Source organism: Pseudomonas farsensis, assembly GCF_014268805.2.
Taxonomy (GTDB): Bacteria; Pseudomonadota; Gammaproteobacteria; order Pseudomonadales; family Pseudomonadaceae; genus Aquipseudomonas; species Aquipseudomonas farsensis.
The window spans coordinates 511998-568711 of the sequence record NZ_JABWRF020000002.1 but is presented as its reverse complement, the minus strand read 5'-3'; the positions used below and the strand labels follow the sequence as shown (position 1 = coordinate 568711).

Here is a 56714-nt window from a genome sequence, read left to right as displayed (position 1 = left end):
ATCCGGCTGCACGCAGAAAATCACCGAGCGCAACGGCAATGTCTGGAAGTTCGAGTTCAGCTGCCCTAAAGCTCAAGGCCAAGGCCAGGCAACCTTCCTCAGCGACCGCGAGTTCCTGACCAAGGTGAACGGCACCTTCAATGCTTCTGGGGTGCAACAGCAAGGCAGCATGGATACCCGCGCTGTTTGGCTGGGCAACGACTGCGGTACGGTAAAACCCCGCAGCTGATCACCACCGCCAGTGGCTGGCGGCTACCGCGTCGTGGGCATGCAGGCTTTCTGCATGTTCCACGCGCAATTTGAACGCCGCGATGCCCGGCATCTGGCGCAGCGCCCGGTGCAAGCGCCGCGCCGCATCCTCACAGAACATCAGGTTTTGCCCGTTGGCCAAGGCGAAGGCCTGTTCGTCTGCGCGCTTCACAGCGGTTTGCACCGCAGTGCCCAACGCCGTTTCAGCGCGCTCGATAAAGGCTTTGATGTCCAGCTCACCTTCGCCCAACCGCACATGCAAACGGGCAAGGCTACGCTGGCTATGCGGGGTGGCGACCACGCCGTTGCTGCTGCCGAGCCAGTCGCGCACGCTTTGCCGGCCCAGCTGCTGCGCCGGGAAGTCGCTGTCGAACTGCGCCTGAATCAGCTGGCGCGCCAGTGCAGCCGAGCACGGGCAGGTGGATGAATAGGCGATATCCACTGAGTGTTCCACGTGGAACATGCCGTTTTCCAAGCTCGCATTAACCGTGATTGGGTAGTGCTTCCAGCCTGCCAGCGGGCTGACCAGCGCTGGGCGCTTGAGTAGATGGTCGAACCGCAATTGCAGGTAGGCGCGGTTGGACAGGCCTTGGTGGCTGCCCAGAAATTGCTCCAGCACCCCTCGCAGCACTGGGCGGCTCAACGGCTGTTGCTCCAACGCTTCCAACGCGAGGTAAAGCCGCGACATGTGAATGCCGCGAGCCGTGCCGTCGTCCAGGCTTACCCCAGCATCGGCCCGTGCACTCAAGCAACCGCCCTCCACCACGATTGGCAGTGCAATGCCGCACATGCCGACCCAATCCAGTGGCTGAGATTGATCGCTGCTCTGCGCGGCGACATCGGGAAGGGCCAGGCTAGTCATGGTTTGTTTCCTTGGAGGCGACCGTTGGTGAAGCTGGGTTGGCGAAAGTGTATTGTTATACTATAACATTGTGCAAACGCATCGCTTCGAATGCGCCTGCCCGATGAGGTTCGTCAATGCCCAACCGTCTTCCTGTCACCGTGCTGTCCGGTTTTCTCGGCGCCGGCAAAAGCACCTTGCTCAACCATGTGCTGCGCAACCGCGAAGATCTGCGGGTTGCGGTGATCGTCAACGACATGAGTGAAATCAACATCGATGCCAGCGAGGTGCAGCGCAACGTCAGCCTGAACCGCGCCGAGGAAAAACTGGTAGAGATGAGCAATGGCTGCATTTGCTGCACCCTGCGCGAGGACCTGCTCGAAGAGGTGGCGCGGCTGGCCGCAGAAGGCCGCTTCGACTACCTGCTGATCGAGTCCACCGGCATCGCCGAGCCGCTGCCGGTGGCCGAAACCTTTACCTTTCGCGATGAACAAGGCCGCAGCCTTTCCGATATGGCGCGGCTCGACACCATGGTCACGGTGGTCGACGGGCTGAACTTCATGCGCGATTACCAGGCCGCCGACAGCCTGGCCAGCCGTGGCGAGAGCCTGGGTGAGGATGACGAGCGTTCGATCAGCGACCTGCTGATCGAACAGGTCGAGTTCGCCGACGTGCTGCTGCTGAGCAAGATCGACATGATCAGCCAGCACGAGCGCGAGGAACTGACGGCTATCCTGCGCAGCCTCAACGCCCGTGCGCAAATCGTGCCGATGGTAATGGGCGAAGTAGCGCTGTCGCGCATCCTCGATACCGGGCTGTTCGACTTTGACCAGGCGTCGCAAGCGCCGGGCTGGCTGCAGGAGCTGCGCGGCGAACACGTGCCCGAGACCGAAGAGTACGGCATCGCCGCCAGCACCTGGCAGGCGCGCCGGCCCCTGCACCCGCAGCGCTTCTACGACTTTATCAACAGGCCGTGGAGCAACGGCCGGTTGCTGCGTTCCAAAGGGTTCTTCTGGCTGGCCAGCAAGTACGAGGAGGCGGGCAGTTGGTCCCAGGCTGGCGGCATGATGCGCCATGGCATGGCCGGGCGCTGGTGGCGGTTCGTTCCCCGCGAGCACTGGCCACAGGACGAAGAAAGCACCGCTGCCATCCTCAAGCAGTGGGCGGTCGAGACCGGCGATTGCCGCCAGGAGCTGGTATTCATCGGGCAGAACATCGACTTTGCCAAGTTATCCACAGAGCTGGACGCGTGCCTGTTGACCGAAGCAGAAATGGTGCTGGGCCCGCAGGCCTGGCGCGAACTGCCTGACCCGTTCGGCCCGTGGTTCGAAGAGGTGGCTGCATGACGGCTGTGGATATCTCGCACATCTTCGGCCCCTCGCCTCAGGTAATGACCGACATCCTGCGTGACGGCGTCAACCTGGCGGTGTGGCAGCGGCAGTTGCCCGTTCAGGTGCAGGACTTTTCCGCGTTGGTGCTCAGCCTGGGCCACACCTTTGCCGACGAACGGGTTATCGAGGTAGACGAGCAGCAGCCACCGCAACTGCCCGGCCTGCTGCGCGAGGCGGCGGAACTGTATGGCTATGAGAGCTTCGTCGCCGATGTGGCTTGGCTGATATCCGCCTACACCTGCCTCGTCGGGGCGCGCCGGGTGGGGCTGCGGCTGCGCGTGCTCGATGGCGCGATGTGCCCGCGTTTTCACGTCGACCATGTACCGCTGCGGTTGCTCAGCACCTACAGCGGGGCAGGCAGTGAATGGCTGGAAGAGGGTGCGATTGATCGCCAGCACTTGGCCAGCCAACTGCCGCCTGTGGATAACATAAGGCAGCTGGTGCCGGGTGATGTGGCGCTGCTCAAAGGCGAGAAATGGCAGGGCAACGAAGGTGCAGGCGTTGTCCACAGGTCGCCGCAAACCCCAGCCGGCGAGCGGCGCTTGCTGCTGAGCCTGGACTGGCTGGCATGAAGCGCGGTCACCCATAGGCATTGGCGCGGGGTAGACTGGCGCCAAACCTGAGGCGAAACCAAGGCCATGCTGCAGAACATCCCCACCCATGTCATCGCCGGCCCGTTGGGCGCTGGCAAGACCAGCCTGATCCGCCAGTTGTTCGCACAACGGCCAGCGGGTGAGCGTTGGGCTGTGCTGGTGAATGAGTTCGGGCAGATCGGCCTGGACGCAGCACTCATGGCGCAGGGCGATGACGGCATCGCCATTGGCGAAGTGGCGGGTGGCTGCCTGTGCTGCGTCAACGGCATGCCATTCCAGGTGGGCCTGGGCCGACTGCTGCGCAAGGCACGCCCTGACCGCGTGTTCATCGAGCCATCCGGGCTCGGCCATCCGCACCAGCTGTTGATGCAACTGGCGCAGGCCCCTTGGGCCGGTGTGCTGGCTGTGCAGCCGCTGCTGATGGTGCTCGATGCCCAGGCTCTGGCCAGGGGTGAGCCGCTGCCCGATGCGCAGCAGGCTGCATTGCCCGCCTGTGCGTTGCTGGTGTTCAACAAGTCGCGTGCCGTGAATGAGCACAGCCGCCTGTTGATAACCCACAGGTTCGCCGACGTTGCGGCCTACTGGACCGAAAATGGTGAGCTGCCGCTGAATCTTGTGCCGGGCTTTTCCACAGGTGCAACTCGCTCGCCAGGTGTGGAAAATCTGCCTGTGGACAACCTGCAAGGCAGTATGCCGGCCCTGTGGACAGATGTTGACCAGCCGATCTGCCAGGCACAGCTAGGTGAAGGCGGTTGGAGCGTGGGTTGGCGCTGGCACCCCAGTCAGCGCTTCGATGCACAGTTGCTGCGTGATGCCTTGAATAAGTGGCCGTGGCAGCGGGCCAAAGGGGTTATCCACAGCGGTGACGGTTGGCAGTCGTTCAATGCCGTGCCCGGCAGCGACGCCCTTTGGCAACCCAGCGAATGGCGGCAGGACTCCCGGCTTGAGCTTATCTTCGCCGAGCAGCAGCCATTGCCGGTTTTACAGGCGGCATTGGCTGCCTGCCGTTTGGGCTGACGTTCAATTGCCCCAGCGGTTGTGCTCCTGACGCCACTGCTGCATCTCGATAACATTGCCGGTGCGCGGCGGGGTCTTGATCTCGAACGGGTAGGGCGCCAGTTCGATCTGCATGGTGTGGGCGCCGAACTGGGTCACGGTACCTGGGTGGCGCTGCTCACCGGTCACGGTGAACTCGAAGTTGTAGATGCGCGCCAGGCGCTTGCGGCCATTGGCATCGCGCACAAAGCCGATGCGCTTGAGCGCCACGGCATCGTCGAGCAGTTCGAGGTCGAGCTTGGCGCAATGCTGCTTGACCCGCGCCAGGGCCTTTTCACGCAGCCCATGGTTGTGCCACAGCCAGGCGCCTGCGGCCGCCACCAGCATCAGGACGAAAAGGTTTTCCAGGGTCAGCATTTGCGTTAGCTCCAGACAGGTCGATCCAGCTTAACTGCGTCTCTGGCCTGTCGTACAGGTGGCATTCGGGTTCATACTGCGGCCCGCCTATTTGTTCACAGTTTCGGAATTATCTGCATGAAACGTACACCGCACCTGCTCGCCATCCAGTCCCACGTCGTCTTCGGGCACGCCGGCAACAGCGCCGCGGTGTTTCCCATGCAGCGGGTCGGGGTCAATGTCTGGCCGCTCAACACCGTGCAATTCTCCAACCACACACAGTATGGACAGTGGGCGGGCGAAGTGCTTGCTCCGGCGCAAATTCCTGCGTTGGTGGAAGGCATTTGCAACATCGGCGAATTGGGCAACTGTGATGCGGTGCTGTCGGGCTACCTGGGCAGCGCCGAACAGGGCCGGGCGATTCTTGCCGGGGTGGCGCGCATCAAGGCGGCCAACCCCAAGGCGCTGTACTTGTGTGACCCGGTGATGGGCCACGCCGAGAAGGGCTGCATCGTGCCGGCTGAAGTAGGCACGTTCCTGCTCGATGAAGCGGCAGCGCAGGCCGACATTCTGTGCCCCAACCAGCTTGAGCTGGACAGCTTCTGCGGGCGCCGTGCGCAGTCGCTGCAAGACTGCGTGGCCATGGCCCGCAGCCTGCTGGCCCGCGGTCCGCAGGTGGTGCTGGTGAAACACCTGAACTACCCCGGCCGCGCCGACGACAGTTTTGAAATGCTGCTGGTGACGGGCGAAGGCAGCTGGCACCTGCGCCGCCCATTGTTGGCCTTCCCGCGCCAGCCGGTGGGCGTTGGCGACCTGACTTCAGGCCTGTTCCTGGCGCGCGTGCTGCTGGGCGACGACTGGCTGCAAGCGTTCGAGTTCACCGCCGCGGCTGTGCACGAGGTACTGCTGGAAACCCAGGCCTGCACCAGCTACGAGCTACAACTGGTGCGGGCCCAGGACCGCATCGCCCACCCGCGCGTGCGCTTCGAGGCGCAGCGCCTGGCGATCTGAAAAACCTCACAATCGACGCGGTCTCTTGTAGGAGCGGCCTTGTGCCGCGAAAGGGGCGCGTAGCGGCCCCAGCGATTCTGCATGATGCGCAGCTACTGGGGCTGCTGCGCAGCCCTTTCGCGACACAAGGCCGCTCCTACAGTGGGTAGTCCGCTCAGATCGAGTCGGTCTTCAGGTTCTGGTAGCGCTGCTCCAGTTCCTGGCGGATCTGGCGGCGCTGCTGGCCCTGCAAGAAGCGCCGTTTCTCTTCACTGTTGAGCGGCTGGCGCGGTGGCACCGGGACCGGGCGGCGGTTGTCGTCCACCGCAACCATGGTGAAGAAGCAGCTGTTGGAATGGCGCACCGAGCGCTCGCGGATGTTCTCGGTCACCACCTTGATACCCACCTCCATCGAGGTGTTGCCGGTGTAGTTGACCGAGGCCAGGAAGGTCACCAACTCACCCACATGCACAGGCTCGCGGAAAATGACCTGGTCCACGGACAACGTCACGACATAGCTGCCGGCATAACGGCTGGCGCACGCATAGGCCACTTCGTCCAGGTACTTGAGCAGGGTGCCGCCGTGTACGTTGCCAGAGAAGTTGGCCATGTCCGGGGTCATCAGGACGGTCATCGACAACTGGGCGTTTCCAGGTTCCATAGAGAGCTCACGGTGAAATTGCGCTGAAACGGGGCTGGTATCTGCTGACACTTCTGGTTCCCCTCTTTGAGGTTGCCCATCCTGGTACGGGACGTCGGCTGACGCTCCATCGTCACGCTGACCCTGCCGTCTACGCTGTACAGACGGCGGATCTGTTTCCGCATATTGCACAGGCAATGTGCGGTCAGGCGCGATGTTAACCTGACAAAGCCCACGCAACGTGGGCTTTTCCACTTATCACTACAGTATGTGTCTGCTTCATGCGCCAGCGTTTCTGGCCGAGGAGTGGTCGGTCCGTGCATCGAGACAAGGAGTATTCACGCCATGCATGCCATAAGTTTCATCCAGGATCTGGCCGTGATAATGCTGGTCGCCGGCGTGGTGACCATCCTTTTTCATCGTCTCAAGCAGCCCGTGGTACTGGGCTACATCGTTGCCGGGTTCATTATCGGCCCGCACACGCCGCCGTTCGGCCTGATCCACGATGAAGACACTATCAAGACCCTCGCCGAGCTGGGGGTGATCTTCCTGATGTTCTGCCTGGGCCTGGAATTCAGCCTGCGCAAGCTGTTCAAGGTGGGTGCCACGGCCTTCATCGCCGCCTTCCTCGAAATCGTGCTGATGATCTGGATCGGCTTCGAGATCGGCCGCTGGTTCGGCTGGAATACCATGGACTCGCTGTTCCTCGGCGCTATCCTGGCGATTTCCTCGACCACCATCATCGTCAAGGCGCTCAACGACTTGAAGATGAAAAACGAGCGCTTCGCGCAGTTGATTTTCGGCGTGCTGATCGTCGAGGACATCCTCGGCATCGGCATCATCGCGCTGCTATCGGGCATCGCGGTCAGTGGCACGGTCAGCTCGGGCGAAGTGTTCTCCACCGTCGGCAAGCTGTCGCTGTTCATGATCGTCGCGTTGGTCATCGGCATCCTGCTGGTGCCGCGCCTGTTGGCCTACGTGGCCAAGTTTGAAAGTAACGAGATGCTGCTGATCACTGTGCTGGGGCTATGCTTCGGCTTCTGCCTGCTGGTGGTCAAGCTGGAATACAGCATGGTGCTGGGGGCCTTCCTGATTGGCGCAATCATGGCCGAATCGCGCCAGTTGCTGAAAATCGAGCGCCTGATCGAACCCGTTCGCGACCTGTTCAGCGCAATTTTCTTCGTCGCCATCGGCCTGATGCTCGACCCGAGCATTCTGGTCGAATATGCCTGGCCGATCGTGGTCATCACCTTTGCGGTGGTGCTGGGCAAAATGCTTTCGTGCGGCATGGGCGCGTTCATTGCCGGTAATGACGGGCGCACTTCGCTGCGGGTGGGCATGGGCCTTTCACAGATTGGCGAATTTTCCTTCATCATCGCCGCGTTGGGCATGACCCTGCAGGTCACCAGCGACTTCCTGTACCCGGTGGCGGTGGCCGTGTCGGTCATCACCACGCTGCTCACACCCTATTTGATCCGCGCCGCCGACCCGCTGTCGATCAGCCTGGGCAAGGTGGTGCCAAGCCGCCTGTCGCGGGTCTTGTCGCTTTACGGCGAATGGCTGCGCAGTATTCAGCCCCAAGGTGAGGGCGCCATGCTGGCGGCGATGATCAGGCGCATTTTGTTGCAGGTGGGCGTCAACCTGGCGCTGGTGATCGCGATCTTCTTCAGCGGCGGTTATTTTGCCGAGCGTATCGGCTTGCAACTGAGCGAGTGGTTGGGTGATGTCGGCCAGCAGAAGGCAATGATCTGGGGCGCGGCCTTGCTGCTGTCGCTGCCGTTCCTGATTGCGGCGTATCGCAAGCTCAAGGCGCTGTCGATGCTGTTGGCAGAGATGGGCGTCAAGCCGGAAATGGCGGGGCGGCATACGCAGCGGGTTCGGCGTGTAGTGGCCGAAGTGATCCCGTTGATCTCGCTGCTGGTGATCTTCCTGCTGCTGTCGGCGCTTTCGGCCAGCATTCTGCCAACCAGCGAACTGCTGCTGGTGATCGTGGTGGTAGCGGCGGGGGTGGTGGCGGTGCTGTGGCGCTGGTTCATCCGCGTTCATACGCGCATGCAGATTGCCCTGCTGGAAACACTGGAGAACAGCCGCGACCATACGCACTGAGCAAACGCGTCGCCAGGCCGTTGAAGCCTGGCGACGGCATTGTGCGGACGGCCTTGGGGGTGTTCAGCTTTCCAGCCAGACATCCCGCGCCCAGTGCCACACCGATTCCCAAGTCTCTTCGGTGACGATTTCTTCCTCGCCCGACCACAGCACCACGGTGCCGTCTTCTTCGACGCAGTAGTAGTCCTCGCCGTCCTGGCAGATCGGGATCAGCTCGCGCGGTACACCGCTGTCCCAGGCGTTGGACGCCACATCCGGCAGGTAGGTGTGCGACTGCGGGTCGGTCACGGTCACCGGTTCCAGGCTGCCATAGACCACATCGCTGACGGTGAGCAGGTATTCCTTGAACACGAAGGGGATGTTGATGAACAGCTGTTCTTCGATCTCGACCAGTTGGTCCTCGTCGGGAAGCTCCAGCGGTACAGGCACCGGTTCGTTCGCTTCACGGAGTTGTTCAATCACTTCTTCCACGGTTCACATCCTCTAGCCTTGATGACAACGCTGCGCGTTATACCCTAGTAGCCGACTCTGGCAAAAGCAAAAACCCCGGGACAGGCCCGGGGTTCTATGGACAACGTGCTGCAATCAAGCGTTCTGGCGGATACCGGCCAGCAGCCAAGGCTGGTTTTCGCCCTGTGCGCGTTCCATGTGCCAGCTTTCGCTGAACACTTCGCCTTGGTCAAAGCGCGAGGTTTTCGACACGCCACGGAAGGTAAGGGTTGCGATGGTCTTGTCGGCGCGGTCCTCGACACCGTCGAGCTGCACATCGAGGTCATCGATGTAGGTGGACTGGAAGCCATCACCCTGGTCAGCGCGCTCGCGTTTCAGGAAGTCGAGCATCTGCGGGGTGACGAACTCGGCAATCTTGTCCATTTCGTTGGCATCCCAGTGCTGCTGCAGCGACTGGAAGTGCGAACGGGCAGCGGCCAGGAAGCTGGCTTCGTTGAACCAGGCCGGGGCGTTGATAGCCGGCGCCGCGGCTTGCGAAGAGGAGCCGCCGAAGATCGACTGCGGTGCTGCTTGCGGCTGCACTTCACGCTGGTACGGGGCGTGGCCGGCGGCGGCGTGTTGCGGCTGCTGCTGGCGACGGCGCGCGGCGATGAAGCGGAACACCAGGAAGGCGATCAGGCCGATGATCAGGAAGTCGAAGATCTGCATGCCCTGGAAGCCGTCGCCCATGAACATGGAGGCCAGCAGGCCACCGGCGGCGATGCCGGCCAGCGGGCCGAGCCAGCGCGAGGCACCACTGGCAGCGGCCGGAGCGCGGCCAGGCGCGGTTGGCGCGGCGGCAGGCGTGGACGGAGCGGCCTGGCGGGTCTGGTGCATTGGCGCTGCGCCCGAGCTCTTGCCACCGCCGAAGCGCTTGGCGTTGGCGTCGAGGCTCAGCGTCAGGCCGACGCAGAGCGCCAAGGCGATGCTAAGAAAACGTTGCATAGTTGGGGTTTCCCATTTTGTGAATTGCACGCGCGTCATGGTGCACATGAAGGTGCAGACAAGGCCAGCAACAACATGTTTCGGATTTTTGCCTAAACGGCGTAGGAAATTTCTGCATCACAAGCGCCTCGGCCGGCGTAGGAGCGGCCTTGGGTCGCGAAGGGCTGCGTAGCGGCCCCAGGATCTCGGCCTCATGCAAAATCGCCGGGGCTGCAGAGCAGCCCATTCGCGGCACAAGGCCGCTCCTACCCTGGGCGGAGCAAAACCCTGTTGCGCTCAAAGCGCTTCGAGCTTGGCGTACCCCATCATCAGCCACTTGCTGCCTTCGGCGAAGTTCACCTGCACCCGGGCCTGGGCGCCAGAGCCTTCGAAGTTGAGGATAACGCCCTCACCGAACACCGCATGCTGCACCCGCTGGCCGAGGTTGAAGGCCGTCTGCGGGATGTTGGCATTGGCGAAAATGCTGCTTGGCGCAGCCTTTGCGCCGCCAAACGGACGGCTGACGCTATTGGAAAGCCGCACTTCCTGCACCAGCCCTGGCGGAATCTCCCGTACGAAGCGCGACACCTTGTTGTAGGTCTCACTGCCATACAGGCGCCGAGTTTCGGCGTAGGTCATCACCAGTTGGCGCATTGCCCGGGTGATCCCCACGTAGGCCAGGCGGCGCTCTTCTTCAAGGCGACCGGGCTCTTCGAGGCTCATCTTGTGCGGGAACAGGCCCTCTTCCATGCCCACCAGGAACACATAGGGGAATTCCAGGCCCTTGGCACTGTGCAGGGTCATCAGCTGCACGCTGTCTTCGTGCTCGTCGGCCTGGCTGTCGCCAGCTTCCAGCGAGGCGTGGCCAAGGAAGGCCGACAGCGGCGACAGGTCGGCGTCTTCTTCGGCGCTTTCGAAGTTGCGCGCAGCGCTGACCAGTTCCTCAAGGTTTTCTACCCGTGCCTGGCCCTTTTCACCCTTTTCTTCCTGGTGGTAGATGATCAAGCCGGACTGCTCGATGACGGTCTGGGTCATCAGGTGCAGCGGGCTGTCCACCAGTTTGGCGGCAAGGTTTTCGATCAGTTCGATGAACGCACCCAGCGCACTGGCGGCGCGGCCCTTGAGGCCCTTGGCGGCGATGAGTTGGCACATGGCCTCCCACATCGACAGCTGGCTGTGGCGGGCGTGGTCGCGGATGGCTTCGACGGTTTTTTCGCCAATGCCACGCGGCGGCACGTTGATCACCCGCTCCAGCGCCGCATCGTTGCCGCGGCCTTCGAGCAGGCGCAGGTAGGCCATGGCGTTCTTGATTTCGGCACGTTCGAAGAAGCGCTGGCCGCCATAGATGCGGTACGGCACGCGCTCGCGCAGCAGCGCCTCTTCGAGGACCCGCGACTGGGCGTTGGAGCGGTACAGGATGGCAATCTCGTTGCGCGCATTGCCCTGCTTGATCAGGCTCTCGATGGTCTCGACCACGTAGCGCGCTTCATCGTGCTCGTTATACGCGGCGTACAGCGTGATGGGCTCGCCTTCGCCCATGTCGGTCCACAGCTCTTTGCCCAGGCGCCCGCTGTTGTTGGCGATCAAGGCGTTGGCGGCCTTGAGGATGCCGCCGGTGGAGCGGTAGTTCTGCTCCAGGCGGATCATTTCGGCGTCAGGGAAATCCGCAGTGTACTGGTGAATGTTCTCGATTTTTGCGCCGCGCCAGCCATAGATCGACTGGTCGTCATCGCCGACCGCCATCAGGCTGTGGCCCCCGGCGCCGAGCAGGCGCAGCCAGGCGTACTGCACGGCGTTGGTGTCCTGGAACTCGTCCACCAGAATGTGCCGGAAGCGGCGCTGGTAGTGTTCCAGCAGGCCCGGCTGGTCACGCCACAGGTCGAGGGCGCGCAGCAGCAGCTCGGAGAAGTCGATGACGCCGGCGCGCTCGCACGCCTGTTCGTAGGCGGCATAGACATCGCGCATGGTGCTCAGGTACAGGTCGCCGCCTGGCTGGATGTGGCGCGGGCGCAGGCCCTCGTCCTTTTGCCCATTGATGAACCACTGCGCCTGACGCGCCGGCCATTTCTGCTCGTCCAGGCCCAGCTCGCGCATGACCCGCTTGACCAGGCGCTGCTGGTCGTCGCTGTCGAGAATCTGGAAGTTCTGCACCAGCCCCGCCTCCTGCCAGTGCGCGCGCAGCAGGCGATGGGCCAGGCCGTGGAAGGTGCCCACCCACATGCCGGCCGGGTTGATGCCCAGCAGTTGTTCGATACGCTGGCGCATTTCTGCCGCGGCCTTGTTGGTGAAGGTCACCGACAGGATCGAATGCGGCGAGGCCTGTTCGACCTGGATCAGCCAGGCGATACGGTGCACCAGCACGCGGGTCTTGCCCGAGCCGGCACCGGCCAGTACCAGTTGCCGCCCAAGCGGGGCCGCTACGGCCTGGCGTTGAGCGTCGTTGAGGGAGTTCAGCAGGAGGGAGAGGTCGTCAGTAGGCATCCGGCCATTCTAGGGCCGCACAGGGGGCAGGGCAAACGCGGCCTGCGCAAATCGCCCGGGTGGCGTTTTACCGTTCATCGCCAAGGGCTGGGCTGCGGCGCCGTTGAGCGGTTGGTCGGGGCGGCCGATACATTTTCGAAATCGTGACGCAGAGCAGTTTGGTCTGGCGTGACGCTTGTGTATTCTCCGTGCTCGTGCGGCCAGCCATAACAAGAACACCACCAGAAATGAGCCCTATGACCCAGGATTGCATGGCGATCGGAACATCGCCGCCGATGTCACCGAACGTTCGCAGGCAATACGCCACCGAGCTTTCGATCGAGCGCACCCGTCTGCTCTATCAAGGCTCGCTGTTGCCCACTTTGCTGATGCTGCTTACCGGCCTGCTTTGCGCCTGGCTGTTGTGGGCGCCTGCGCGTTATGTGCAGGTTTCCGTGTGGCTGGTCTGGCTGGTGGCGCTGGTGGTGCTGCGGGTGGTTCAGGTGGCGGCCTTCGAGGCAGCGCCTGCGGCGCGCCAGGCCAGCCCCAGTTGGAGGCGCATGTTTCTTGGCGGCTCGGCGTTCAGCGGGCTGACGCTGGCCAGCGCGGCGATTGCCCTGGCACCTGTGGATAACTTCGTGCAGCAGGCTTGGGTGTTCGGCTTGCTTGGCGCGGCGGCGCTTTCGGCCAGTGTTGCCTACGCGGTGAGCCTGCCGGCGTTTCTGAGCTTCGCCTTGCCCTGCCTGGTGCCGCCGATCGTCTTTCTGTTCGTTTACGACGCCGGCCAGCAGAGCGGCTGGGGCTGGCTCGGGCTGATTCTGCTGGGCGCGCTGATGGTAGTGGCCTGGCAGGTCAATCGGCTGATCGAGCATGGCCTGCTGCGGCGCTTCCAGAACCAGTCGCTGATCGAGCATCTGCAAAGCGCCCAGCGCCAGGGCGAACACCTCAATCACCAGCTCACCGCCCAGGTGCGCCAGCGCCGCCAGGCCGAGGACGAACTGCGCCAGGCGCACGCGGGCCTGGAACAGCGGGTGGCGCAGCGCAGCCACGAACTGGACCTCGCCAACCAGGCCCTGAGCAAGAGCGAGCAGCGCCTGGCCCAGGCGCTGGAGGCCAGCGAACTGGGCTTGTGGGACTGGAACCTGGAAACCGACGAGGTGCATCACACGCAACTGCATGCCCTGTTCGGCCTGGATGCCGAGCAGGTGCGCTCGGTGCGCGCCGACCTCAAGCCGCGCTTGCACCCCGATGACCTGCCCATGCTGCGGCGCACGGTGGTCGAACACCTCAAGGGCCGTACCGAGGACTACCAGGTTGAATACCGCGTGCGGCATGTGCAGGGCCACTGGTGCTGGATCGAGGACCGGGGGCGAGCGGTCGAGCGCGATGCCAACGGCAGGGTGCTGCGCATGCTCGGCACCCGGCGGGATGTGTCGGCGCGCAAGCAGCAGGAAGAGCAGCAGCGCCTGGCTGCGACGGTATTCGAGGCGGCCAGCGAAGGCATTGCCATTCTGGATGCCGACTTCCAGTTGCTGGCAGTCAACCAGACGTTCTGCGACGTCACCGGCTACGGGCGCGCCGAGCTGATTGGCCGCAACGCCTTGGAGCTTTCGTGCAGCCGCGATGCGCGGCGCCACAGCCAGGCCATCGACCAGGCACTGGAGCAGCAAGGGCGCTGGCAGGGCGAGCTGGTCGAGGCGCGCAAGAACGGCGAGCTCTACCCGCAGTGGCTGCAGCTCAACAGCGTGCGCGATGCGCGCGGCGGCGTCGCCAGCATCGTCGGCTTCTACACCGACCTGTCGGCGCGCCGTGAGTCCGAAGAGCGCCTGCGCTACCTGGCCCACTATGACGACCTCACGGGCCTGGCCAACCGTGCGCTGTTCCGCCTGCGCCTGCACGAAGGCGCGCAGCGTATGCGTTTCAATGGCCGCAGCCTGGCCTTGCTGCATGTCGACCTGGACCGCTTCAAGTTGCTCAACGAGAGCCTTGGCCATGAAGTGGCCGACCAACTGCTGAAGAAGATGGCCCAGCGCATCGCCAACGCGGTGCCCGAGGCCGATACGGTGGCGCGCCTGTCGGGCGATGAGTTCGCCATTCTGTTCGATGGCTATACCAACCTGTCCAGCTTGGTGCGCGTCACCACGCGCCTGCTCGACAAGCTGCGCGTGCCGCAGCGGCTGGGCGGGCACGAGGTGGTTATCAGTTCCTCGGTGGGCATCAGCCTGCTCGCTGATGGCAATTTCGACCTCAACGCGCTGGTCAGCCAGGCTGATATGGCCAAGCAACATGCCAAGCACCTGGGTGGCGACAACTTCCAGTTCTACACCGAAAGCCTGCGCGCCAGCACCCTTGAGCGCTTGCAACTGGAAACCCAGTTGCGCAAGGCCATCGACGAGCGCCAGTTGCTGGTGTATTACCAGCCCAAGTTGTGCCTGCGCAGCGGCCGCCTGCATGCCGCAGAAGCCTTGGTGCGCTGGCAGCACCCGCAATTGGGCATGGTGCCGCCGAGCGAATTCATCGGGCTTGCAGAAGAAACCGGGCTGATCGCGCCGATGGGCGAACTGGTGCTGCGCCAGGCCTGCTGGCAGGCCTGTGAGTGGCGCCGTGAAGGGCTCGAAATCCGCGTTTCGGTCAACTTGTCGGTGTATCAGTTACGTCAGGGCAAGCTGGTCAGCCTGGTGCGCCAGGTGCTTGAGGAATCAGGCTTGGCACCGCATCTGCTGGAGCTTGAACTCACCGAAAGCCAACTGCTGGACAGCGTCGACCACATCATCGCCACCTTCGAGCAACTTCACCAGTTGGGGGTGAAACTGGCGATTGATGACTTCGGCACGGGCTATTCGTCGCTGAGTTACCTCAAGCGCTTCCCGGTGGACTACGTGAAGATCGACCAGGCGTTCATTCGCGGCTTGCTCGAAGGCAGCCAGGATGCAGCCATTACCCGGGCGATCATCGCCATGGCCAAGAGCCTGCAACTGCAAGTGGTGGCAGAAGGCGTCGAAACCGCTGAGCAGTTGCAGTTCCTGCGCGAGCACGGCTGTGACGAGGTGCAGGGCTACTTGATCAGCCGGCCCGTCGACCCGGCAACCTTCAGGGCATTGCTGGAGCGGCCGGCCGAGTATTGGCTGAACTAACTGTGCCAGGCGTGGCCGTTGCGCGCCAACAGGCTGTTGGCTTGCTCCGGGCCGTTGCTGCCGGCGCTGTAGGGGCGAGGTGCCTGAAAATGCTCCTCCCAGCCTTGCAGGATAGGGTCGATCCAGGCCCACGCCGCCTCCACTTCATCGCGGCGCATGAACAGCGTCGAATCGCCTTCAAGCACATCCAGCAGCAAGCGCTCGTAGGCCTCCCAGCGGCGGGTCTGGGCAAACGCCTGGGCAAGGTTCAGGTCTAGCTCGACCGGCGCCAGGCGCATGCCTTTACCGGGGCTCTTGGTCATCATGCGCAGGCTGATGTGTTCGTCCGGCTGCAACTGGATGAGCAACTGGTTGACCTGCCCGCCACTGAACAGCTCGTGGGGCACCGGCTTGAACTGGATGACGATTTGCGACGAGCGCCGCGCCATGCGCTTGCCAGTACGCAGGTAAAACGGCACGCCGGCCCAGCGCCAGTTGTCGATGTGCGCTTGTACGGCGACGAAGGTCTCTGTATCGCTGTCGTTGTCGACGTCTTTCTCGAAATAGTAGGCGGGCACTTCCTGGCCGCCGATCTTGCCGGCGTGGTACTGGCCGCGCACGGTGGTGTCCTGCACGTTCTGGCCGGTGATGGGCTTGAGCGCGCGCAGAATCTTCACTTTTTCATCGCGCACCGCCTCGGCTTCGAACTCCGCCGGCGGCTCCATGGCCACCAGGCACAGCAGCTGCAACAGATGGTTTTGCAGCATGTCGCGGGTGGCGCCGGCGCGGTCGTAGTAGGCGCCTCGGTTCTCGACGCCGAGGGTTTCGCACACGCTGATCTGCACATGGTCGACCTGGCTATTGCGCCACACCGGCTCTAGCAGGGCGTTGGCAAAGCGCAGGGCCATGAGGTTCTGCACGGTTTCCTTGCCCAGGTAGTGGTCGATGCGAAACACCTGGCGCTCGGCGAACACCTCGCCAATCGCCTCGTTGATGGCGGTGGCCGACTCCAGCGAGTGGCCGATGGGCTTTTCCAGCACGATGCGTGCTTCGCTGTCGGCCAGCCCGGCAATGCGCAGGTGGTTGGCAATCGGCACGAATAGCTTGGGCGCGGTAGCCAGGTAGTAGATACGCGTCAGCCCGAAAGGCTCGCCCAGGTAGCGTGCCAGGCGGCCGAAGTCGGCGCTTTGCCCGGCGTCCATGGGGAAGTAGTCCAGGCGCGCGCTGAAGCGCTGCCAGACGTCTTCGTCGAAGTCCTGGCGGGCGATCTGGGCGCGGCAGTGGCGCTCGGCAAGCTTGATGTAGTCGTTACGCGGCAATGGCCGCCGGGCCAGGGCGATGATGCGCACGGCCTTGTGCAGGCGGGCCTCGCGGTACAGGTGGTAGAGCGCTGGCAGCAGCTTGTGCAGGGCCAGGTCGCCGGTGCCGCCGAATACCAGAATGTCGCAAGGAATAGTCAAACCGCCACTCTCCACGTTCGTTTAACTGGGCGGGTTGGCAAGCATGTAGTATAACTACAAGAAAGCTACATCCCGGCCAGTCGATCATAACCGAGTCCCGCCCGTGAATCTGTTGCAACATATCGCCCAATCGCGCCACCTGCTGCGCAAATCGGAACTCAAAGTGGCCGACCATGTGCTGCTGGACCCGGCTGCGGTCATGCACAGTTCGATGGCGGACCTTGCGCATAACGTGGGCATCAGTGAACCGACCATCGTGCGTTTCTGCCGGGCGATCGGGTGTTCGGGCTTCCAGGACCTGAAGTTGAAGCTGGCGCAAAGCCTGGCCGCCGGTGCCAGTTTTGGCCAGTTTGCCATCCATGAGGATGACTCGGTTGCCGACTACAGCCTGAAGATTTTCGACACCACGCTGCATACCCTGATGGAGGTGCGCGAGCACCTCGACCCGCAGGCCCTGCAAGCGGCGGTGACGGCCATGTCCCAGGCGCAGCGCGTGGAGTTCTACGGCTTTGGTGCATCCGGTGCGGTGGCGGCCGATGCCCAGCACAAGTTCTTCCGTCTGCTGCTCAGCGCGGCGGCGTATTCCGACCCGCACATGCAGGCGATGTCGGCAGTCACCTTGAAAACCGGTGATGTGGCGGTGTGCATTTCGCAGTCGGGGCGGTCCAAGGACCTGCTGATCACGGCCAACCTGGTGCGTGAGAGCGGCGCCACGCTGATTACCTTGTGCCCCAGCCAGACACCGCTGGCTGAACTGTCGACGGTCAACCTGGCCATCGACGTGCATGAAGACACCGAAATCTACACCCCGCTGACCTCGCGCATTGCGCACCTGGTGGTCATCGACGTGCTGGCCATGGGCGTCGCCATGGCGCGCGGGCCGAGCCTGGTCAACCACCTCAAGAGCGTCAAGCGCAGCTTGCGCAGCCTGCGCCTGTCGCCCAAGTCGATCAAGGCGACGGACGACTGATTTGGGAGGTCCTCAGGTTGCCCTGGTCTACCAGCAGCGCGGCCTTGTGTAGGAGCGGCCTTGTGTCGCGAAAGGGTCGCAAAGCGGCCCCGGCTATTTCAGCTTGAAGCACAAATCCTGGGGGCGCGTCGCACCCCTTTCGCGACACAAGGCCGCTCCTACGTTGACCGCGCAACGGCGTCGATACAGCGCAAGCCCACAGTCCGCTGCAAACTTCACGGTTCTGTCATCCTTTGAACACCAAACGGTAAACCCCTGACGCCAGTCTGGAGCTCCCCACATCCTTTCTGGGAGACAGGCCATGGCACGTGATATCGACGGTTCGTATCAACCCACCGCCAAAAGTCGCAAGCAGCAGGAAAAGGACCATCGCCGCATGGAATTCCGCCGCGCCATCGAGACCTACAGCGACCAACGCCAATTGCTGCGCGAGATCGCCGACTACCCCGACCTGCAAGCGCTCAACGTGTGGCAGGCGTCAGCGGCAATTTCCCCGAGAAACGCTCAACAAGCCCACTGATCTGCGCCCGTTCGCTGCGGATGAACGCCTGAAACGCCAGCGCCACCGGTGACTGGCGTTTGCTTTTCGACTGCACCAGGCACCAGCTGCGGTACAGCGGCAGCTCCTCCACCGGCAGCTCCTTGAGCACGCCTGTGGTCAGCTCCATGTTGACGGCATGGCGGGTCAGCAAGGCGATGCCCAGGCCGGCTACCACGCACTCGCGCTGGGCTTCATTGGACGACACTTCCAAGGTCTGGGTGAAGTGCACGCGCTTGTCCTTGAAGAACTCTTCGCACGCCTTACGCGTGCCCGAACCCTGCTCGCGCACCAGCAGCGTATGCGGCTCAAGGTCTTGCAGGCGCAGGCGTTCCAACTGGCACAGCGGGTGATCCGGCGGCGCCACGGCAATGATCGGGTTGTTCAGAAAGGGCAGAAACTCAAGGCCCATGTCCTGCGGCACCATCGACATTACCGTCAGGTCGTCGCGGTTGTCGGACAGCCGGCGTATCGCCTGGGCGCGGTTGACCACGGTCAGGGTCAGGTTGACCTCGGGATGGCGCTGCTTGAAGGCGGCAAACAGGTGCGGCACGAAGTACTTGGCACTGGACTCGATGGCCAGTTTCAACTGCCCCTGCAACGAGCCCTGCATGTCCGAGAGTTGCATGTCGAGGTTCTCCAGGCGCCCGAAAATGTCACGGCTGGCGCGCTGCAAGGCCTCGGCGGCTTCGGTGAGGTACAGCTTCTTGCCGACGTAGTCGAACAGCGGCTGGCCAACCAGCTCTTCGAGCTGCCTGATCTGTAGACTTACGGCGGGTTGCGTCAGCGACATTTCTTCGGCTGCCCGGCTGTAGGAGCGCAAGTCACACACTTCGTTGAACACTTGCAGCTGACGTAAAGTCATTCGCATCAAGGACTTACGCATAATTTCCCCGGCATTGGCAAAACCTTGTTACCGAACTATAAGCTTTTGCTAATACTGCCCCCAACAAATATTGATTTTTGTTTATCAACCCACAGCGCTAGGGTGAATGTGCGACTGGCCAGCAACGTCTGGTCACGCGCCGACCGGTAAAACCGGGTCGTCTGTTCCTACGGGCTTTGGGAAGAATCCAAGTGATAAAAAAAATCCTGATCGCCAACCGGGGTGAAATTGCCGTCCGCATCGTGCGGGCTTGCGCCGAGATGGGCATTCGCTCTGTGGCGATCTATTCCGACGCCGACCGTCATGCCTTGCACGTCAAGCGCGCCGACGAGGCCTATAGCATTGGCGCCGAGCCGCTGGCCGGCTACCTGAATCCGCGCAAGCTGGTCAACCTTGCTGTCGAAACCGGCTGTGATGCCCTGCATCCGGGCTATGGTTTCCTGTCGGAAAACGCCGAGCTTGCGGACATCTGCGCCGAACGCGGGATCAAGTTCATCGGCCCGGCCGCCGACGTCATTCGCCGCATGGGCGACAAGACCGAAGCGCGCCGCACCATGATTGCCGCCGGTGTGCCGGTTACGCCAGGCACCGAAGGCAACGTGGCCGACATCCATGAAGCGTTGCAGGAAGGCGAGCGCATCGGCTACCCGGTCATGCTCAAGGCCACCTCCGGTGGCGGCGGGCGCGGTATCCGCCGCTGCAACAGCCGTGAAGAACTGGAACAGAACTTCCCTCGAGTGATTTCCGAGGCCACCAAGGCCTTTGGCTCCGCCGAAGTGTTCCTGGAAAAGTGCATCGTCAACCCCAAGCACATCGAGGCGCAGATCCTCGGTGACAGCTTCGGCAACGTGGTGCACCTGTTCGAGCGTGACTGCTCGATCCAGCGCCGCAACCAGAAGCTCATCGAAATTGCCCCAAGCCCGCAGCTCACCCCGGAGCAGCGCGCCTACATCGGCGACCTGGCCGTGCGCGCCGCCAAGGCGGTGGACTACGAGAACGCCGGCACCGTGGAGTTTCTGCTCGCCGATGGCGAGGTGTACTTCATGGAGATGAACACCCGGGTGCAGGTGGAGCACACCATCACCGAGGAAATCACCGGCATCGATATCGTCCGCGAGCAGATCCGGATTGCCTCGGGCCTGCCGCTGTCGATCAAGCAGGAAGACATCCAGCACCGCGGCTTCGCCTTGCAGTTCCGCATCAACGCCGAAGACCCGAAGAACAACTTCCTGCCAAGTTTCGGCAAGATCACCCGCTACTACGCCCCTGGCGGCCCGGGCGTGCGCACCGACACGGCGATCTATACCGGCTACACCATCCCGCCGTTCTACGACTCGATGTGCCTGAAGCTGGTGGTCTGGGCATTGACCTGGGAAGAAGCCATGGACCGAGGCCTGCGGGCCCTGGACGACATGCGCGTGCAGGGGGTCAAGACCACCGCCGCGTATTACCAGGAAATCCTGCGTAACCCGGAGTTCCGTAGTGGCCAGTTCAATACCAGCTTTGTCGAAAGCCACCCAGAACTGACCAACTACTCGATCAAGCGCAAACCCGAAGAGCTGGCCCTGGCCATCGCCGCCGCCATCGCCGCCCACGCAGGCCTTTGAATGCAGCTGCAAGCTGCGAGCGGCAAGCTGCGAGTAGAAGCAGACCGGCTTTTACGTGTGGCTTGTAGCTAGAAGCTTGCCGCTACAAGGAGAAAACAATGTCCAAGAAAATCTTTGTTACCGACACAATCCTGCGCGACGCCCACCAGTCTCTGCTGGCCACCCGCATGCGCACCGAAGACATGCTGCCGATCTGCGACAAGCTCGACAAGGTCGGCTACTGGTCGCTGGAAGTCTGGGGTGGCGCCACCTTCGACGCCTGTGTGCGTTTCCTCAAGGAAGACCCTTGGGAGCGCCTGCGCAAGCTGCGTGCCGCGCTGCCCAACACCCGCCTGCAAATGCTCCTGCGCGGGCAGAACCTGCTGGGCTACCGCCACTACAGCGACGATGTGGTCAAAGCCTTCGTCGCCAAGGCCGCGGTCAACGGCATCGATGTGTTCCGCATCTTCGACGCCATGAACGATGTGCGTAACCTGCGCGTGGCCATCGAGGCGGTCAAGGCGGCTGGCAAGCACGCCCAGGGCACCATCGCCTACACCACCAGCCCCGTGCACACCATCGACGCCTTCGTGAAGCAGGCCAAGCAGATGGAAGCCATGGGTTGCGACTCGGTGGCGATCAAAGACATGGCCGGCCTGCTGACCCCGTTCGCCACCGGCGAGCTGGTCAAGGCGCTGAAGGCCGAGCAGTCGCTGCCGGTGTTCATCCATTCCCACGACACCGCAGGCCTGGCTGCCATGTGCCAGCTCAAGGCGGTCGAGAATGGCGCCGATCATATCGACACCGCCATCTCCAGCTTCGCCTGGGGCACCAGCCACCCCGGCACCGAGTCGATGGTCGCAGCGCTCAAGGGCAGCGAGTTCGACACCGGCCTGGACCTGGAACTGCTGCAGGAAATCGGCCTGTACTTCTATGCCGTGCGCAAGAAGTACCACCAGTTCGAAAGCGAGTTCACCGCCGTGGATACCCGCGTGCAGGTCAACCAGGTGCCAGGCGGGATGATTTCCAACCTGGCCAACCAGCTCAAGGAGCAGGGCGCCCTCAACCGCATGGGCGAAGTGCTGGCCGAGATCCCACGGGTGCGTGAAGACCTGGGTTTCCCGCCGCTGGTGACCCCAACCTCGCAGATCGTGGGCACCCAGGCATTCTTCAACGTGCTGGCCGGCGAGCGCTACAAGACCATCACCAACGAGGTGAAGCTGTACCTGCAAGGTGGCTACGGCAAGGCGCCGGGGGTGGTCAACGAACAGCTGCGGCGCCAGGCCATCGGCAGCGAAGAGGTGATCGACGTACGCCCGGCTGACCTGCTGAAACCTGAGATGAGCAAGCTGCGCAGCGAAATCGGTGCGTTGGCCCACAGTGAAGAGGACGTGCTGACCTATGCCATGTTCCCGGACATCGGGCGCAAGTTCCTCGAAGAGCGCGAGGCCGGCAGCCTGACGCCTGAAGCCTTGCTGCCGATCCCGGAAGCCGGCGCGGTGGCCTCGGTGGGCGGTGAGGGCGTGCCGACCGAGTTCGTCATCGACGTGCACGGCGAGACTTACCGCGTGGACATTACCGGTGTCGGGGTCAAGGCGGAGGGCAAGCGCCACTTCTACCTGTCCATCGACGGCATGCCGGAAGAAGTGGTGTTCGAGCCGCTCAACGACTTCGTCGGCGGCGGCAGCAGCAAGCGCAAGCAGGCCAGCGAGCCGGGCCACGTCAGCACCACCATGCCGGGCAATATCGTCGATGTGCTGGTCAAGGAAGGTGATGTGGTCAAGGCCGGGCAAGCGGTGCTGATCACCGAGGCGATGAAGATGGAAACCGAAGTCCAGGCGGCCATCGCCGGCAAAGTGGTTGCCATCCACGTCGCCAAAGGCGACCGCGTGACACCGGGCGAGATCTTGATCGAGATCGAGGGCTGATTCCAAAGCCCTTGGCTGAAAACGGTTTACCTCAGGGGGGCGCATGCTCCCCTTTTTTTCGTGTCCATATCTGCACTATGTTGCAGATAACTCTTCGTCAGGATCTGAAAAGTGCATTTTAATGCAGAATAAACAGAAATATCATCTTATAATCTGCACTATAATGCAGTACGGTCGACTATTCTGTTTCCGTAACTGCAGCAAAATGCAGGTGGCGCATGTACAAATTAACCCTTCAGCTCCACGACGCCGGCAAATGGCATGACGCTATGGTCCTAGCCTTCAGCGAGCCTGGGCAAAGCCTAGCTAGCCCTTGTGACTTCGGTTACATCGCTGAATACGTCAAAGCCAACCCGCATGCCTATGACAGTCTGTTCTCGGCGGCCGTGAGTGCCACGCTGCCGGTGGATTTTGGTTCGCATCGCTTGCCGCATGCTCCCGCCTTTATTTACGACATCGCCCCGGCTGGGGCTGCAAAACGGTTTCTGCTTCGCCATATCGGCCGCGAGAAACCTGCGGGTATGGGTGACGATCTGTATCTTCTGGGGCGCTCCACGCCTGCCCCGATTGGCAACCTGCGCGTCAAGGAGTCTTACGAACAGCTTGATCTCACCGACCCAATTGGTTTCAGCCGCGAGGATGTGGTTGCCCGTGATCAGCGTTTTCTCGAGTACGCCTATGAACAGGGTGCAGCGATCGGCGGGGCCACCGGTGCGGGTGGAGAGGCACCCAAGCTGCTGATGACTGAAGACGGAAGCGGGCAGCTGTATCCCGATGCGGTGCTTGCCGACGAACGCGCTCGCCGCCATTGGTTCATCAAGTTTGCGAGAAATCAGGCGCTAGCTGATGACCAGGACATCCTGCGTGCCGAGCATCTGTACTACAAGGCGCTGCAGCAGATAGGCATCGACACAGTGGCTAGCGCCCATATGGCGTTGGAAGAGGGCAGCAAACCCAGCTTGTGGATGGAACGCTTTGATCGCCAGTCATGCGCCGACGGTGTGAAGCGCCTTGCTGTGGAGTCGGTTTACGCACTGTGTGGTGTCACTGAGCCTGGCAGTCGCATGGGGCACGTGGCGGTGCTCGAAAAGCTGGTCAACGTGTGGCGCGAAGCTGGGCAGGCGGATCAGGTGCCCGAGTTGATCGCTGACTATTTGCGTCGAGACCTTATCAACAAGATCCTCGGCAACGCGGATAACCATGGGCGCAATACCGCCATTATTCGGACTCGTGATGCGGTTCGGCTAGCACCGATCTATGACCTCGCGCCAATGGTAATGGACCAGGAAGGGATTACCCGCACGACAAAATGGCCCGCGCCGATTGAGCGGGCGGGCGAGATCAATTGGCCAGGCGCATGCGCCGCGCTTGCGCCACTCATCGACCCGGAGCAAGCCTTCCAGCGGCTGCGCGAAGATGCCCGGCAGCTTTTGGCATTGCCCGATGTACTTGCCGGCTTGGGGCTCTCAGATGCGGTGATGGACCACCCGGCCATTGCGTTGAGGCGGCTTGACCGCTGTATGGCTCAGTGGGGGTTGCTATGACGATGTCCATTCAAGCCCGTGGGCTGCTTATCGATAGTGTCCGTGAAGGCATTGCGGACGGCAGCCTTGAACTAGGCGCTGCGGTCCGGCGTTTGCGCACCGAGGTGGCGCAGATGCAGCAGACCCAGTTCGCGCAGATGTGCAAAGTGTCGGTGCGCACGCTGATCCAGATCGAGCAGGGCGAAGGCAATCCGACGCTCAAGTCGTTGAACGCCGTGTTCAAGCCGTTTGGGCTGCAAATGGGGGTGGTGCGGCGTAATCGGCAGGTCAGATAGATGTGTGGTTGGTAACCGCGACATTGCTGGCTGGACCCAATCCTGTGGGAAATGATGGAGAGTTGTGGCGAGCGGGCTTGTCCCGCGTTGGGCTGCGCAGCGGCCCCTTGAGTTTTCAGGGCTGCTGCGCAGCCCAACGCGGGGCAAGCCCGCTCGCCACATGAAGGTATGCCTGGCGAGAACAGGCTTGCATAAAACAGTAGAATCGCCCGCGAGCTGTCAAGCCTGGCGGCAGGCTTCGAGTGTCTGCAACTGGCCCTCTGGCGGCTGGTTTTGATCGCTCAACCAGCGCTCGAACCCGCGCGCCAGCGCCGGCCATTGTTCATCGGTAATCGAGTACCACGCGGTGTCGCGGTTGCGGCCCTTGACCACCATGTGGTTGCGAAACACCCCTTCGAAGACAAACCCGAAGCGCTCAGCTGCACGCTTCGAGCGCGCATTGGCGTTGTTGCACTTCCACTCCAGCCGGCGGTTGCCCAGCTCGAAACCCAGCTTGCTCAGCAAGTACACCGCCTCTGTGCCCTTGGGTGTGCGCTGCATGGCGGCGCCGAAGGCGATGTGGCCGAGTTCGAAGCGGCCGTGGTCAGGCACGATCGACATGTAGCCGAGCAGGCCTTGGGCCTGGCCGCTGGCGCGGTCGATGACGCTGTAGAACAGCGGGTCGCGGCCAGCGGCATTGCCCTGCAACCAACGGTCGAAGGCGGCGCGCTCGCTGAACGGGCCATAGGGCAGGTAGTCCCACAGCAACGGGTCCGAGGCCGGCCCTTGCAGCGCTTGCCACAGGTCGTCGCCGTGGCGCGCCGGGTCGAGCTTTTCCAGGCGAATGAAACGGCCATCAAGCGTGTCTGCCTGGGGGATGGCTGCGGGCTTGAAGTGCAGTGCGTCGGTCATGGGCGGCCTACAGGGCTTTGCGAAATTGAATGAAGCCGGACCGCTCGGCGACCTGCTGGTACAGGCTGATAGCGGTGGCGTTGGTCTGGTGGGTCAGCCAGTGCACCTTGCTGCAGCCGTCGGCCTTGGCGGTGGCGCACACATGCTCGATCAGCTTGCGGCCTACACCCAGGCCGCGCTGGCCGGCGTCGACGTACAGGTCTTGCAGGTAGCAGGCGTTCTCAATGCTCCAGTTGCTTCGATGGTAGATGAAGTTGACCATCCCTACCGCCTTGCCGTCGACCCAGGCGAGCGTCGAATGGGTTGGCTCGCTGGCATCGAGCAGGCGCTGCCAGGTGTTGGCGCTGACCTCTTCGCAGAGTTCGGTCTCATAGAAGCGCAGGTAGGCCTGCCACAACGGCTGCCAGGCAGCGTGGTCTTCGGCAGTGACTGGGCGCAGGGTTACTTGGGGCATGGGGCTCTTCCTTTAGAGAGTGCGCATATGCGCGGCGAGTTGTCTGTCGAGCGGGTCGCGGCTGGCGCCGAGGCCTTCGCGCACGCCGGCAAAATCTTCGGCTGAGCGGTTCTGGCTGAGCTTGCGCGCACCTTGCAGGCGGGCGATTGGCAGGCGGATACCGACGATGGCGCGCAGCATGCCGTCGAGGTAGTCGGCCGGCGCGTCGGTTACGCGCCACGGGGTGTCACGGCCTTGTTCGTGGCGGTCGGTCAGGCGCGTGACGATATCCAGCAGCGGCGTCGCTTCATGGATCACCTCGGCCACGCCGTAGGCGTGCACGGCGGTGTAGTTCCAGGTGGGCACGGTTTTCGGGTTGCTGGCCTTGCTGGGGTAGTACGTGGGGCTGACATAGGCATCGTCACCCGGGAACACCAGCAGCGCCTCGGCGCCGCTTGCCAGGTCCTGCCACTGCGGGTTGGCGCGGGCCAGGTGGGCATGCACGGTGCCGAACTCGCCTTCGCTGGTGGTCAGCAGCACTGGCAAGTGCGTGGCCAGCAAACCCCGTTCGCCGTGGCTGACGAGCATGGCCAGGCGGGTTTGCTGCATGTGCTGGTGCAGGCGAGCAAGGTCGTGGTCCTGGTGCGGTTTGCTGTTGTACATGCTGAAGTTTCCTTGTGCTGTGACGCCATCCTAGGCAGGCTATTGGTTCTGTGTAAGAGCCATTAAAGGCTGTTTTTATAGGTCCAATGCCATGAGCGAACGTACCCACGCACTGCCTTTCGACCCAGCCGGTATTGTGCTGGACCGTCGTCGTGGCCTTAGCCAGCAGCTGTATCAGGCATTGCGTGCGCGGGTGCTGGACGGGCGACTGGGCGGCGGCACCCGGCTACCGGCCACGCGTGACCTGGCAGCGACCTTGGCGCTGTCGCGCAACAGCGTGGTGCGTGCCTACGACCAGCTATATGCCGAAGGCTTCATCGAAAGCCGGGTCGGGGACGGCACTTACGTGAGCCAGCTGAAAAAACTATCCACACAAGTATCCACAGGGTTATCCCATAGGTTATCAACAGGGTTATCCACATTTCAGCCCGAAGGCACTGAGGATTTGTCCAGTTCAGGGGCTTCCAGTGAGCCTTTGCAGCGTCTGAAAAATCACCATTTGCCGTTGCCAAAAACGGGCCCGCCACGGGCGTTTCGGGTGGGCGTGCCGGCTTTCGATCTGTTCCCGTTCGAGGTGTGGGCCAAGCTGCACGCGAGTTTCTGGCGCAGCCCGGCGCCTGCGCTGCTCGGCTATGGCGACCCGGCTGGCGAGTTGCAGCTTCGCGAATTGATTGCCACCTACCTGCGACGCTCACGGGGGCTTGGTTGCAGTGCTGAGCAAATTGTGATCACCAGTGGCGCACAGGAGGCCATAAGCCTTTGTGCACAGCTGCTGCTAGAGCCTGGCGATGCCGTGGCTGTGGAAAACCCAGGCTACCGCGCTGCCGGCAACGCCTTCGCCGTGGCTGGCGCGACGCTGCGGGGCGTGGCGGTAGATGAGCAGGGCATGGATTGCGCGCAGCTTGCCGGCTTCAGCGATTGCCGATTGGCCTACGTGACCCCAGCGCATCAATACCCCACCGGGGTGACCATGAGCCTGGCGCGGCGTTTGGCGCTGTTGGCCTGGGCCGAGCGCCAGGACGGCTGGATCATCGAAGACGACTACGATGGCGAATACCGCTACAGCGGCGCCCCGCTGGCGCCGTTGGCCGCGCTTGACCGGCAGGGTCGGGTGCTTTACGTGGGCACCTTCAGCAAGATTGCCTTTCCAGCGCTGCGCTTGGGTTATCTGGTGGTGCCCCAGCGGTTGGTGCAGGCGTTCGGCCAGGGCCGGGCGCTGGCGGTGCGGCACTCGGAGGTGGGCACGCAGTGTGTGATGGCGCAGTTCATCGCCCAAGGCCATTTTCAGCGGCATATCCGCCGCATGCGCCGGGCAGCGCTGGCCCGGCGGAACGTGTTGCAGGCGGGTTGGCCGCAGGACGTACCGGGGCTGGGTGGCATGCCGCAGGTGGCGGCGGGGCTGCATGTGAAAGTGGCTGTGGATAACTTTGCGCGGCAGCAGGAGTTAGTGGCGCAGGCTGAGGAGGTGGGAGTGGAGGTGAATCCGCTGAGCGCTTATTGGTTGCCGGACAGCCCAGTGCCTGTGGATAACCGCGCCGGGCTGGTGCTGGGGTTTGCAGCGGTGCCAGAAGCCGAAATTGCCGAGGCGTTGCTGCGCCTGCGCAAGGCGTGGCGCCGGTGAAAGGGGCCGCACAAGCTTGCACAAAACCATGGAATCGCCCACAGAGATAGTTGTGGCGAGCGGGCTTGGCCCGCGTTGGGCTGCACAGCAGCCCCGACACCCAAGGGTAACCCTCAGGGCTGCTGCGCAGCCCAACGCGGGGCAAGCCCGCTCGCCACAAGGAGATATATCTGGTGCGAACAGGCGTGTAAAAACCTTGACCGCGTTGAGTCCGCCATCGATCTTTCAGGTCCCGGACTTGATCTTGGTCCAGGCGCGGGTGCGGGCGCGTTCGGCGTCGCGCTGCAGGGGCTTGAGGGTATACAGCTTGGCCATCGCCTCGGCGGTGGGGTACAGGTTGGGGTTGTCGCGGATCGCCGGGCTGACTTTCTCGGTCGCATCCTTGTTCGGGTTGGGGTAGCCGACGAAGTCGCTGATCGGCGCGATTACCTCAGGGCGCAGCAGATAGTTGATGAACGTGTGGGCATCTTCCGGGTTGGCTGCGTTCTTCGGGATCGCCAGCATGTCGAACCAGATCGGCGCGCCTTCCTTGGGCAGGCGCATGTCCACCACTACGCCATTGTTCGCCTCGCGCGCACGGTTGGCCGCCTGCGAGAAGCTGCCCGAATACCCCACCGCCACACAGATGTCGCCATTGGCGATATCAGCCATGTACTTGGAGGAATGGAAGTAGGTGATGGACGGGCGAATCTTCAACAGCAGTTCCTGGGCTTTCTGGTAGTCAGCCGGTTTGTCGCTGTTCGGCGGCAGGCCCAGGTACTGCAAGGCCAGCGGCAGAATCTCCGACGGGGAGTCGAGCAGTGCCACGCCGCATTGCTTGAGCTTGGCGAGGTTTTCGGGCTTGAAGATCAGGTCCCAACTGTCCACCGGGGCGTTTTCGCCGAGCGCTGCCTTGACCTTGGCCGGGTTGAAACCGATCAGCACGGTGCCATACATGTAGGGCACGGCGTACTGGTTGCCGGGGTCGTTGGCTTCGATCAGCTTCATCAGCGCCGGGTCCAGGTGCTGCCAGTTGGGCAGCTTGCTGCGGTCCAGCGGCTGGAATACGCCCGCCTGGATCTGCTTGGCAAGGAACACGTTGGAAGGCACCACCACGTCATAGCCGGAATTGCCGGTGAGCAGCTTGGCCTCAAGCGCCTCGTTGGTGTCGAAAATGTCGTACACCAGCTTCACCGCGCTGTCCTTCTGGAAGTCGGTGAGTGTTTGCGGGGTGATGTAGTCGAACCAGTTGTACACCCGTAAGGTGCGCTGCTCGGCCTGTGCCGGGAGGGCGCCGGCCAGCAGGCTGGCGGCAATCAGCGGGGCAAGCAATTGTTTGCGGCGGATCATGTCGAGGCTCCTGGCTGGGCGCGCTGGAAGCCTTCCAGCACGTTGACGGCGTTGATACCGATTTCTTCCACCGCGTAGCCACCCTCCATCACGAACAGGGTTGGCTTGCCGAGCTGCGCGATGCGTTCGCCCATTTTCAGGTAGTCCGGGCTGTCGAGCTTGAACTGCGAGATAGGGTCATCCTTGAAGGTGTCCACCCCCAGCGAAACCACCAGCACCTCGGCGTCGTAGGTGGCGATGCGCTGGCAGGCGTCCTCCAGCGCTGCGCTCCAGGCTGCCCAGTCGCTGCCGGCGTGCAGCGGGTAGTTGATGTTGCAGCCGGCGCCTGGGCCTTCGCCGGTTTCGTCGGCGTAGCCAAGGAAGAACGGGAACTCGGCCTGCGGGTCGCCGTGTATGGAGGCGAAGAACACATCGGCGCGGGTATAGAAGATGTCCTGGGTGCCATTGCCGTGGTGGTAGTCGACATCGAGGATCGCCACCTTGGCGCGGCCTTGGTCGATGAACGCCTGGGCGGCGATGGCGGCGTTGTTCAGGTAGCAGTAGCCGCCCATCACTTCGGCGGCGGCGTGGTGGCCGGGTGGTCGGCACAGGGCGAATGCCGCGTGGGCACCTTGCTCGATGGCGGCCTGGGCGGTCAGCGCCACTTGTGCCGCGCTATAGGCCGCCTGCCAGGTGCCCGCGGTGATCGGTGCGCCAGCATCGAAGCTGTAGTAGCCCAGCTCGCCATGCAGCCCGACCGGCTTGACCTGGCGCAGGGTACGCGCCGGCCAGGTGAACGGCAGCAGGTCGCCTTCATGGCCAAGGGCCGCCCAGCGCGCCCAGGCGCCTTCGAAGAAGGCCAGGTATTCGGCGCTGTGGACGCGTTGCAGCGGGGCGCGACCAAAATCGCTGGGGCCACGTACCTCGCCAAGGTTGCGCTTGTGCACCTGTTGCAGCACATGGTCGGCGCGTGAAGGCATTTCGAAGCAGGGCATCAGTTGGCCGTCGATCAGCTCGCAGCGGCCGTGGTGCAGGCGGTGGTCATCGGAATAGACCGTCAGCATTGTTGTTCTCCGGGTTATCACTGGCGTAGGCCAATTGTGCTGGGCTGGCAGCTAACCGGGGACGATGCAAACGGCCAAAAGGGGATCGATGTGGCCAAGGCATCCGAGGCTGGGCTTTTCGCGGGTGCCGCTAGCATCGATGCTGTTTACGCGACAGGTGTAGGAGCGGCCTTGTGTCGCGAAAAGGCCGCAAAGCGGCCTCAGCGATTGTCCATGAGGCGCAGAGCCTGGGGCCGCTTCGCAGCCCTTTCGCGACACAAGGCCGCTCCTACACCGGCGAACAAGTGCTGACAGGTCAACCCCTGAAGTGGCTGGGCGCCACGCCGCTCCAGCGCTGGAAGGCATGCCTGAAGCTCGCGGTCTCACTGAACCCCAAGGTCTCGGCAATCTGATAGATCGGCATCTGGTCTTCGGCCAGCAATTGCTTGGCCCGGTCGAAGCGCAACTCGTCCAGCAACTGCTGATAACTGCTGCCCAGCGCCTGCAAATGCCTGCGCAAAGTGCGCGACGAGCAGTTCATCTGCTGCGCCAAGCGCTCAAGGCCAGGTGCCGCGTCGAGCTGCTGGACAAGCAACTGGCGAATCCGCCCAAGCCACGCCTGGCGGCCGGTGAACTCCAGGTTCAGGCGCCGGCAACGTTCGCTCATCGCCTTGTGGGTGATCGGGTCGGCCAGCGGCAGTGGGGTGTCCAGCCAGCGGCGCTCGAAGGCAAAGGCGTTGTCACTGGCCGCAAAGCTCAGCGGGCAGTGAAACGCACCGGTGTAGAGCGCGTGGTAGCCGGGCCGAGCATGTTCGAAGCGCGCACCCAGCAGCGGCAACGGCCGCCCCAACAGGTCGTCGCAGATGACTTTGAGCGACACCAGGCAGAATTCGGCATTGAACGCGGCCAATGCCGGTGCGTCGTAGTGATCGCTGGCGCACAGCCAGACTCGCTGGCCGTCGTCCACCAGGCGCAGCTGGAAAACTGTTCCCAGCAGTGCCGGATACTGCAGCGCCAGGCGCAGGGCGTCACCCAAAGTGGCACTGGAGAGCAGCGCGTAACCGAGCATGCCGTAGCACGACACATGCATGCGCCGGCCCAACTCAAGGCCGATGTCCTCGCGCCGGGCCACCGCGTTGGCGCATACCTGCAGTTCTTGCTGGGTGGTAATGCGGGCGTCGGCGTGGCCCATGTCTGCCGGGCTGATGCCGCTGCCGGCGAGCATCTGCTGCGGGTCTACGCCGTCTTCCTGGAACACCTGGAGAATCAGCGAAACCGCGTTGAGGGTGGTGAGGTGGCTATGCAGCATGCGCGCTGTCCCGTTGGGCTGAGGGGCAATGCAGAGCAAGTTGTGTGCCGCCGAGTTGGCCAGCTACTGGGCGCAGGCATAAAAAAAGGGCCCGCAGCGTGCGCTCGGGCCCTTGAAAGGTTGAGAGGTGTCTAGTCCCCCGACCTGGTGAGACGGTGTGCAGCGGTCTGGTTAGCCTTTGAGCGGAACCAGACGTGGAGCGATCATGTTGGCCGGCTTCAGGATGTCGTCGAGCATCGCGTCGTCCAGCAGCTTCTCTTCACGTACCAGTTCCAGTACGCCGCGGCCTGTTTCCAGGGCGATGCGGGCGATACGGGTGGCGTTTTCGTAGCCGATGTACGGGTTCAGTGCGGTAACCAGGCCGATCGAGTGCTCGACCAGTTCACGGCAGCGCTGTTCGTTGGCAGTGATGTCGACGATGCAGTGCTCGCGCAGCATGTCCATGGCGCGTTGCAGCAGGCGGATCGAGTCGAAGATCTTGTAGGCGATCAGCGGTTCCATCACGTTCAGCTGCAGCTGGCCACCTTCGGCAGCGACGGTCAGTGCCAGGTCGTTGCCCATGATGGCGAAGGCCACCTGGTTGACGGCCTCCGGGATTACCGGGTTGACCTTGCCTGGCATGATAGAGCTGCCTGGCTGACGCGCTGGCAGGTTGATCTCGTTGATGCCGGTGCGTGGGCCGCTGGACAGCAGGCGCAGGTCGTTGCAGATCTTCGACAGCTTGACCGCAGTACGCTTGAGCATGCCGGAGAACAGCACGAAGGCGCCCATGTCGGAGGTGGCTTCGATCAGGTCGGCAGCCGGTACCAGCGGCTGGCCGCTGATGGTGGCCAGGCGCTGAACAGCCAGGGCCTGGTAGCCAGGGTCGGCGTTGATGCCAGTACCGATGGCGGTGCCGCCCAGGTTGATTTCGGTCAGCAGCTCCGGTGCCAGGGTCCGCAGACGATTGAGGTCTTCGGTCATGGTGGTGGCGAAGGCGCGGAATTCCTGGCCCAGGGTCATCGGCACGGCGTCCTGCAGCTGGGTACGGCCCATCTTCAGTACGTGGTCGAATTCTTTACCCTTGGCAGCGAAGGCCTGGATCAGGCTGTCGAGGCTGGCCAGCAGGGCGTCGTGGCCCAGCAGCAGGCCCAGACGGATGGCAGTCGGGTATGCGTCGTTGGTCGACTGCGCCATGTTCACATCGTTGTTGGGGTGCAGGTACTGGTACTCACCCTTCTGGTGGCCCATGGCCTCCAGCGCGATGTTGGCGATGACTTCGTTGGCGTTCATGTTGGTAGAAGTACCAGCACCGCCTTGAATCATGTCCACCACGAACTGCTCGTGGTAGTCACCGCGGATCAGACGGGCGCAAGCCTCGCTGATGGCGGCGTGCTTGGCATCGCTCAGGTGCCCCAGCTCACGGTTGGCGTCAGCAGCAGCCTGCTTGACCATCGCCAGGCCCACTACCAGTTTCGGGTAGTGCGACAGCGGAACACCGGAGAGGTGGAAGTTGTTGGCGGCGCGCAGAGTCTGGATACCGTAGTAGGCATCAGCAGGGACTTCGAGGGTGCCAAGAAGGTCTTTTTCGACGCGGAACGATGCAGCAGCGGACATGATGGATATCATCTCGATTTTGACCCGGCACATGCCGGAATGGCGCCAATCCTAGGCCTGAAGCCGATTTTGCAGCCAATGCTGTTGCACGCTAACCTATGCACAAACGGCATACGGTTTGATGTGACGCCGATTGACAATCGAGCGTGTTCCATTTTGGTGCGCGCGCTGCGGAGTAGTCGATGAACCTCGAAAGCAAATGGCTGGAGGACTTCAGTGCCTTGGCCTCAACGCGCAGTTTTTCGCAGGCGGCCGAGCGCCGTTTCGTCACTCAGCCGGCGTTCAGCCGCCGCATCCGCAGCCTTGAGGCCGCGCTGGGGCTGACCCTGGTAAACCGTTCCCGCACGCCTATCGAGCTGACCGAGGCCGGGCAGCTGTTTCTGGTTACCGCGCGTACCGTTGTCGACCAGTTGAGCGAAGTTCTTCGCCATTTGCACCACCTTGAAGGCGGGCAGGGCGAGGTCATCCAGGTGGCGGCGGCGCACTCGCTGGCATCGGGCTTCTTTCCGCGCTGGGTCGCTCAACTGCGCAACGATGGCATGAACATCGCCACACGGCTGGTTGCGACCAACGTCGGCGATGCCGTGCATGCGCTGCGTGAGGGGGGGTGCGATCTGATGCTGGCCTTCTATGACCCCGACGCTGCGCTGCAGATGGACGCCGAGATTTTCCCGTCGCTGCACATGGGCAACACTGAGATGCTGCCGGTCTGCGCGGTGGACGCCGATGGCCAGCCGCTGTTCGACCTGGAGGGTGATGCCAGTGTGCCGCTGCTGGCCTACAGCGCCGGGGCCTTCCTGGGCCGCTCGGTGAGCTTGCTGCTGCGCCAGCGCAACCTGCGCTACACCACAGTGTATGAAACGGCGATGGCCGACAGCCTCAAGAGCATGGCGCTGGAGGGCATGGGCATCGCCTGGGTGCCACGGCTGTCGATGCGCGGCGAGCTGCAGCGGGGCGAGCTGGTGGTGTGCGGGGGCAGCCAGTGGCATGTGCCGCTGGAGATCCGCGTGTACCGCTGCGCCTTGGTGCGCAAGGCCAACGTGCGCCTGTTGTGGCGCAAGTTGGAATCGGCGAACTCCGCTGATGAAGCCTCAGTTTGAGTTGTACTTCAGGTAGTCAACGATGGTTGCGCGGTTCTTGTCGCTGTAGCGGTAGCAGTTCGAGCGCAGCGGCAGGCGGGGTTTGGTATAGGTTTCGCAGGCCCAGCCATTGAAGTTCACCGTTGCATCTTCGTGTGTGGCACCCAGCATATGGCCGATCTCATGCGCCGCAGCGCCGTAGACAGCCACGGATGCGACCGCGGTGTTGCCTTTCTGGAATGCTAGCCCGGCGTTGAAATTCAAGCCGCGGTGGTCGTAGCTTCCACGGGTCATCAGCAGATGCTTGTTCATGTACGAGAAGAGTTTGCCGGCCTCCGAATCCTTGATCGCTGCCGTGAAGGTGTCCAGAACTTCCCGCGAAGGTTTGCCCGCATAGTGGATGTCGGTGACCCCTTCGACGTTGCGCCGGAAAATCAGCTCGACTGGATGCTCGGTAATGGTACGCATCTCTTTCAGCCAGTGGCCGAAGAAGTTGGTGTTGATCTGCTCGTCGCTTTCTCCGGCCAGATCGTTGTGAAGGTACACCGTTACCACCAGTGGTCGGGCCAGAACGGTTTGTGGCAGCAGCGTGCCCAGGCTCAGCAGCAGCGTCAGAAGTGCGGTTTTAAGCATGGTATTCCCCTTGATGCAATGCAGTGGTTAAGGGGCAGCGTGCTGTTGCGCGACATTCCTAAGCAGTTGGAAAAAGTTGTCCCGCGAGACAGCTTGCCCTTTGATCCGAGCTGTGCTTAAGGGGGTGGGCGGGCCGCTTGCAAATACGCTACAATCCCGCGCCTTCGGCTAGCTGGCCGATCAGAATCCGTATACAAGCCACGCCGGTCCACCTGCGTGGCTTGTTGCTTTTTAGCGCGCCAGAAGGCGCTTGCAGGAGAGGCTCGACGATGAGTGCACTGGTTGGCGTGATCATGGGCTCCAAGTCCGATTGGTCCACCCTTAGCCACACCGCCGATATGCTGGAAAAGCTCGGCATCCCTTATGAAGTGAAGGTGGTTTCCGCACACCGCACGCCGGACCTGCTGTTCCAGTACGCCGAAGAGGCCGATGGCCGCGGCATCGAGGTGATCATTGCCGGTGCAGGTGGCGCTGCCCACCTGCCAGGCATGTGCGCCGCCAAGACCCACTTGCCGGTGCTCGGCGTGCCGGTGCAGTCGTCGATGCTGTCGGGCGTCGACTCGCTGCTGTCGATCGTGCAGATGCCAGCCGGCGTGCCGGTTGCCACCCTGGCCATCGGCCGTGCCGGTGCAATCAACGCTGCGCTGCTGTCGGCAAGCATCCTGGGTGCCAAGTACCCGGAGTATCACGCCGCGCTGAAGCAGTTCCGCACTGAGCAGACTGACACCGTGCTGGACAATCCAGACCCGCGCCAGGCTTGAGGCTGACGATATGAAGATCGGTGTAATCGGTGGCGGCCAGCTGGGCCGCATGCTGGCCTTGGCGGGCACCCCGCTGGGCATGAACTTCGCTTTCCTCGACCCGGCCCCGGACGCCTGCGCCGCCGCATTGGGCGAGCACCTGCGTGCCGACTACGGCGACCAGGACCACCTGCGCCAGTTGGCCGACGAAGTCGACCTGGTCACCTTCGAGTTCGAAAGCGTGCCGGCAGAAACCGTCGCCTTCCTCTCGCAGTTCGTGCCGGTGTACCCGAGCGCCGAGGCGCTGCGCATCGCCCGCGACCGCCTGTTCGAAAAAAGCATGTTCCGCGACTTGGGCATCCCGACCCCGGCCTTCGCCGACATTCTTTCGCAAGCCGACCTCGACGCTGCCGTCGCCAGCATCGGCCTGCCGGCCGTGCTCAAAACCCGCACCCTGGGTTATGACGGTAAGGGCCAGAAGGTGTTGCGCACCCCTGAAGACGTTGTCGATACCTTCGCCGAGCTGGGCAGCGTGCCGTTGTTGCTCGAAGGTTTCGTGCCGTTCACCGGTGAAGTCTCGCTGGTGGCCGTGCGCGGCCGCGATGGCGAAACCCGCTTCTACCCGCTGGTGCACAACACCCATGACAGCGGCATTCTGCGCCTGTCGGTGGCAAGCGCTGCGCACCCGCTGCAAGCCTTGGCCGAAGATTACGTGGGCCGTGTGCTGGAAAAACTCGATTACGTCGGCGTGATGGCATTCGAGTTCTTTGAAGTCGACGGCGGCCTGAAAGCCAACGAAATCGCCCCGCGCGTGCACAACTCCGGGCACTGGACCATCGAAGGCGCCGAGTGCAGCCAGTTCGAGAACCATTTGCGCGCCGTTGCCGGCCTGCCGCTGGGCTCGACGGCCAAGGTCGGTGAGAGCGCCATGCTCAACTTCATCGGTGAAGTGCCGCCAGTGGCCAAGGTGTCGGGCATCGACGACTGTCACTTGCACCACTACGGCAAGGCCTTCAAGGCCGGGCGCAAGGTTGGCCACGCTACCCTGCGCTGCAAGGACATGGCCACATTGCAGGCCAAGATCGCCGAAGTAGAGGCGTTGATCGTCGGCTGATCGAACTTCTGCCCGCCGGCACCCCTCTGAAATGGCAACTGGCCAAAGCGCTGTCTAGGCTTTGGCTTGTTCCATCTTCATTTGCAGAGGGATTGCCATGGGCATCATCGGAACCATCTTCATCGGCCTGATCGTCGGCCTGCTTGCGCGTTTCCTGAAACCGGGCGACGACAGCATGGGCTGGATCATGACCATTCTGCTCGGCATCGCAGGTTCCCTGCTGGCCACCTACGGTGGGCAGGCGCTGGGTATCTACCAGGCCGGCCAGGCGGCAGGCTTCCTCGGTGCGCTGGTGGGCGCGGTCATCCTGCTGGTGATCTACGGCTTCATCAAGAAGAAGTGAACTCAGGCTAGAATGCCCGGCAATTCAATCCTGAGTTGCCGAGCATCCTCATGCGTGCGTTCTTCCTCATTCCCTTGCTGATGGCCAGCGCCCTGGCCCATGCCGAACTGCCCGAAACCGACTGGCTGGAGCTGATGCCCAAGTCGGACCAGAAGGCGCTCGAGCAAATGCCCGAAATCGACCACAACTCCCCGGAAGCTTTGGGCACCTTTACCGACAAGGGTGGCCTGAAGCAAAGCAAGGGCTTGCCGGCGGTGATGTATTCGACCAAGACCGTGGCGGCGATGAACGGCAAGCAGATACGTCTGGGCGGTTACCCGGTGCCGCTGGAAAGCGATGCCAAGGGGCACAGCACGCTGTTTTTCCTCGTGCCGTACCCGGGCGCGTGCATCCACGTGCCGCCACCGCCGCCTAACCAGCTGGTGCTGGTGCGCTATCCCAAAGGCCTGAAGATCGACGATATCTACACACCGTTGTGGGTGACCGGCGCCTTGAAAGTGGAAGCGGTCAGCAATGACCTGGCCGATGCGGCGTATGCGCTGGATGCGGCGAAGGTGCGGGTGGTGGAGGATGCGGATTTATAGTGCCTGTGCCGGCCGCATCGCGGGGCAAGCCCGCTCCCACAAAGACTGCGCCGGGCCGGAATAGAAATGCCTGGCTGAGCTCCGGTGGGAGATTCTATGGTTTCGGGCAAGTCGCTTTTGATTGTGTAGGAGCGGCACAAGGCCGCTCCTACACTGACCGCTTAGACGGCATCGATATGGGGATGGGCGAGCTCTGTGGGAGCTGGCGCCAGCCTGCGATGAGGCCTACAGGCAATACTCAGAGCTTCTCGCTGCCAATGGTCAGCCCCAGCGAATGGCTGGCCCCAGCCTGCAGCTCCACCACGTCATCCCAGACATTCGCTGTTTCGATGCACAGCATGCCCTGCCAACCATCGTCCGCCATATCGGCCAGCTCCCGGGCACGCTCGGTCCATGGGTTCCAGATCACCGCCGAGGCCGAGCCGCTGCTGGCCAGGGTAATGCGCCGGCCCCAATGCGGGTCGACGATGCTCAGCTGTTGCGGCGTATCCAGGTAGATGCGGTCGGTTTCGCCGCTGAAAGTCAGCGCGCCCTGCTGCTGGCGTTGTTCCCAGTCAGCCAGTGTCTCGATGTAGCCAAGCCCTTCAACCCCTTCAACCTGCACCTGGCGCACGTCGCTTACCGCAAAGTAGCTGTGCAGTGCCTGGCTGATGGTGACCGGGTGTTGGCCTTGGTTGCGGCTGGTGAGGGTCAGTGTGAGCGCATCGCCCAGCTCTACCGTAAGGGTGAGCGCCACGTCATGCGCCCAGCCCGGTAGTTGACCCTGCGCCTGCGGCAGCTCGAAGGTCACACGCAAGGCGCCGGCGTGTTGCTCGGCGCCGAGCAGTTGCCAGTCACGGGTGCGGGCCAGGCCGTGGGCCGGTGCTTCGTTGCCGGTATACATGGCCTGCACGGCGCTGGGGTTGCGTTGCAGGTTACCGAACCACGGCCAGCACACCGGCACCCCGGCACGTACGGATTTGCCCTGGCGCAGGATGGCCGACTCGCTGAGCCACAACAGCGGCGGCTCGCCCACGCGCTGGTAGCTCAGAATTTGAGCACCCTGTTGGGCAATCAGCAGTTCGGCGTTGGCGGTGGTCAGGCGCCAGCAGTTCAGCTCGCCATGTTTTTCGGACTCGACCTGTGGGGTAGGCATGCGCTTGTCTCGTTGAATGCAGTGAGGCGTTGGACCTCATGCCGGGCAACGAGTTTACCGCGCGGCCCGGTCAGCGACGAGGCACCGAGCGGGTGCGGCCACTGCCATCGATGGCGACGAACACGAACACCGCCTCGGTGACTTTGCGCCATTCGCTGGACAGCGGGTCGTCGCTCCACACTTCGACCATCATCTGGATCGAGCTGCGGCCGATTTCGACGGTCTGGGTGTAGAACGACAGTTGCGCACCCACGGCCACCGGCACCAGAAATGCCATGCGGTCGATGGCCACGGTTGCCACCCGGCCACCGGCGACGCGGCTGGCCATTGCGGTGCCGGCCAGGTCCATCTGGGCGACCAGCCAGCCGCCAAAAATGTCGCCGAAACCGTTGGTTTCGCGCGGCAGAGCAGTGATCTGCAAGGCCAGGTCGCCCTGCGGGATAGGATCTTCTTGTTCGAGCTCAATCATGCCGTGGGGCCTCTGACCCGTAACGCTTGGTGGGTGCGCAGTGGTGGACGCCTTCGCTTCAGGGGCGGCCAAAGGGGAAACTCTGCGAAACAGTCTGACAGTAATGCCTTACGTTTTCGCACAACAGCCCCGGTTTAACGCAACCTTTTCCTACGAACGGCAAGTATATAGACCATCACAGCCAGCTACGACCGTGCATTGATGAATATCTGTACAGATTTTGTAGTGCTATCAGCCGCGTCGGGCAATTTGTTATCTTCCTTTGGACCCCACAGAAGCCGCATGCCAAGCGGCCTGCACACCAACAAGAGAACATCGATGACCTCCGTGCCCAGCAGTATCGAGCAGCCGCCCCGGCCGCTGACCCGCAGCGACTACAAAACCCTCTCACTGTCTGCCCTGGGCGGTGCGCTGGAGTTCTACGATTTCATCATCTTCGTTTTCTTCGCAACCGTAGTGGGCAAGCTGTTCTTCCCACCTGACATGCCCGACTGGTTGCGCCTGATGCAGACCTTCGGCATCTTCGCCGCCGGCTACCTGGCGCGGCCGGTGGGCGGCATCATCATGGCCCACTTCGGCGACCTGCTCGGGCGCAAGAAAATGTTCACCCTGAGCATCTTCATGATGGCCGTGCCCACGCTGATCATGGGCCTGCTGCCGACCTACGCGCAGATTGGCCTGTGGGCGCCGATCCTGCTGCTGCTGATGCGCGTCATCCAGGGCGCGGCGATTGGCGGCGAAGTGCCGGGCGCCTGGGTATTCGTCTCCGAGCACGTTTCGCAGCGCAATACCGGCTACGCTTGCGGCACCCTGACCGCCGGCCTGACCTCGGGCATTCTGCTCGGCTCGTTGATGGCCACGCTGATCAATACCCTCTACACCCCAGAGCAAGTCACCGACTACGCCTGGCGTATCCCGTTCCTGATGGGCGGGGTGTTCGGCCTGTTCTCCGTGTACCTGCGCCGCTGGCTGCACGAGACCCCGGTGTTTGCCGAAATGCAGGCGCGCAAGGCCTTGGCCGAAGAGCTGCCGCTACGTGCGGTGCTGCGTGATCACCGGGGAGCGATCATCCTGTCGATGCTGCTGACCTGGCTGCTGTCGGCTGGCATCGTGGTGGTGATCCTGATGACGCCAGCCTTGTTGCAGAGCCTCTATCACATCAGCCCCACCGACTCGCTCAAGGCCAACAGCCTGGCCATCGTGCTGCTGAGCGTGGGTTGCATCGTCGCCGGCAGGCTCGCCGACCGCTTTGGTGCAGGCCGTGTGTTGGTTGTCGGTAGCATGATGCTGCTGGCAAGCTCCTGGGCCTTCTACCACAGCCTGCCGACGCGCCCGGACCTGTTGTTCCCGTTGTACGCCGTAACCGGCTTGTGCGTCGGGGTGATCGGCACGGTGCCCTACGTGATGGTCAAGGCGTTCCCGCCAGCGGTGCGCTTCAGCGGGCTGTCGTTCTCCTACAACCTGGCCTACGCCATCTTTGGTGGCCTGACCCCGATGGTGGTCACCGGGCTGCTCAAGATCAGTCCCATGGCACCGGCCTATTACGTGGCCTGCCTATGTACGGTAGGGCTGTTGGTGGGGGGCTATTTGCTCGCGAAAAAGCGTTAAGCGTCACTGACCGCGTTCGCCGTCCCTCAAGCCGCCGCCGGGTTTTCTCGGCGGCGGCTTGTTGTTTCTGGCCCCCAGAAACATGCCGTAACCAACCATGCAGGCCTGATGCATATGTAACTCAGGCGCCTCCCGGATAACCCAGACCCTCCGCCATACAGACAAGGAGAACTGTATGGCTGGAGATAGATTGAATGACGGGCCTGATGTGGTTATCAGGCCGGGCCCTTCCGCGCCCAGTGGGGGCGGTGGCTTTTTCGGTATCGGCGGTGGTGGTGGGTTCGGCGGAGGCTTTGGCGGTTCAAGCAAGCGGCGCAGAAAGAAACGCGCCAGAGCCCGCGCCATCGCTTTGGCCAAGGCGCAGGCGGATGAACAGGCCCGGCGCGCAGCCGCCGCCCAGGCACAGGCCGCAGCACGCGCGCTGGAGCACCAGCAGCGGGTAGACGGCTATGGGCAGGCACGCGAAGCCCGCAGAGCGCTGCTCGATCAGAATTTCGCAGACCGCTCCCAGGCGCTGGCACAGGCCCTGAATGCGCAAGTGCTAGCAGCACGGACGCCCCCGGCGTCCGACCACAGCGAACGCTGGCAACTCTACATGCTCACCAAGGCACGTCGCGAAATCGACGGGCTTATCGAGCGCAAGCGGGCCGAGCTGGCCCGGCAGCAGGGCCTGGCGCAAGGTTTTGCCGACCAGGGCATGGCCGCCGAAGCTTATACGGCTCGGCTGGCAAGCCTGGGCAGTGATGCGCAGATGCGACAGTTGCATCAGCACTGGGATGCCGCTTATGCGGCCGATCAAGAGGCTCGGTTGCTGCAGCAGGCCATCGAGCAACTGTCGCAGCGCTCGACAGAACTGCTGCTGGAACATGGGCGGCAGCAGGAGGTATGGCGGGGCAGGGAGGCCGAGCTGGAGCGCCAGCGGCAGTATGCCGAGCAGCGCGAAACACGGATTCGCTTCAAGCAACGGGCCGATGAAGACCGCCGTTCGGAACGCTTGCGACAGGCAGCAACGCTGACCGCGCCGCTCTCTGCGGCTCAGGTCGGTGTGCTCTTCACTCACTCTGGCGCGCAAGTCGCCGCCGAAGCCGCCATGGCCATCGAACGGGCGGTAGTGAGTGCCGGCAAGGAGCTGTTGCGGATCGCGCTGCAACGCACGACTCCGCTCCTGATACTCAGGGCCGCCCCGTTCTTGTACTCCTCCAGCCTGGGCGATGGCGAGCTTGGCGCTGAGCAACGGCAGCGCCATCTGCTCGGCCTGGGGGTCGGCGCACAAGCGCTGGGGCTGGCCGACGGGCAGGACCTTCAGGCCCTTGCCGATGCCGAAGGCGCCGCCAGCGTCGCACACCGTATCCGCATCGAGCACATTGCCCAAGGTAGCGTGGTGGTGGTTGCCGCCACGGGCACCGGCATCGCCGCGCAGGTACCCGTCAGGAACGCTGTTCTGGACCCATTGACCGGTACGTATCGGGTCGAGGCGCGTGACGTCAACGGCAAGACCCTGGTACTGGCTAACAGCGCCGCTGCCCTTGGCTCGCCGCCGTCAGGTGGGCAGTTGCTGATGCTGGAACCGCAGGTGGGCGAGTTACCTGCTGGCGCCGATCTGCGTTTTGACGACTGCATTGTCTGCGTACCGGGCCTGGCGCCGCAGTACTTCTCGTTCGCCGTGGCGCCGGCCGGCACCGGCGTTGTCACGGGCAAAGGCCAGCCCGCCGGGGCGCAGTGGTGGACGCCGGGCAACGCACAGGCGGGCATCGACCTGCCTGCCCAGGTGGGTGATCAACTACGCGGTCGCACATTTACCTCGCAGCCTGCGTTCGAGGCTGCCGTGTGGCGTGCCATCGCTGCTGACGTGGGGTTGTCCGGCCAGTTCGACGAAGTGAACCAGCGCCGCTTGCTCAACGGTTATGCGCCCGTTGCGGCCAAGGCCGAATGGCACGGCGAGCGGCGTAACTTCGAGCTTCGGCACTTGGCCGACCCCGGTGTGGGTGCGCAGTTATACGACCTGGATCAGCTGCGGGTTCACACACCCAGCAGCACCCAAGGTGTGCGTAGCGTCGTGCAGCCATTCGCACCCTGGTTCGCCAGTTCAGTCGAGCTAGGTTTCGACCCTGTAATCGCCGCGGGTCAGCCACCGCGGACGTGGACCCCACTGGTGGCGCCCGGCGCAGATTTTTTAGGGTCCACGGTCTTGCCCCAAGCGCCATCGCTGCCGGGTGTTTATCCGGGAGGCGCCACTGACCCGGTTGTGCCAGATCCTGAAATACATCCGGGAGAGAACCCGGACGAAACCAGGGCCATAATTCCCGGGTTCGGCGGGGAAGAGGGCCTGCCGTCACCCGGACTGGTCAATCATGAGCCGGCTAAACCGCTTGAGGTTGGGGAGTACAAGGATTTGAGTCGGCGCAGCATCAATGACCTGATGGATGTGGATCACATTGTGTCTCGTAAGGCGTTAGAGCACCGGTTGAAAGAGATCTATTTGAAACTGTCGGCTGATCAGCTAAAGCAGTTGCTCAATGATGCTCCCAGTGTCGTCATACCTGTAGACGTGCATCGCCAGTATAGCCAGACCTATGGTGGCCGAAATTCACTTGAGCGGCAGCTGAAAGATGCGTCTGACTTGCGAGCTGCTGTAGACGCGAACGTCGACGCATTAAAACCAGGCTTACTGGCCCACGGGTTTGCTGAGTCTGACATTGAGTCAGCCAGGCTCAACCTGCACGAGCTTCACTCTGCCAAAGGGCACTACGAATGAACATTGAACTGAATGCATATCTCGACTGCTTGGGGAAACCCCACGCTGAAATTCTTGAAGCCGGCGTGGTGGAGGACACCCCGTTCATCGAGGTCTATCCCGGGTCTTTGACGCTGTATCTGCAACCGCAAGTTGGGCTGGATCTGGGGTTCCTGGCTGAGGATAGAAAGATGGAATCCATCATTTACACGCTGCGGGAGCTTTATCCAGAAGAGCCGATCTTCACCGGTGAACTGCCAGAGCCGTACGCAGCGTGCAAAACCCGTGATGATGTTCGCGAGCGGTTCGGTACTCCCTACATCACTAAAGGCCCGCTCCGGCTTCCCGACCCGCTTGGAGAGATCGGAGGATGGGATGTTTACACGATGGCTGGCGAGGGGCGCGAACACCTTCAAGTTGTCTTTAAGTATGACGTTGAGACAAGAGTTACTTGCATCAGTTTTGGCCTGAAGCAATAGGACAACATTAAACCTGCACCGTTGATGTCTTCCCATGCGAGGGATTCAAGATGAAACCTGCAAATCAACTGATCGACTATGAAGAACACGAGTTTCTGTCGGTGGTCCACGCCATCTGGAATGTCGAACTGCCCCAGCCCGAGCACGACCTTCATATTGCCCATTTCAACAGCATCGTCGCGCACCCCGAGGGCAGCGACCTGTTGTTCTGTCCTCAATCCAGCAACTTCGGTGTGGCCAACTCTCCCGCTACGGTTATCGACACCTTGAAGGCTTGGCACCAAAGCCAAGGTCGGCCGGCGTTCAAAGACCCTGTACTGGCCCCCACCATTGCGCCGGCTGCTAAAACCCGCGAACAGCGCGCCAGCGAAAGCTCCAGCCTTAATCTGGAGCGGGCGCGTACGCTGGTTGCGCAAGTTCAAGCAGCAGAGCAGCAGGCGGCTGGGCACTTTGCCGCCTTGGAGCAACAACTGGCTGCCGAGCCCGCTCACGGCAGCGATGCACTCGCCGCGTTGCGAGGCCTGGAGTCTGCCCAGTACCAGGCCAAGCGCTCGGTGGATGCGCTCAAGCGGCAGGCCTTGCCCGTCAGGCTGGCCTATGAGGGAGCACAGCGCGATACCTCCAGCCGATTCCTCGATTCCGGCATCCAGGCACTGGTGCTGCAAGTGATGACGCAAGGCAGCCAGCAGCATGCAGTCGCGCTTGCATCTGCTCTCGAACGCCATCCGCCACTCTACCAGCGCGGGGTCGAGCGCATCGAACGCCTGGAGGCGCAAACCGCAACGCTTGCCCCAGGCCCGTTGGCCTTGAAAAACGCGGCGCATATGGCAGGGCTTTACCCGGCACTCCTGACTGCGCAGGGTATGAGCCGGGACTTCGCGCAACAGCAGTATCACCTGATCAAGACATTTCGCTCGGCCTTGGCTGAATTGCACTGGCAGGCTACTTCGCCGCAAGGAGAGCCCGGCACCCAGGTGCCAGTGCTCGAATTCGTCTTCGCATCGCCCAGCGAAGACCCGCGCTTTGCAGTCACCGTGCCTTTGGCTGAGCTCTTCGAGGATGACCTGCTGGACTGGGCCGAGCTTGCCCAGCGTGGTGCGAAGGCCATGCTGCCATTTCGGTTGTTTGCAGCGGTACAGGTTACCGATGGCGAGCCCCAGAGCATTGGCGTGAAACCCTTCACTCACCGCAGTGAAGTGCTGATGGCTCAGGGGCACGGCGCAGGCGTGCCGGTGCGGGCGGCGCGCTGGGACGAGCAGTTGCAGGCATACGTGGTAGGCGGCGAATTGCCTGGCGCGCCTACGCTATTGTGGTGCGCCGGTGAGGATGCCTATGCGCCGGTCACTACCGACCGCCCTGCCAGCATCGGCTATTTACGCCTGCCGCCCGTTCCGCAGGCCCGCGAATCAGCGCCAGCCCCCAGCTTCAACGACTGCATCGTGGTATTTGCGCCTGAGGCTAACCTGAGCCCGGTCTACGTCATGTTCGGCGATCGCCGCACGTAACCGCAGGGCTGAGGCAACCGCCTGGGATATCGATAAAGGCCACCCGAGCGTCTCGTGGTGGCCTTTCATCCAATTGTCACATTGGGGTCATAGAGTGTTCACACGGCCTACAGATACTTGGGCCCGTTCCATCACAACCCCTACGATATTCCTGCTAGGAGCAAGGCATGAAACTGAAGCGTTTGATGGCGGCCCTGACCTTTGCCGCCGCTGGCGTTGCAACCGCCAATGCGGTCGCCGCTGTCGACCCAGCCATCCCGACCTACACCAAGACCACCGGTGTATCGGGCAACCTCTCCAGCGTCGGTTCCGACACCCTCGCGAACCTGATGACCCTGTGGGCCGAGGCCTACAAGAAGGAATATCCGAACGTAAACATCCAGATCCAGGCCGCCGGTTCCTCCACCGCGCCACCTGCGCTGACCGAGGGCACCGCCAACCTCGGCCCGATGAGCCGCAAGATGAAGGATGTCGAGCTGCAGGCCTTCGAGCAGAAGTACGGCTACAAGCCAACCGCCATCCCGGTTGCCGTCGACGCCCTGGCTGTCTTCGTGCACAAGGACAACCCGATCAAAGGCCTGACCATGGCTCAGGTCGACGCCATCTTCTCCTCCACCCGCCTGTGCGGTGGCAAGGCTGACGTCAAGACCTGGGGCGATGTGGGCGTGAAAGGCGACCTGGCCAACAAGCCAATCCAGCTGTTCGGCCGCAACTCGGTATCGGGCACATACGGCTACTTCAAGGAAGAAGCCCTGTGCAAAGGCGACTTCAAGCCTAACGTCAACGAACAACCTGGCTCCGCTTCGGTGGTGCAGTCGATCAGCTCCTCGCTGAACGGCATCGGCTACTCGGGCATCGGCTACAAAACCGCCTCGGTGAAAACCGTCGCCCTGGCCAAGAAAGAAGGCGGCGAGTTCGTTGAAGACAACGAAACCAACGCCCTGAACGGCACCTACCCGCTGTCGCGCTTCCTCTACGTCTACGTCAACAAGGCGCCGAACAAGCCGCTGGCACCGCTGGACGCCGAGTTCATCAAGCTGGTGCTGTCGCAGGCCGGTCAGCAGGTCGTGGTGAAGGACGGCTACATCCCGCTGCCTGCCAAAGTGGTCGACAAGACCCTGGCTGACCTGGGCCTGTCCCACGCTGGCAACGTTGCAAAGAAGTAATTAGGCAGTAATCGGAAGAGGCCGGCAGCCCATGCGCCGGCCTTTCCCCACGAATTCGTCAGTCCGCAGCCAGGGCTCCTGAGCGGCGGGCTTTTTTGCGTCACTGCACTGTCATGTTTTTGTCATACGGGACCGCTAGGGTGTGCGCATGAATGATCTGGCCAACTCCACCATGACCCAAAATTCTCCGCCGCTGCGTATTGATTTCAATACGCCCGAGTTGCAACGCAAGCGCCGTATGCGCGCCCTCAAGGACCGCCTGACCCGCTGGTATGTACTGGTGGGCGGGCTGGCCGTGCTGGCTGCCATTACGCTGATCTTCTTCTACCTGGCCTACGTGGTGCTGCCGCTGTTCCAGGGCGCCGAACTGACCAGCAAGAAGGCGCTGGAACCCACCTGGCTGCAACAGGATGCCGGCAAGCCGCTGATGATCGCCCTCGAGGAGCAAAACCTTGTGGGCATGCGCGTTTCCGACAAGGGCCAGGCGCTGTTCTTCGATACCAAGACCGGTAACGAACTCAAGCGCGTCGACCTGCCGCTGCCAGCCGGCACCCAGGTCAGCTCGATCGGCAGCGACCAGCCGGGCAGCCCGCTGGTGGTGCTGGGCCTGTCCAACGGCCAGGCGCTCGTGTTCCACCACAGCTACAAGATCACCTACCCGGACAACAAGAAGACCATCGAGGCAGGTATCGACTACCCCTATGGTCAGGGCGCGTTCACCTTGGATGATCAAGGCCGCCCGCTGGAGCATGTAGCCGTCAACGTCAATGGCGAAACCCTGCTGCTGGCCGGCTCCACCGGTGCGCAACTGCAGGTTATGGAGCTTGCACGCACCGAGAACATGATGACCGGCGAGGTCACCACCGAGCAGAACCGCATTGCCTTGCCGCAGATGACCGAGACGGTGAAGAACATCTTCATCGACCCGCGCCAGCAGTGGCTGTACGTGGTCAACGGCCGCGCCACTGCCGATGTGTTCAGCCTGCGCGAAAAGAGCCTCAATGGCCGCTACAAGCTGCTTGAAGACGGCAACGCCGAAATTACCGCCAGCGGGCAGCTGGTGGGCGGCATCTCGCTGATCTTCGGTGACTCCAAGGGCGGCCTGAGCCAGTGGTTCATGGCCCGCGACCCGGACGGTGAGTCGCGCTTGAAGCTGATCCGCAGCTTCCAGCTGGGCAAGGCGCCTGTGGTGCAGATCGACGCCGAAGAACGCCGCAAGGGCTTCATTGCCCTGGACAGCGAAGGCAAGCTTGGCGTGTTCCACAGCACCGCACACCGCACCCTGCTGGTTGAGCCGGTTGCTGAAGGCGCAGGCATTCTAGCCCTGTCGCCACGTGCCAACCGCATCATCATCGAAGAAGGCGGCAAGCTGCTGCCGCTGAGCCTGCGCAACCCGCACCCTGAAGTGTCGTTCAGCGCGCTGTGGGGCAAGGTCTGGTACGAGAACTACGACGAGCCGAAGTACGTCTGGCAGTCGACCGCCTCGAACACCGACTTCGAGCCCAAGCTGAGCCTCTCGCCACTGACATTCGGTACGCTCAAGGCCGCGTTCTACGCGATGATTCTGGCCGCACCGCTGGCGATTGCCGCAGCCATCTACACCGCCTACTTCATGGCACCTGGCATGCGCCGCAAGGTCAAGCCGGTGATCGAGTTGATGGAGGCGATGCCGACGGTGATCCTCGGCTTCTTCGCCGGCCTGTTCCTGGCGCCGTACCTTGAAGGTCATCTGCCGGGCGTGTTCAGCCTGCTGATGATCCTGCCCCTGGGCATTCTGGTTGCAGGCTTTGCCTGGAGCCGCCTGCCGGAGTCGATCCGCCTGCGCGTTCCAGATGGCTGGGAAGCGGCCATCCTGATCCCGGTGATTCTGGCCATTGGCTGGTTCGCACTGTTCATGAGCCCGTTCATGGAAAGCTGGTTCTTCGGCGGCGACATGCGCCTGTGGATCAGCAACGACCTGGGTATCACCTACGACCAGCGCAACGCCCTGGTAGTGGGTATCGCCATGGGCTTTGCGGTCATCCCGAACATCTACTCCATCGCCGAAGACGCTGTGTTCAGCGTGCCACGCAGCCTCACCCTGGGCTCGCTGGCCCTGGGTGCGACGCCATGGCAGACCCTGACCCGCGTGGTCATCCTCACCGCAAGCCCGGGTATCTTCTCGGCCTTGATGATCGGCATGGGCCGGGCGGTGGGCGAGACCATGATCGTGCTGATGGCTACCGGCAACACCCCGGTAATGGAAATGAACCTGTTCGAGGGCATGCGCACCCTGGCCGCCAACGTGGCCGTGGAAATGCCTGAATCTGAGGTCGGTGGCAGCCACTACCGTGTGCTGTTCCTCGCCGCACTCGTGCTGCTGATGTTCACGTTCATCATGAACACCTTGGCCGAGCTGATTCGCCAGCGCCTGCGCAAGAAATACTCGTCGCTTTGATAGAAAGGTAGAGATCCGTGAAAAAGGATTCCCTCAAAGGCTGGTTCAAGAGCGGCGCCCCCGGCGTCTGGATCAGCGGTGGCGCGGTGGCAATCGCGGTCATCATGACCATTGGCCTGTTGTCCGTGATCGCCGTACGTGGCCTGGGCCACTTCTGGCCGGCTGACCTGATCCAGGCCACCTACAAGGTGCCGGGCCAAGGCGACCATGTGATCGTCGGTGAAGTGGTACAGAAAGAAGAAGTCCCGCGTGAACGCCTCAAGGGCGCCGGCTTGCCGGTGCCTGACCAGGGCCCTGAGTTCATGACCCGCGAGCTGATCAAGGTCGGTAACCGCGACCTCAACGGCAGCGACTTCACCTGGGTGGTCGGCGAGTGGCTGGTGGACCAGCAACGTCCGGCCGACCTGATGGCCCTGGAGCGCCGCGAGTGGGGCAACTTCTACGGCTACCTGGTCAGCGTCAAGGAAGAGGGCCGCGTGGTCGCTCAAGGCCCCGAGGCCTGGAACGAACTGCAGGTACGCCTCAAGCGTGCCAGCGACCTCAACGACCAACTGGTCAAGCTTGAGAAGAAGGACATCGGTGCCATCAACCATGGCCTCGAACGCCTGCGCCTGCAAAGCCGCAAGCTGGAGCTGCAAGGCAAGCTCGACGCCGCTGCCCAGGCTGACATGGACGCTGAGCGTGCCGAGCTGAACAACCGCTACAAGGCCATCGAAGAGCGCCTCACCGGCCTGCACCAGGCGTTTGCCCGCGACAGCCTGGTGGCCCGCGATGGCAACGGCCGCGAAGTCGAGATCAACCTGAGCAAGGTGGTCCACGCGATCCAGCCCAACGGCATGTCCGCCATGACCAAGATGGGCAGCTACTTCGGCAAGGTGTGGGAATTCCTCAGCGATGACCCGCGTGAAGCCAACACCGAAGGCGGTATCTTCCCGGCCATTTTCGGCACGGTGATGATGACCCTGATCATGGCCGTGATCGTGACCCCGTTCGGTGTGCTGGCGGCAGTGTACCTGCGTGAATACGCACGCCAAGGCCCGGTAACCCGCCTGATCCGTATTGCGGTGAACAACCTGGCGGGGGTTCCGGCCATCGTCTACGGCGTGTTCGGCCTGGGCTTCTTCGTCTATGTGCTGGGTGGTTCCATCGACCGGCTGTTCTTCCCCGAGTCGCTGCCGGCGCCCACCCTTGGTACGCCGGGCCTGCTGTGGGCCTCGCTGACCCTGGCGCTGCTGGCGGTGCCGGTGGTGATCGTGGCCACCGAAGAAGGCCTGGCGCGCATTCCACGCACGGTGCGTGAAGGCTCGCTGGCGCTGGGTGCAACCAAGGCCGAGACGCTGTGGAAGATCGTGCTGCCGATGGCAAGCCCGGCGATGATGACCGGGATGATTCTGGCCGTGGCCCGCGCTGCCGGCGAAGTGGCCCCGCTGATGCTGGTGGGTGTGGTCAAGCTGGCGCCGTCGCTGCCAGTGGATGGCAACTACCCGTACCTGCACCTTGACCAGAAAATCATGCACCTGGGCTTCCATATCTACGACGTCGGCTTCCAGAGCCCCAACGTCGAGGCCGCGCGGCCGCTGGTGTACGCCACCGCGTTGCTGCTGGTGCTGGTAATCGCCACCCTCAACCTCTCGGCGGTGTGGATCCGTAACCACCTGCGCGAGAAGTACAAGGCCCTCGACAGTTAAGCCCAAGCCATAAGCGGCAAGCCTTGAGCAGATTGCCGCTTTTGCCCCAACTTGCAGATAGCAGCTTGAAGCTTGCAGCTTCAACGGAGTGAGAACATGCAACACGACAGCCATACCCACGCCATCGACATGTCGGCCCTGGGCCGCGACAAACAGAGCCTGCGCCTGGCCGAAGAAACCGTGGCCATCGAAGTGCCTGGCCTTTCGCTGTTCTACGGCGACAAGCAGGCGCTGTTCGATGTGCAGATGAACATCCCCAAGCAGCGCGTCACGGCCTTCATCGGCCCGTCCGGCTGCGGCAAGTCGACCCTGCTGCGCACCTTCAACCGCATGAACGACCTGGTCGACGGCTGCCGCGTGGAAGGCGCCATCAACCTGTACGGCAACAACATCTACCGCAAGGGCGAGGACGTTGCCGAACTGCGCCGCCGCGTGGGCATGGTGTTCCAGAAGCCCAACCCGTTCCCCAAGACCATCTACGAGAACGTGGTCTACGGCCTGCGTATCCAGGGCATCAACAAGAAGCGCACCCTCGACGAAGCCGTTGAGTGGGCGCTCAAGGGTGCCGCGCTGTGGGACGAGGTCAAGGACCGCCTGCATGAGTCGGCGCTGGGCCTTTCCGGTGGCCAGCAGCAACGTCTGGTGATTGCCCGTACCATTGCCGTCGAGCCCGAAGTGCTGCTGCTCGACGAACCGTGCTCGGCACTCGACCCGATCTCCACGCTGAAGGTCGAAGAGCTGATCTACGAACTCAAGTCCAAGTACACCATCGTCATCGTTACCCACAACATGCAGCAGGCAGCCCGTGTTTCGGACTACACCGCGTTCATGTACATGGGCAAACTGATCGAGTTTGGTGATACCGACACCCTGTTCACCAACCCGTCGAAGAAGCAGACCGAAGACTACATTACCGGTCGTTACGGCTAGGGCGCCTTTGGCGCAGCTGCACGCTTGAAGCGGCAAGCTGCAAGAGCAGGCGGCCAGGGAATGACACGAACTACTTGAAGCGTGCAGCTAGAGGCTTGCAGCTTCTTCGCGGAGCGAAAGCATGATCAACAAAGAAAGCCTTACCCACCACATCTCCCAGCAGTTCAACGCCGAGCTTGAAGAGGTGCGCAGCCACTTGCTGGCGATGGGCGGGCTGGTCGAGAAGCAGGTCAACGACGCCGTCACCGCGCTGATCGAGGCCGACTCGGGCCTTGCCCAGCAGGTGCGTGAGGTTGACGAACAGATCAACCAGATGGAGCGCAACATCGACGAAGAATGCGTGCGCATTCTGGCCCGTCGCCAGCCTGCGGCCTCCGACCTGCGCCTGATCATCAGCATTTCCAAGTCGGTGATCGACCTGGAGCGCATCGGCGACGAGTCCACCAAGATCGCCCGCCGCGCCATTCAACTGTGCGAAGAAGGCGAGTCGCCACGCGGCTATGTCGAGGTACGCCACATTGGCGACCAGGTACGCAACATGGTGCGTGACGCGCTCGACGCCTTCGCCCGCTTTGACGCCGACCTGGCGCTGTCGGTGGCCCAGTACGACAAGACCATCGACCGCGAGTACAAGACCGCGCTGCGCGAGCTGGTCACCTACATGATGGAAGACCCACGCTCGATCTCGCGTGTACTCAGCGTCATCTGGGCGCTGCGCTCGCTTGAGCGGATCGGCGACCACGCGCGCAATATCGCGGCGCTGGTGATCTACCTGGTACGCGGCACCGACGTGCGGCACATGGGCCTGAAGCGCATGGCGGCCGAGGTTAAAGGCGCGGAGCAGGAAGAGGCCGAAATAGCTAATGTTCCGGCTGAACCGGACGATAAATAAGATTGCTCCCGAGCATCACGCCCGGCTTCTGCCGGGCGTTTTCGTTTGTGGTCGAGCACCAGCAGGCACCCGCGAACGACAGTGAAAGTCCCGGCGTGACCAGTGGTTTGGCAAATTGCCATCAGTCGGCGGTATGCTAGTCGGGATTAAGAGGAGTATCGATGAGTAAAGTCAATGTGCTGGTCGTGGACGATGCCCCGTTCATCCGCGACCTGGTAAAGAAGTGCCTGCGCAACGCGTTCCCTGGCATGGTTATCGAAGATGCAGTCAATGGCCGCAAAGCCATGGCGCTGCTTGCCAAGGAGCGTTTCGACCTGGTCCTGTGCGACTGGGAGATGCCGGAAATGTCCGGCCTCGAACTGCTGAGCTGGTGCCGTCAGCAGGAAGAAATGAAAACCATGCAGTTCATCATGGTGACCAGCCGTGGTGACAAGGAGAACGTGATCCAGGCCATCCAGGCCGGCGTCTCCGACTTCGTTGGCAAGCCGTTCACCAACGAACAGCTGCTGACCAAGGTGAAAAAATCCCTGACCAAGATCGGCAAGCTCGACAGCCTGATGGCCGGCGCGCAGGCGCGGGTCAACTCGGCGTTTGCCAATGACTCGCTCAGCGCCCTGACCGGTGGCCGCACCGAAGCCGCCAAAGTGGCCGCGCCGGTTGCCGCTGCTGCGCCTGCGGCTGCCAAGCCATTGATCAACGCCCCGACCCCACGGCCTTCAAGTGCGGCCGCTCCGGCTGGCCGTGGCCAAGGCCAACTGCGCCTGGCCAGTGGCCCACAGCCGTGTGTGATCAAGGCCTTGAGCCTGAAGGAAGCCTTGCTGGTGGTACGCCGTGGCGCCAACCTGCCGCAGGTGCTCGAAGGTGCGGTGCTGGACCTGGAGCAGGGCGACAACGCCGAAACAGCGCGCCTGAACGGCTATCTGCATGCCATTGCAGCGGTTGAAGCCAAGCCTGACAGCGACTGGCTGCAAGTAACCTTCAAGTTCGTCGACCAGGATGCGCAGAAGCTCGATTACCTGTCGCGGTTGATTGCCCGCGGTACGGCGCAGAAGCACTTCACGCCTGGGGCGTAAGCGTTTGTGGTGGCGGCTAAGGCCGCACCCACAGGGCCGTTGCTAGAGTCCATGGTTTTGTACAAACCTGTTCCCGCCAGACATATCTCCATGTAGCGAGCTCCTTTGTGGCGAGCGGGCTTGTCCCGCGTTGGGCTGCGCAGCAGCCCTGAAAACCCCAAGGGCTGCTGCGCAGCCCAACGCGGGACAAGCCCGCTCGCCACGACGCTCTGTCATTTCCCACAGGATTGGGTCCAACCAGCCATGTTGCGGCTGGGCGCGGTCTTTGTGGGAAGCTGGCGCCAGCCTGCGATGAGGCCAGTGCAGGCCCATCACCCGACCAACTGCCACCCCTCTCCTGAAACCGGCTGCTAGGCTCAGACAGGTCGCCCCTGTCAAATGGCCACCATCATGCCTGCCGCCCGCCTGCTGCTGTTCTGTGCGCTGTTCACGGCCTCGGCGTCCAGCCATGGCATGACCATCTACACCACCACCGACAACTACGGGGTGGCCTCCTACTCCGATACCCCAAGCCCCGGTGCCAAGGCGTTCGTCTACCGCGAAGCGATGGTCGAGCGCATCGACAGCAAAGTACGCCTGCAAACCGAAGCGTTTCCCGGTGGGGTGAGGTTCATCGCGCGCAACGAGCTGTACGTGCCGATGGAGGTCGAACTGCGAGTCGATGGCCTGGCCAACGCCTTCGGCGGCAACGCCCCACGCGTGGTGCGGCGGGTGCTGGCGCCGCGTTCGACGCTGGTGCTGAGCGCGGTACTGGCGGCCCCCGGCGGGGCGCTGAAGTACAACAGCAAGTTTCGCTACGCCATGGGCGACCCGGTGCAGCGTGCCCAAGGCTACCGCTACCCGTTCCCGTGGAAGGGCGGGCCGTTTCGTATCAGCCAGGGGCCCAACGGGCGGGTCAGCCACTTCGGTGCCAGGGGCCGCTACGCCATCGATATCGCCATGCCCGAAGGCACGCCGATCATCGCAGCGCGTGGCGGCATGGTGGTCAAGGTCGAGAACCGCCAAAGCGGGCGTGGCACCAACCCTTCAGGCAACTTCGTGCGCATTCTCCACCCCGACGGCACCATGGGCGTGTACCTGCACCTGATGCGCGGTTCGGTGGTGGTGGCGGAGGGGCAGCAGGTGCTGGTGGGGCAGGCGCTGGCCAAGTCGGGCAACACCGGCAACAGCACCGGGCCCCACCTGCACTTCGTGGTGCAGCGCAACGTGGGGCTGGCGCTGGAGTCGATCCCGTATCAGTTCGACCGGCCAATCAACGGCATGCCGGACTTCACTGCCGGCAACCCGTAAGCCGTCAGTCGAGCTTGAGCACCTTGGCCAGCACGATCTTCGGCCCTTTCATCTTCTTGATGATGATGCGCAGGCCTTCGACCTCCAGCACGGTCTCTTCTTCGGGCACGCGCTTGAGCGTCTCGTAGACCAGCCCGGCCAAGGTTTCGGCCTCGATGTGGTCAAGGTCGACACCCAGCAGGCGCTCGATCTTGAACAGTGGCGTATCACCGCGTACCAGCAGCTTGCCGGGCTGGTAGGCGAGGATGCCGCGCTCGGTCTTGCGATGTTCGTCCTGGATATCGCCCACCAGCACTTCCAGCACGTCTTCCATGGTCAGGTAGCCGATCACCTTGCCATCGGCTTCTTCAACCAGCACGAAGTGCGCGCCACCCTTGCGGAACTGCTCCAGCAACTGCGACAACGGCATGTGCCGCGATACGCGTTCCAGCGGGCGGGCGAGGTCTTCCAGGTCGATGGTTTCGGGCAGGTGGTCCAGCTCGGCCAGCTCCAACAGCAGGTCCTTGATGTGCAGCAGGCCGGTGAATTCTTCACGCTCGGCGTCATACACCGGGTAGCGGCTGAACTTGTGGCGGCGGAACATCGCGAGGATCTGCTTGAGCGGCGCGTTGGCGTCGATGCTGACCATGTCTTCGCGCGAGTTGGCCCAGTCGACCACCTCCAGTTCGCCCATTTCCACCGCCGAGGCCAGCACACGCATGCCTTGGTCGCTTGGGTCCTGGCCACGGCTGGAGTGCAGGATCAGCTTGAGCTCTTCGCGGCTGTAGTGGTGCTCATGGTGCGGGCCAGGCTCGCCCTGGCCAGCAATGCGCAGGATGGTGTTGGCGCTGGCGTTGAGCAGGTAGATGGCCGGGTACATGGCCCAGTAGAACAGGTACAGCGGCACCGCGGTCCACAGCGACAGCAGCTCGGGCTTGCGGATGGCCCACGACTTGGGCGCCAGCTCACCGACCACGATGTGCAGGTAGGAAATGACGAAGAATGCGACGAAGAACGAGACGCCCTTGATCAGCTCGGGCGAGTCGACGCCGAAATACGCCAGCAGCGGCTCGAGCAGGTGGGCGAACGCCGGTTCACCGACCCAGCCCAGGCCCAGCGACGCCAGGGTGATACCCAGCTGGCAGGCCGACAGGTAGGCGTCGAGCTGGTTGTGCACCTTGCGCAGAATGCTGCCCCGCCAGCCGTGCAGCTCGGCGATGGAGTCGACGCGGGTGGAGCGCAGCTTGACCATGGCGAACTCGGCAGCAACGAAGAAACCGTTGAGCAGCACCAGGAAAAGGGCGAAAAGAATCATGCCGAAATCGGCGAATAACGAGGTGAGGCTGATACCAGGGGAAGGGTCCATGATGGGGTTTTTACTGGGTCCGTCTTTAGAAATAGGAAGAAAAAAAGTGCCAGCGATGGCTGGCACAGGGGATCCAATGTAGCGGCTGATGGGGCAAAAGCAAAGGGCCGCAGAGAAATACGCCGTTACCCTTGGCTGGCGATCTGCACCGGCGCAAAGTGGCAGGTAAAGGTACTGCCATGCCCCGGCACGCTGCTGATCTCAAGCTTGCCACGGTGGCGCATCAGCACA

50 protein-coding genes (2 of these 50 cut by a window edge) are annotated in these 56714 nt (G+C 62.7%); 30 read left to right on the top strand and 20 right to left on the bottom strand.

Going from position 1 to position 56714, the window contains the following annotated elements; genetic code table 11:
* On the top strand, positions 1 to 229 hold the 3' portion of the coding sequence (locus tag HU719_RS11945) for a DUF3617 domain-containing protein (RefSeq protein ID WP_186518591.1). It extends 299 nt beyond the left edge of the window; only the last 229 of its 528 coding nucleotides appear in the window; its start codon lies off the left edge, out of view; it ends in the stop codon at positions 227 to 229.
* Here the strand turns inward: HU719_RS11945 and folE2 are convergent, their stop codons facing one another.
* The gene (gene folE2 / locus HU719_RS11940) at positions 230 to 1111 is read right to left on the bottom strand and encodes a GTP cyclohydrolase FolE2 (RefSeq protein WP_186535216.1); all 882 of its coding nucleotides are present in this window, start codon (positions 1109 to 1111) and stop codon (positions 230 to 232) included.
* Positions 1112 to 1227: 116 nt separating this feature from the next.
* Between folE2 and zigA the strand changes: the two genes are divergently transcribed.
* The 3 genes from zigA (at position 1228) to HU719_RS11925 (ending at position 4091) form a co-directional block, all read left to right on the top strand.
* Positions 1228 to 2436, top strand: a complete 1209-nt coding sequence (gene zigA, locus HU719_RS11935) for a zinc metallochaperone GTPase ZigA (protein WP_186535214.1) — start codon at positions 1228 to 1230, stop codon at positions 2434 to 2436.
* The gene (locus tag HU719_RS11930) at positions 2433 to 3053 is read left to right on the top strand and encodes a DUF1826 domain-containing protein (RefSeq protein WP_186535213.1); all 621 of its coding nucleotides are present in this window, start codon (positions 2433 to 2435) and stop codon (positions 3051 to 3053) included. The genes zigA and HU719_RS11930 overlap by 4 nt, the downstream gene beginning before the upstream one ends.
* Before the next feature lie 66 nt (positions 3054 to 3119).
* Positions 3120 to 4091, top strand: coding sequence for a CobW family GTP-binding protein (locus HU719_RS11925; protein WP_186535212.1), 972 nt, complete (start codon positions 3120 to 3122; stop codon positions 4089 to 4091).
* Positions 4092 to 4094: 3 nt separating this feature from the next.
* On the opposite strand, the gene HU719_RS11920 is transcribed toward HU719_RS11925, so the two are convergent.
* A complete protein-coding gene (locus HU719_RS11920; protein WP_186518601.1) occupies positions 4095 to 4487 on the bottom strand; it encodes a DUF3301 domain-containing protein in 393 nt (130 codons plus the stop codon).
* Between the two features lie 117 nt (positions 4488 to 4604).
* Here HU719_RS11920 and pdxY point away from each other — a divergent pair, with 117 nt between their 5' ends.
* The gene (gene pdxY / locus HU719_RS11915; RefSeq protein ID WP_186518603.1) at positions 4605 to 5477 is read left to right on the top strand and encodes a pyridoxal kinase PdxY; all 873 of its coding nucleotides are present in this window, start codon (positions 4605 to 4607) and stop codon (positions 5475 to 5477) included.
* Positions 5478 to 5631: 154 nt separating this feature from the next.
* Here pdxY and HU719_RS11910 read toward each other — a convergent pair whose 3' ends face one another.
* Complete coding sequence (locus HU719_RS11910; RefSeq protein WP_186518605.1) at positions 5632 to 6117, bottom strand: acyl-CoA thioesterase; 486 nt, start codon at positions 6115 to 6117, stop codon at positions 5632 to 5634.
* A 324-nt stretch (positions 6118 to 6441) separates the two neighbouring features.
* On the opposite strand from HU719_RS11910, the gene HU719_RS11905 reads away from it, so the two are divergent.
* Positions 6442 to 8202 carry a cation:proton antiporter gene (locus tag HU719_RS11905; protein ID WP_186518607.1) on the top strand — a complete coding sequence of 587 codons (1761 nt, stop codon included), beginning with the start codon at positions 6442 to 6444 and terminating at the stop codon, positions 8200 to 8202.
* 63 nt (positions 8203 to 8265) lie between these two features.
* Here HU719_RS11905 and HU719_RS11900 read toward each other — a convergent pair whose 3' ends face one another.
* From HU719_RS11900 to uvrD, 3 genes are all read right to left on the bottom strand, one after another.
* Positions 8266 to 8673: an SMI1/KNR4 family protein gene (locus HU719_RS11900; protein WP_186518609.1), complete on the bottom strand. Its 408-nt coding sequence runs from the start codon at positions 8671 to 8673 to the stop codon at positions 8266 to 8268.
* A gap of 114 nt (positions 8674 to 8787) precedes the next feature.
* Entirely contained in the window at positions 8788 to 9636 is an 849-nt protein-coding gene (locus HU719_RS11895; protein WP_186535210.1) for a Tim44 domain-containing protein, read from the bottom strand.
* Between the two features lie 276 nt (positions 9637 to 9912).
* Positions 9913 to 12096, bottom strand: a complete 2184-nt coding sequence (uvrD, locus tag HU719_RS11890) for a DNA helicase II (RefSeq protein ID WP_186518613.1) — start codon at positions 12094 to 12096, stop codon at positions 9913 to 9915.
* A gap of 236 nt (positions 12097 to 12332) precedes the next feature.
* Here uvrD and HU719_RS11885 point away from each other — a divergent pair, with 236 nt between their 5' ends.
* Entirely contained in the window at positions 12333 to 15209 is a 2877-nt protein-coding gene (locus HU719_RS11885; protein WP_437179675.1) for a putative bifunctional diguanylate cyclase/phosphodiesterase, read from the top strand.
* Here the strand turns inward: HU719_RS11885 and zwf are convergent.
* The gene (gene zwf, locus HU719_RS11880; protein WP_186518617.1) at positions 15206 to 16648 is read right to left on the bottom strand and encodes a glucose-6-phosphate dehydrogenase; all 1443 of its coding nucleotides are present in this window, start codon (positions 16646 to 16648) and stop codon (positions 15206 to 15208) included. The two genes, HU719_RS11885 and zwf, sit on opposite strands and share 4 nt — an antisense overlap.
* A gap of 103 nt (positions 16649 to 16751) precedes the next feature.
* Between zwf and hexR the strand changes: the two genes are divergently transcribed.
* Together hexR and HU719_RS11870 are read left to right on the top strand one after the other, a co-directional pair.
* Positions 16752 to 17618 (top strand): transcriptional regulator HexR, encoded by an 867-nt coding sequence (gene hexR, locus HU719_RS11875; protein WP_186518619.1) that lies wholly within the window; start codon positions 16752 to 16754, stop codon positions 17616 to 17618.
* A gap of 301 nt (positions 17619 to 17919) precedes the next feature.
* Positions 17920 to 18138, top strand: a complete 219-nt coding sequence (locus tag HU719_RS11870) for a PA3496 family putative envelope integrity protein (RefSeq protein WP_186518621.1) — start codon at positions 17920 to 17922, stop codon at positions 18136 to 18138.
* Here HU719_RS11870 and HU719_RS11865 read toward each other — a convergent pair.
* Entirely contained in the window at positions 18080 to 19042 is a 963-nt protein-coding gene (locus HU719_RS11865; RefSeq protein ID WP_186535209.1) for a LysR family transcriptional regulator, read from the bottom strand. The two genes, HU719_RS11870 and HU719_RS11865, sit on opposite strands and share 59 nt — an antisense overlap.
* Positions 19043 to 19233: 191 nt before the next feature.
* Here HU719_RS11865 and HU719_RS11860 point away from each other — a divergent pair, with 191 nt between their 5' ends.
* The 4 genes from HU719_RS11860 (at position 19234) to HU719_RS11845 (ending at position 24375) form a co-directional block, all read left to right on the top strand.
* Positions 19234 to 20649 carry an acetyl-CoA carboxylase biotin carboxylase subunit gene (locus HU719_RS11860; protein ID WP_186518625.1) on the top strand — a complete coding sequence of 472 codons (1416 nt, stop codon included), beginning with the start codon at positions 19234 to 19236 and terminating at the stop codon, positions 20647 to 20649.
* A 98-nt stretch (positions 20650 to 20747) separates the two neighbouring features.
* A complete protein-coding gene (gene oadA, locus HU719_RS11855; RefSeq protein ID WP_186518628.1) occupies positions 20748 to 22556 on the top strand; it encodes a sodium-extruding oxaloacetate decarboxylase subunit alpha in 1809 nt (602 codons plus the stop codon).
* A 218-nt stretch (positions 22557 to 22774) separates the two neighbouring features.
* Positions 22775 to 24100, top strand: coding sequence for a type II toxin-antitoxin system HipA family toxin (locus HU719_RS11850; protein ID WP_186535208.1), 1326 nt, complete (start codon positions 22775 to 22777; stop codon positions 24098 to 24100).
* Positions 24097 to 24375 (top strand): helix-turn-helix domain-containing protein, encoded by a 279-nt coding sequence (locus HU719_RS11845; RefSeq protein ID WP_186518632.1) that lies wholly within the window; start codon positions 24097 to 24099, stop codon positions 24373 to 24375. Before HU719_RS11850 ends, HU719_RS11845 begins: the two co-directional genes overlap by 4 nt.
* A gap of 219 nt (positions 24376 to 24594) precedes the next feature.
* On the opposite strand, the gene HU719_RS11840 is transcribed toward HU719_RS11845, so the two are convergent.
* The 3 genes from HU719_RS11840 to HU719_RS11830 are packed head-to-tail and all read right to left on the bottom strand — an operon-like array spanning position 24595 to position 26362.
* A complete protein-coding gene (locus tag HU719_RS11840) occupies positions 24595 to 25266 on the bottom strand; it encodes a GNAT family N-acetyltransferase (RefSeq protein WP_186518634.1) in 672 nt (223 codons plus the stop codon).
* Positions 25267 to 25273: 7 nt separating this feature from the next.
* Positions 25274 to 25720 (bottom strand): GNAT family N-acetyltransferase, encoded by a 447-nt coding sequence (locus tag HU719_RS11835; RefSeq protein ID WP_186518636.1) that lies wholly within the window; start codon positions 25718 to 25720, stop codon positions 25274 to 25276.
* 12 nt (positions 25721 to 25732) lie between these two features.
* Positions 25733 to 26362, bottom strand: coding sequence for an FMN-binding negative transcriptional regulator (locus HU719_RS11830; protein ID WP_186535207.1), 630 nt, complete (start codon positions 26360 to 26362; stop codon positions 25733 to 25735).
* Between the two features lie 91 nt (positions 26363 to 26453).
* On the opposite strand from HU719_RS11830, the gene pdxR reads away from it, so the two are divergent.
* Positions 26454 to 27983 carry a MocR-like pyridoxine biosynthesis transcription factor PdxR gene (gene pdxR / locus HU719_RS11825; RefSeq protein WP_186535206.1) on the top strand — a complete coding sequence of 510 codons (1530 nt, stop codon included), beginning with the start codon at positions 26454 to 26456 and terminating at the stop codon, positions 27981 to 27983.
* A 225-nt stretch (positions 27984 to 28208) separates the two neighbouring features.
* On the opposite strand, the gene HU719_RS11820 is transcribed toward pdxR, so the two are convergent.
* The 4 genes from HU719_RS11820 to aspA all read right to left on the bottom strand — a co-directional run bounded on the left by HU719_RS11820 (position 28209) and on the right by aspA (position 33239).
* A complete protein-coding gene (locus HU719_RS11820) occupies positions 28209 to 29312 on the bottom strand; it encodes an extracellular solute-binding protein (protein WP_186535205.1) in 1104 nt (367 codons plus the stop codon).
* Positions 29309 to 30355, bottom strand: coding sequence for a histone deacetylase family protein (locus HU719_RS11815; protein ID WP_186535204.1), 1047 nt, complete (start codon positions 30353 to 30355; stop codon positions 29309 to 29311). The genes HU719_RS11820 and HU719_RS11815 overlap by 4 nt, the downstream gene beginning before the upstream one ends.
* 295 nt (positions 30356 to 30650) lie before the next feature.
* Entirely contained in the window at positions 30651 to 31643 is a 993-nt protein-coding gene (locus tag HU719_RS11810) for an AraC family transcriptional regulator (protein WP_186518646.1), read from the bottom strand.
* Positions 31644 to 31814: 171 nt separating this feature from the next.
* Positions 31815 to 33239, bottom strand: a complete 1425-nt coding sequence (aspA, locus tag HU719_RS11805; protein WP_186518648.1) for an aspartate ammonia-lyase — start codon at positions 33237 to 33239, stop codon at positions 31815 to 31817.
* A gap of 182 nt (positions 33240 to 33421) precedes the next feature.
* On the opposite strand from aspA, the gene HU719_RS11800 reads away from it, so the two are divergent.
* Positions 33422 to 34339, top strand: a complete 918-nt coding sequence (locus HU719_RS11800) for a LysR substrate-binding domain-containing protein (protein ID WP_186518650.1) — start codon at positions 33422 to 33424, stop codon at positions 34337 to 34339.
* Here HU719_RS11800 and HU719_RS11795 read toward each other — a convergent pair.
* On the bottom strand, positions 34331 to 34951 hold the full coding sequence (locus tag HU719_RS11795) for a reprolysin-like metallopeptidase (RefSeq protein ID WP_186535202.1): 621 nt from the start codon (positions 34949 to 34951) through the stop codon (positions 34331 to 34333). The genes HU719_RS11800 and HU719_RS11795 overlap by 9 nt on opposite strands.
* 269 nt (positions 34952 to 35220) lie before the next feature.
* Between HU719_RS11795 and purE the strand changes: the two genes are divergently transcribed.
* From purE to HU719_RS11775, 4 genes are all read left to right on the top strand, one after another.
* On the top strand, positions 35221 to 35712 hold the full coding sequence (gene purE, locus HU719_RS11790; RefSeq protein WP_186518654.1) for a 5-(carboxyamino)imidazole ribonucleotide mutase: 492 nt from the start codon (positions 35221 to 35223) through the stop codon (positions 35710 to 35712).
* 10 nt (positions 35713 to 35722) lie between these two features.
* Positions 35723 to 36805, top strand: a complete 1083-nt coding sequence (locus HU719_RS11785; RefSeq protein ID WP_186535200.1) for a 5-(carboxyamino)imidazole ribonucleotide synthase — start codon at positions 35723 to 35725, stop codon at positions 36803 to 36805.
* Positions 36806 to 36902: 97 nt separating this feature from the next.
* A complete protein-coding gene (locus HU719_RS11780; RefSeq protein WP_186518658.1) occupies positions 36903 to 37148 on the top strand; it encodes a GlsB/YeaQ/YmgE family stress response membrane protein in 246 nt (81 codons plus the stop codon).
* 50 nt (positions 37149 to 37198) lie between these two features.
* The gene (locus HU719_RS11775) at positions 37199 to 37732 is read left to right on the top strand and encodes a DUF3299 domain-containing protein (protein ID WP_186518660.1); all 534 of its coding nucleotides are present in this window, start codon (positions 37199 to 37201) and stop codon (positions 37730 to 37732) included.
* Between the two features lie 238 nt (positions 37733 to 37970).
* Here the strand turns inward: HU719_RS11775 and HU719_RS11770 are convergent, their stop codons facing one another.
* A complete protein-coding gene (locus HU719_RS11770; RefSeq protein ID WP_186535198.1) occupies positions 37971 to 38867 on the bottom strand; it encodes a D-hexose-6-phosphate mutarotase in 897 nt (298 codons plus the stop codon).
* 70 nt (positions 38868 to 38937) lie between these two features.
* Positions 38938 to 39336: an acyl-CoA thioesterase gene (locus HU719_RS11765; RefSeq protein WP_101322846.1), complete on the bottom strand. Its 399-nt coding sequence runs from the start codon at positions 39334 to 39336 to the stop codon at positions 38938 to 38940.
* 318 nt (positions 39337 to 39654) lie between these two features.
* On the opposite strand from HU719_RS11765, the gene HU719_RS11760 reads away from it, so the two are divergent.
* The 11 genes from HU719_RS11760 (at position 39655) to HU719_RS11710 (ending at position 55138) form a co-directional block, all read left to right on the top strand.
* Positions 39655 to 40944, top strand: coding sequence for an MFS transporter (locus HU719_RS11760; protein ID WP_186535197.1), 1290 nt, complete (start codon positions 39655 to 39657; stop codon positions 40942 to 40944).
* A gap of 190 nt (positions 40945 to 41134) precedes the next feature.
* Positions 41135 to 43699, top strand: coding sequence for a pyocin-S2/colicin E7-DNase domain-containing protein (locus tag HU719_RS11755; protein ID WP_225917215.1), 2565 nt, complete (start codon positions 41135 to 41137; stop codon positions 43697 to 43699).
* Entirely contained in the window at positions 43696 to 44157 is a 462-nt protein-coding gene (locus HU719_RS11750) for a DUF6392 family protein (RefSeq protein ID WP_186535195.1), read from the top strand. The genes HU719_RS11755 and HU719_RS11750 overlap by 4 nt, the downstream gene beginning before the upstream one ends.
* A gap of 50 nt (positions 44158 to 44207) precedes the next feature.
* Complete coding sequence (locus tag HU719_RS11745) at positions 44208 to 45662, top strand: bacteriocin immunity protein (protein ID WP_186535194.1); 1455 nt, start codon at positions 44208 to 44210, stop codon at positions 45660 to 45662.
* A 167-nt stretch (positions 45663 to 45829) separates the two neighbouring features.
* Positions 45830 to 46828 carry a phosphate ABC transporter substrate-binding protein PstS gene (locus HU719_RS11740; RefSeq protein ID WP_186535187.1) on the top strand — a complete coding sequence of 333 codons (999 nt, stop codon included), beginning with the start codon at positions 45830 to 45832 and terminating at the stop codon, positions 46826 to 46828.
* Between the two features lie 148 nt (positions 46829 to 46976).
* Positions 46977 to 49265, top strand: a complete 2289-nt coding sequence (locus HU719_RS11735) for an ABC transporter permease family protein (RefSeq protein WP_186535185.1) — start codon at positions 46977 to 46979, stop codon at positions 49263 to 49265.
* Positions 49266 to 49282: 17 nt separating this feature from the next.
* Positions 49283 to 50953, top strand: a complete 1671-nt coding sequence (gene pstA, locus HU719_RS11730) for a phosphate ABC transporter permease PstA (RefSeq protein ID WP_186518675.1) — start codon at positions 49283 to 49285, stop codon at positions 50951 to 50953.
* A gap of 96 nt (positions 50954 to 51049) precedes the next feature.
* Entirely contained in the window at positions 51050 to 51883 is an 834-nt protein-coding gene (gene pstB / locus HU719_RS11725; protein WP_186518678.1) for a phosphate ABC transporter ATP-binding protein PstB, read from the top strand.
* 121 nt (positions 51884 to 52004) lie between these two features.
* Positions 52005 to 52775 (top strand): phosphate signaling complex protein PhoU, encoded by a 771-nt coding sequence (gene phoU / locus HU719_RS11720; RefSeq protein WP_186518680.1) that lies wholly within the window; start codon positions 52005 to 52007, stop codon positions 52773 to 52775.
* 161 nt (positions 52776 to 52936) lie between these two features.
* The gene (locus tag HU719_RS11715; RefSeq protein WP_186518682.1) at positions 52937 to 53848 is read left to right on the top strand and encodes a response regulator; all 912 of its coding nucleotides are present in this window, start codon (positions 52937 to 52939) and stop codon (positions 53846 to 53848) included.
* Between the two features lie 390 nt (positions 53849 to 54238).
* Positions 54239 to 55138, top strand: a complete 900-nt coding sequence (locus tag HU719_RS11710) for a peptidoglycan DD-metalloendopeptidase family protein (RefSeq protein WP_186535228.1) — start codon at positions 54239 to 54241, stop codon at positions 55136 to 55138.
* A gap of 4 nt (positions 55139 to 55142) precedes the next feature.
* Here the strand turns inward: HU719_RS11710 and HU719_RS11705 are convergent, their stop codons facing one another.
* Both HU719_RS11705 and phoR read right to left on the bottom strand, forming a co-directional pair.
* Positions 55143 to 56483, bottom strand: a complete 1341-nt coding sequence (locus tag HU719_RS11705; protein ID WP_186518684.1) for a hemolysin family protein — start codon at positions 56481 to 56483, stop codon at positions 55143 to 55145.
* Positions 56484 to 56608: 125 nt separating this feature from the next.
* A protein-coding gene (gene phoR, locus HU719_RS11700) for a phosphate regulon sensor histidine kinase PhoR (protein WP_186535177.1) crosses the window boundary here: on the bottom strand, positions 56609 to 56714 show its end. Its footprint extends 1199 nt past the window's final position; only the last 106 of its 1305 coding nucleotides appear in the window; its start codon lies beyond the right edge, outside the window; the stop codon is at positions 56609 to 56611.

Excerpts from the sequence above, each read along its gene's own strand:
- HU719_RS11905 (WP_186518607.1), top strand. The coding sequence starts at position 6,442 with ATGCATGCCATAAGTTTCATCCAGGATCTGGCCGTGATAATGCTGGTC.
- HU719_RS11785 (WP_186535200.1), top strand. The coding sequence starts at position 35,723 with ATGAAGATCGGTGTAATCGGTGGCGGCCAGCTGGGCCGCATGCTGGCC.
- HU719_RS11910 (WP_186518605.1), bottom strand. The coding sequence starts at position 6,117 with ATGGAACCTGGAAACGCCCAGTTGTCGATGACCGTCCTGATGACCCCG.
- HU719_RS11840 (WP_186518634.1), bottom strand. The coding sequence starts at position 25,266 with ATGACCGACGCACTGCACTTCAAGCCCGCAGCCATCCCCCAGGCAGAC.
- pdxR (WP_186535206.1), top strand. The coding sequence starts at position 26,454 with ATGAGCGAACGTACCCACGCACTGCCTTTCGACCCAGCCGGTATTGTG.
- HU719_RS11735 (WP_186535185.1), top strand. The coding sequence starts at position 46,977 with ATGAATGATCTGGCCAACTCCACCATGACCCAAAATTCTCCGCCGCTG.
- HU719_RS11800 (WP_186518650.1), top strand. The coding sequence starts at position 33,422 with ATGAACCTCGAAAGCAAATGGCTGGAGGACTTCAGTGCCTTGGCCTCA.
- HU719_RS11750 (WP_186535195.1), top strand. The coding sequence starts at position 43,696 with ATGAACATTGAACTGAATGCATATCTCGACTGCTTGGGGAAACCCCAC.
- HU719_RS11820 (WP_186535205.1), bottom strand. The coding sequence starts at position 29,312 with ATGATCCGCCGCAAACAATTGCTTGCCCCGCTGATTGCCGCCAGCCTG.
- HU719_RS11870 (WP_186518621.1), top strand. The coding sequence starts at position 17,920 with ATGGCACGTGATATCGACGGTTCGTATCAACCCACCGCCAAAAGTCGC.
- oadA (WP_186518628.1), top strand. The coding sequence starts at position 20,748 with ATGTCCAAGAAAATCTTTGTTACCGACACAATCCTGCGCGACGCCCAC.
- HU719_RS11835 (WP_186518636.1), bottom strand. The coding sequence starts at position 25,720 with ATGCCCCAAGTAACCCTGCGCCCAGTCACTGCCGAAGACCACGCTGCC.
- HU719_RS11865 (WP_186535209.1), bottom strand. The coding sequence starts at position 19,042 with ATGCGTAAGTCCTTGATGCGAATGACTTTACGTCAGCTGCAAGTGTTC.
- HU719_RS11780 (WP_186518658.1), top strand. The coding sequence starts at position 36,903 with ATGGGCATCATCGGAACCATCTTCATCGGCCTGATCGTCGGCCTGCTT.
- HU719_RS11830 (WP_186535207.1), bottom strand. The coding sequence starts at position 26,362 with ATGTACAACAGCAAACCGCACCAGGACCACGACCTTGCTCGCCTGCAC.
- HU719_RS11850 (WP_186535208.1), top strand. The coding sequence starts at position 22,775 with ATGTACAAATTAACCCTTCAGCTCCACGACGCCGGCAAATGGCATGAC.
- HU719_RS11715 (WP_186518682.1), top strand. The coding sequence starts at position 52,937 with ATGAGTAAAGTCAATGTGCTGGTCGTGGACGATGCCCCGTTCATCCGC.
- HU719_RS11740 (WP_186535187.1), top strand. The coding sequence starts at position 45,830 with ATGAAACTGAAGCGTTTGATGGCGGCCCTGACCTTTGCCGCCGCTGGC.
- HU719_RS11885 (WP_437179675.1), top strand. The coding sequence starts at position 12,333 with ATGACCCAGGATTGCATGGCGATCGGAACATCGCCGCCGATGTCACCG.
- pdxY (WP_186518603.1), top strand. The coding sequence starts at position 4,605 with ATGAAACGTACACCGCACCTGCTCGCCATCCAGTCCCACGTCGTCTTC.
- pstB (WP_186518678.1), top strand. The coding sequence starts at position 51,050 with ATGCAACACGACAGCCATACCCACGCCATCGACATGTCGGCCCTGGGC.
- HU719_RS11925 (WP_186535212.1), top strand. The coding sequence starts at position 3,120 with ATGCTGCAGAACATCCCCACCCATGTCATCGCCGGCCCGTTGGGCGCT.
- HU719_RS11810 (WP_186518646.1), bottom strand. The coding sequence starts at position 31,643 with ATGCTGCATAGCCACCTCACCACCCTCAACGCGGTTTCGCTGATTCTC.
- phoU (WP_186518680.1), top strand. The coding sequence starts at position 52,005 with ATGATCAACAAAGAAAGCCTTACCCACCACATCTCCCAGCAGTTCAAC.
- HU719_RS11930 (WP_186535213.1), top strand. The coding sequence starts at position 2,433 with ATGACGGCTGTGGATATCTCGCACATCTTCGGCCCCTCGCCTCAGGTA.
- HU719_RS11895 (WP_186535210.1), bottom strand. The coding sequence starts at position 9,636 with ATGCAACGTTTTCTTAGCATCGCCTTGGCGCTCTGCGTCGGCCTGACG.
- HU719_RS11845 (WP_186518632.1), top strand. The coding sequence starts at position 24,097 with ATGACGATGTCCATTCAAGCCCGTGGGCTGCTTATCGATAGTGTCCGT.
- HU719_RS11765 (WP_101322846.1), bottom strand. The coding sequence starts at position 39,336 with ATGATTGAGCTCGAACAAGAAGATCCTATCCCGCAGGGCGACCTGGCC.
- uvrD (WP_186518613.1), bottom strand. The coding sequence starts at position 12,096 with ATGCCTACTGACGACCTCTCCCTCCTGCTGAACTCCCTCAACGACGCT.
- HU719_RS11920 (WP_186518601.1), bottom strand. The coding sequence starts at position 4,487 with ATGCTGACCCTGGAAAACCTTTTCGTCCTGATGCTGGTGGCGGCCGCA.
- zigA (WP_186535214.1), top strand. The coding sequence starts at position 1,228 with ATGCCCAACCGTCTTCCTGTCACCGTGCTGTCCGGTTTTCTCGGCGCC.
- aspA (WP_186518648.1), bottom strand. The coding sequence starts at position 33,239 with ATGTCCGCTGCTGCATCGTTCCGCGTCGAAAAAGACCTTCTTGGCACC.
- HU719_RS11705 (WP_186518684.1), bottom strand. The coding sequence starts at position 56,483 with ATGGACCCTTCCCCTGGTATCAGCCTCACCTCGTTATTCGCCGATTTC.
- purE (WP_186518654.1), top strand. The coding sequence starts at position 35,221 with ATGAGTGCACTGGTTGGCGTGATCATGGGCTCCAAGTCCGATTGGTCC.
- HU719_RS11775 (WP_186518660.1), top strand. The coding sequence starts at position 37,199 with ATGCGTGCGTTCTTCCTCATTCCCTTGCTGATGGCCAGCGCCCTGGCC.
- HU719_RS11760 (WP_186535197.1), top strand. The coding sequence starts at position 39,655 with ATGACCTCCGTGCCCAGCAGTATCGAGCAGCCGCCCCGGCCGCTGACC.
- HU719_RS11770 (WP_186535198.1), bottom strand. The coding sequence starts at position 38,867 with ATGCCTACCCCACAGGTCGAGTCCGAAAAACATGGCGAGCTGAACTGC.
- folE2 (WP_186535216.1), bottom strand. The coding sequence starts at position 1,111 with ATGACTAGCCTGGCCCTTCCCGATGTCGCCGCGCAGAGCAGCGATCAA.
- HU719_RS11795 (WP_186535202.1), bottom strand. The coding sequence starts at position 34,951 with ATGCTTAAAACCGCACTTCTGACGCTGCTGCTGAGCCTGGGCACGCTG.
- HU719_RS11710 (WP_186535228.1), top strand. The coding sequence starts at position 54,239 with ATGCCTGCCGCCCGCCTGCTGCTGTTCTGTGCGCTGTTCACGGCCTCG.
- HU719_RS11745 (WP_186535194.1), top strand. The coding sequence starts at position 44,208 with ATGAAACCTGCAAATCAACTGATCGACTATGAAGAACACGAGTTTCTG.
- HU719_RS11815 (WP_186535204.1), bottom strand. The coding sequence starts at position 30,355 with ATGCTGACGGTCTATTCCGATGACCACCGCCTGCACCACGGCCGCTGC.